The organism is Corticicoccus populi (genome assembly GCF_042686195.1).
In the GTDB taxonomy this organism is placed as follows: Bacteria; Bacillota; Bacilli; order Staphylococcales; family Salinicoccaceae; genus Corticicoccus; species Corticicoccus populi.
In genome coordinates this window covers 344,670-402,340 of sequence record NZ_JBHUOQ010000004.1, presented here as the reverse complement: position 1 = coordinate 402,340, position 57,671 = coordinate 344,670, and the positions used below count along the sequence as shown (strand labels likewise).

The window sequence follows — 57,671 nt, the reverse complement described above, 5'->3', positions numbered from 1 at the left end:
CATCAACGGCATTCGCAGGTTCTTCAACTGTATCTTCCGCCTCACTGTTATCTCTTAAAATCAGTGCATCAATGGACTCATATAATTTCAATTCAGGATTAATAACAGTCAGTTTAACAACTGCTTCTTTCCTGCCGATGCCTAAAAATCCTTTTGAGCCCCTGTCCTCCACATCAATTCTGATATCTGCTTCTGACACTTTTAACTCATTCAAACCTTTTTTAATCGCTGAATCTACTGTTTCTGCCCGATAAATTTTGTACATAAAAGTACCTCCGCACTATTTTATACATCTTGCGATTTTTAAGACATGTAATAATGATTTTTCCATTTGATGATAGTCCATATCACTTACAGGTTTTCTGGAAATCACCACATATTCTTTTTTCGACAGCTGCTCCTGATTTTCTCTGAAAAAACTTCTGATACGGCGTTTAATTTGATTTCTTTTCACAGCATTACCAAGCTTTTTGGATACACTGATTCCAAGTCTCAAGTGTGTGATATCCGGATGGTTGATCACATAAACTACGAATTGACGGTTTGCATAGGACTTTCCCTTTTTAAACACCAGGCGGAAGTCCTTATCTTTTTTTATTCTGTAACGCTTCTTCATCATTATTACGCTCTTTCACATTATGATAATTTATTATAGCAAAATTTCACTTGTTAATAAAAAAACAAGTCCATATACATAAAAAAAGACCACCTTTTTTAAGATGATCTTCTCTGTAGAGAATTATGCAGAAAGAACTTTTCTGCCTTTTCTTCTGCGGCGTGCTAAAACTTTACGTCCGTTTTTAGTGCTCATTCTCTTACGGAAGCCATGCACTTTACTATGTTTACGTTTATTAGGTTGGTAAGTACGTTTAACCATATATTACACCTCCATGACACAAGTTACCTACTCTGAGGATTCGATTTTTAATCGTAACTACTAAAGAATAACAGAATCATTTGCGCATTTCAACAATATTTTTAACGGATTTTTATCTGAGAGCTGTAGAATACTTTATAATATTGTGGATAACTTTTCAGTCTTTTTGTTTTTCCACATGTTAATAAGCATGTTTTCCATCTTTCCACAGGTGTGTACAACCTCTTCTGTGGATAACTTTCTTTATTGTGTATAACTTCATAGAAATATTGATATAACAATTGAATTTCTCTTTAATATTCGTTAGAATTTGAATGTATCTCTGTGGAAAAGCATTTGTCCCGGAAAAGTTATCCACACACTGTGATTAACTTGTGGACAATTATTCAGAACTGTTAATAAGTTTTTCCACAGCATGTGTGAAATGTGAAAATAGAAATGAGGAAGCCTATGAGTTCTATTGATAATATATGGGAGAATACGCTGGAGCAGATTAAATCTCTGCTGACTGAAGCCAGTTACCGGACATGGTTTAAAGAAACTTCTCTCATTCAGCTGAATAACCAGCTCGCAGTGATTAAAGCAGAAACACAGTTTCATAAAGAATGGCTGGAAAAAAACTACAGTACGCTGATTCAGGACAGTTTATATGAGGTCATCGGCGAAAAACCGGATATTCAGATCATTATTGACGAAGATGAGCTGGATGAAACAAAAGCGCCGGTGGAAAAAAAGATCGATGCACCGCCTGAAGTTCCCAGTCATAAACAATTAAATATGAACAATACATTCGAAACATTTGTCATAGGAAGCGGAAACCGCTTCAGTCATGCCGCATCACTTGCGGTGGCAGAAGCACCGGCAAAAGCCTACAATCCTTTATTTATATACGGCGGCGTCGGTCTTGGTAAAACACATCTGATGCATGCGATCGGTCATTACGTTCTGGAACACCGTCCGAATGCAAAGGTTGCCTACCTGTCCAGTGAAAAATTCACCAATGAATTCATCAACTCCATCAGAGACAATAAAACAGAATCTTTCCGTAACAAATACCGTAACGTGGATGTTCTGTTAATTGATGATATTCAGTTTTTAGCCGGAAAAGAATCCACTCAGGAGGAATTTTTCCATACATTTAACGCGCTGCACGAAGACAATAAACAGATTGTCATCTCAAGTGACCGGACGCCGAAAGAAATTCCGACTCTGGAAGACCGTCTCCGCTCACGTTTTGAGTGGGGTCTGATTACGGATATCACTCCGCCGGATCTTGAGACACGCATTGCGATTTTACGTAAAAAGTGTGAAGAAGAGCGTGTTGAGATTCCAAATGAAGCCATGATTTATATCGCAAACAACATTCAGACAAATATTCGTGAACTGGAAGGTGCGTTAACACGTGTCGCAGCATATTCCAAACTATCCAATCAGCCTCTGACACCTGACATGGTATCGGAAGCATTAAAAGATATCGTTTCCCAGAATAAACCGAAGAAAATTACGATTGATCACATACAGGATGTTGTTGCGGAACATTACGGGGTACAAAAAGAAGAGTTTTTATCAAAAAAGCGGACAAAATCCATCGCCTTCCCGAGGCATATCGCAATGTATCTCGCGCGTGAACTGACAGATAACTCTCTGCCTAAAATCGGTGAGGTATTCGGAGGCAGAGATCACACGACTGTGATTCATGCTCATGAAAAAATATCCAAACTTTTGAGTGCGGATGAGCTGTTTAAGGATGAGCTCGAAGAAATTGAAAAGAAGCTTGATTAAATAGATGTGTATAGTGTGGATAAATGGTAGACTTGAACTAACAGCTTATTCACATGTGGATAACTTGAGACACATATAGTTTATCCACTTTTCCACAAATCCACAGGGCTTATTACTATTATTACTTTATTTAATTATTATTATATATAAGGAGTCATTAAATATGAAAATTAGCATCAATCGACAATATTTCATTGAGCAGCTGAATCATTGCCTGAAAGCAATTTCCCCGAGAACAACTATGCCGATTCTTAACGGTATTAAAATTGATGTCAAAGATGATCATTTACTGCTTACAGGCAGTGACTCGGAAATTTCTATTGAAATTACAATTCCAACTGAAATAAATAATGAAGAAATTCTTGAAATTAAAGAAACCGGATCTGTAGTATTATCCGGCCGTTTCTTTGTAGATATTATTAAAAAATTATCCGGTAATTTTGTTGATCTTGAAACAAATGATATGTTCCAGACAAAAATTACAGCATCTAAATCAGAATTTAATTTAAGCGGTAATGATCCTGATCAATATCCGCTGCTGCCGGAAGTTAAAGATGAAGAAAGTCTTGTTCTTCCTGCATCTGTGCTTAAAACAATTGTGAATCAGACCAATTTCGCAGTCTCAACTTCTGAAACGAGACCCGTGTTAACTGGTGTTAACTGGCAGTTTAATGATGACGGTATTTCATTTACCGCAACCGACTCACACCGTCTGGCACTCCGCCGTTTATTCGGTACTAAATTCAATGCCGGACATTCAACTGCGATTATTCCGGGTAAATCATTATCCGAGCTGAATAAAATTATTTCTGATTCCGATGCGGAAGTGGAAGTTCATTTCTCACAAAACCAAGTGCTGTTCAGTTACGGTCATATGAGATTTATCTCACGTCTATTGGAAGGGAATTATCCGGACACATCCAGACTCTTCCCTGAAAATAATGAAACAAAAGTTACTGTGAATAACTCGGACTTCTATCACGCGATTGACCGTGTGTCGCTGCTTGCACGTGAAGGCGGTAATAATGTCATCCGCATGAGTGTATCCAATAATAATGTGGAATTGTCTTCAAACTCTCCTGAAGTCGGTACAGTAAACGAAGATATCAACACACAGGAAATTGAAGGGGAAGATTTAAAAATCTCATTCAACTCCAAATATATGATGGATGCGTTAAAAGCAATTAACGATGAAGATGTAACGATTGAATTTTACGGTACAATGCGTCCGTTCACTTTAAAAGCGAGTGAATCGGATGAAGTGGTACAGTTAATCTTACCGATCCGCACATATTAAGAATAAAATATTAGCTGAAGGCTCATTATTGTTTTATTTGAGCCCTCAGCTATTTTTTTATTTCCCCAGTAGGTTTACCCTATTTTGTTTATAAAACGCTCTATGAGCTTTTATTTGGCTTCTGCAGTGAAAATATTACAAAAGTGTAGTATAATATAGAAGTATGAGTGAGGAGGGTGAGACATGGAAAAAATCCAGCTTAAAGAGTTAATCACTTTGGGGCAGTTATTAAAACATGAAGGCATTATCGGTTCCGGCGGTGAAGCAAAATGGTTCTTAAGAGAAAATGACGTTTACTTAAACGGTGAACCGGAAAACCGCAGAGGCAAAAAGCTTCATGACGGCGATATTGTTGATTTTGGTGAATTCGGCAGTTTTGAAATTGAGTATACGAAATGATATTAAAAGATATTCATCTCGGTAATTTCAGAAATTATGATTCACTGGATTTACAGTTCCATCCTAAATTGAACGTATTTATCGGACGAAATGCTCAAGGGAAAACCAATCTTCTTGAGTCTATTTATTTTCTCGCACTCGCAAAGAGCCACAGAACATCAAGAGATAAAGAACTGATTCAGTTTGATAAGGAAGAAGCATATGTCAACGGCAATATCGAGACCTCCTACAGCAGGCTCCCTTTATCAATCAGTGTCTCCAAAAAAGGCAAGCGGGCAAAAGTGAATCATATGGAAGTGTCAAAACTGAGCCAGTATATCGGCCACTTAAACACTGTATTATTCGCACCTGAAGATTTAAATATCGTCAAAGGATCCCCTCAAGTCAGACGTAAATTTATCAATATGGAATGCGGCCAGATTTCAAAAGTATATTTGAGTACACTGAGTGACTATCAAAAAGTACTGAACCAGAAAAGCCAGTACTTAAAATCCAGAAATGTGGACAGGGTCATGATTGATGTCTTGAATGAACAGCTCGCAAAACATGCGAGTGTTATTATCTACAAACGGCAGCACTTCATTGAAACTATTGAGAAATTTGCAAGGAAAATTCACGAAGACATCTCAAACAGTAAAGAATCACTCACGATTAAATATAATCCCAATATTAAATATAAAAGCACTAATGAAAAAGAACTTGAACAGGAAATCAAAGCAATACTGGATGATTCACTGGAAAAAGAGATTGACCGGATGCAGACAATGATTGGTCCGCACCGGGATGATATTTCTTTTCACATTAACGGATTCGATGTGCAGACATACGGATCGCAGGGACAGCAGCGTACCACCGCCCTGTCAGTGAAACTCGCAGAACTCGACCTGATTTATGACGAGGTCGGAGAATATCCGGTACTGCTTCTTGATGATGTGCTGAGCGAGCTTGATGAGACCAGGCAGTCCCATCTTTTAACGTCAATCAGAGACCGGGTTCAAACATTTGTAACGACGACATCAATCAGTGATATTAATCACGCTATCATGAATGATATGTCGTCATTTAACATAGACAGCGGCAAAGTAAATGCTTAATGGAAGGTGAAAACATGGCTGAAAATAATGCACAACAGTATGATGCGAATCAAATACAGGTATTAGAAGGTTTAGAAGCGGTCCGGAAACGTCCGGGGATGTATATCGGGTCTACTTCATCACGCGGTCTGCACCACCTGGTGTGGGAAATCGTCGATAACAGTATCGATGAAGCGCTCGGCGGACACGCGGATACAATCAATGTGGTCATTGAAAAAGACAACTGGATTAAAGTAACGGATAACGGACGCGGAATTCCGGTCGGTATCCAGGAGAAAATGGGACGTCCGGCAGTGGAAGTTATTTTAACAGTACTTCATGCCGGCGGTAAATTCGGCGGCGGCGGATATAAAGTATCCGGCGGACTTCACGGGGTCGGATCATCTGTTGTTAATGCACTCAGTAAAAAACTCGAGGTATATGTGCATCTTGACGGCAAAATCCATCACCAGAGCTATACAAGAGGTGTGCCTGATTTTGATCTTAAAGTCATCGGCGAAACTGATAAAACAGGGACAGAAATCCGTTTTAAAGCCGACTCTGAAATATTCACTGAAACAACAGTATATGATACGGATACTTTAAAACACCGTATTAAAGAGCTTGCATTTTTAAATAAAAAGCTGAACATCAATTTGATTGACGAGCGTGATGATGAGCCTGTTGAATTTAATTATTATTATGAAGGCGGTATTAAAGAATACGTCAAACAGATTAATGAATCTAAAGAAATTATTCATGAAGACATTGTTTATGTGGACAGTGAAAGAGAAGATGTTGAAGTGGAAGTTGCACTCCAGTACAACAGAGGATTTTCTTCTACAGTGATGTCTTATGCCAATAATATTCACACGTATGAAGGCGGTACGCATGAAGATGGATTCAAGCGTGCACTGACACGTGTCATTAACAGTTATGCATCAAAAAACCGTCTGATTAAAGATGGTGAAGACCGTCTTTCAGGTGAAGATGTCAGAGAAGGTATTACTGCCATTATTTCGATTAAGCATATGGATCCCCAGTTTGAAGGACAGACAAAAACAAAGCTCGGCAACTCTGAAGTGAGACTCATCACCGACCAGCTGTTCGCAGAAGGTTTTAACCGGTTCTTAATGGAAAATCCGACTGTTGCGAAAATAATTGTTGAAAAAGGTATTACAGCCCAGCAGGCTAGACTTGCAGCGAAAAAAGCACGTGAAATGACACGTCGTAAATCAGCTCTTGAAGTGTCCAGTTTACCTGGTAAGTTGGCAGACTGTTCCAGTAAAGATCCGGCTGAAAGCGAGCTCTTTATTGTTGAGGGTGATTCTGCCGGCGGTTCCGCTAAATCCGGACGTAACTCGACGACACAGGCAATTCTGCCGCTCCGCGGTAAGATTTTAAATGTTGAAAAAGCAAGACTCGACAGAATTTTAAACAATAATGAAATCCGCTCCATGATTACTGCGCTCGGCACAGGAATCGGAGAAGAATTTAATCTTGAGAAAGCACGTTATCATAAAGTAGTGATTATGACCGATGCGGATGTTGACGGTGCGCATATCCGGACGCTGCTTTTGACATTCTTCTATCGTTTTATGAAACCTTTAATCGAAGCAGGATATATTTATATCGCCCAGCCGCCGCTTTATAAAATTGAGCAAGGTAAAAATAAGCACTGGGTATTTGATGACAGAGAACTCGGTGCAGTGAAAGCGGAACTCGGAGACTCACCGAAACTTTCCATTTCCCGTTATAAAGGTCTCGGTGAGATGAATGCCGATCAGCTGTGGGAGACGACAATGGATCCTGAATTCAGAACGCTGCTTCAGGTAACACTGTCAGATGCCGTTGAAGCGGATTTGACTTTTGAGATGCTGATGGGTGATGTTGTTGAACACAGACGAAACTTTATAGAGGAAAATGCGCAGTATGTACAAAACTTGGATGTATAACGATGGAGGTAAAATGTAATGGCTGACAGACTTCAGGAAATTAATATCAGTAAAACGATGCGTACGTCATTTCTCGACTATGCGATGAGTGTCATTGTTTCCCGTGCCCTGCCGGATGTCAGGGACGGTATGAAGCCGGTACACCGCAGAATTCTTTACGGTATGCACGATAACGGTATGACTTCAGATAAGCCGTATAAAAAATCGGCACGTATTGTCGGTGATGTAATGGGTAAATACCACCCTCACGGTGACTCATCCATTTATGATGCAATGGTCAGAATGGCACAGGATTTCAGCTACAGATATCCGCTTGTCGACGGTCAGGGGAACTTCGGTTCCATGGACGGCGACGGCGCTGCTGCGATGCGTTATACTGAGGCGAAAATGAGTAAAATATCAATGGAGTTAATGCGTGATATTAATAAAAACACCATTGATTTTGCGGACAACTATGACGGGAATGAACGTGAGCCTGTAGTGCTCCCTGCCCGTTTCCCGAACCTTCTGGTGAACGGTACAAGCGGTATCGCAGTGGGTATGGCAACAAATATACCGCCGCATAATTTAACAGAGGTCATTAATGCCGTTCTCGCATTATCCGATGACCCGGAAATCACTCTGCCCGAACTGATGGAGCACGTGAAAGGACCCGACTTCCCTACTTCCGGTTTAATTGTCGGTAAAGGCGGCATCCGCCGGGCATATGAAACAGGCAGAGGTTCTGTGATGATGCGTGCCCGCTGTGAAATAGAAATGATGAAAAACGGCAAGGAACGGATTGTTGTTTCAGAAGTGCCTTATTTAGTGAATAAAGCCCGTCTGGTTGAAAAAATCGCAGAGCTTGCCCGGGATAAAAAAATCGAAGGCATTACTGATTTACGGGATGAAACAAGCTTAAAAGAAGGCGTTAAAATTATCATCGAACTTCGCAAAGATAAAAATGCGAATGTCGTTCTGAATAACTTATTTAAGCATACGCCGCTGCAGACATCATTCGGTATCAACATGCTCGCACTTGTTGACGGACAGCCGAAAATACTGAGTTTAAAAGAGTCTCTCTATCATTATCTGGAGCATCAGAAAGTAGTGGTCAGAAGACGTACGGAGTTTGATTTAAAACGTGCAGAAGACCGTGCGCATATTTTAGAAGGCTTGAAGATTGCGCTTGATCATATCGATGCAATTATCGCCTTAATCCGCGGTTCCCAGAATGACGAGGAAGCCCGTACAGGCTTAATGGAACAGTTTAATCTGTCAGAGCGTCAGGCACAGTCAATCCTTGATATGCGTCTCCGCCGTTTAACAGGACTGGAACGCAGCAAAATCCAGGCGGAATATGAAGAAATCTTAAAAACCATTGAATATTTAAGAGAAATTCTGTCGGATGAAATGAAACTTCTCGGTATTATCCGTGAGGAATTAACAGAAATCAGAGATAAATACGGTGATGACAGACGGACTGAAATCACTTTAGGAAGTCTGAGTGATATTGAAGATGAGGACTTAATTCCTGAAGAGCAGATTGTCGTGACACTGAGTCATAACAGCTATATTAAACGTCTCCCTTCATCCACTTACCGGGCACAGCACAGAGGCGGCCGCGGTGTTCAGGGGATGAACACAATGGAAGATGATTTTGTGAGTCAGCTGGTGACAATGAGCACGCATGATTATCTCATGTTCTTTACAAATAAAGGACGGATATACCGTCTGAAAGGTTATGAGATTCCTGAGTTATCGAGACAATCGAAAGGTATTCCGATTGTGAATATGCTTGAGATTGATAAAGATGAGAAAATCAGCACGATTATCGGTGTGAAGGACGAAGATTACGAAGGAAAATACTTAATCTTCGCAACTAAACGCGGTATTGTAAAACGTTCATCACTCAATAATTTCGAACGCATCAATAAAAACGGTAAGATTGCCATTACATTTAAAGAGGATGATGAGCTTCTTGCGGTCAGACTGACTGACGGTTCAAAAGAAATTATTCTCGGTACAAAAGATGCATCACTGATCCGTTTTGATGAAGGCCAGATTAGAAACATGGGACGGACAGCTGCCGGTGTTAAAGGAATCAAACTGAGAGAAGCTGATGAAGTTGTCGGCCTTGATGTATTGTCTGAAAACCAGTCTATTTTGATTGTGACATCAAACGGATACGGTAAGATTACTCCGGAAGCGGACTACCGCAGTACAAACCGCGGCGGTGTCGGTGTTAAGACAGCAAACTTAAACGCCCGTAACGGGCAGCTTGTTTACATCGCATCTGTTGACGGTGATGAGGACTTAATGATTGTCACCAACCAAGGTGTAATCATCCGTCTTCTGGTTGAAGAAATTTCTGTGACAGGAAGAAGTACTCAAGGTGTCCGTCTGATTAAATTATCAGATGATCAGCACGTTGCGACTGTTGCGAAAGTTAAAGAAGAAATCGAGGAAGAGGCACTTGAATCACCAGATGAAACACCTGCCCTGCCTGATGAAAGTTTAGATAACGAAGAATAATACAGACAAGGACTCCGGCTTTCGGGGTCCTTTTTTAAAGGAGCATTGAATTATGAAAATAAAACAGCCTGAAATCGGCAGCCATCTTGAACCTGGAAAGATAGAAACTGTTTTGAGTGACCCGGATTTCATTGTAGAAGATTCTGAAGTAAATGGTTCAACTATCGCCGGTGAGTCTGTAGAAAGACTCCGGATATTCTCAAGTACTGTAAAGAACTGTGACTTTTCAAATACCTTCATGGATAGTGTGGATTTTACGGATGTTGTCTTTAATAACTGTGATTTTTCAAACGTGAAGATAGAGGATGGATCCATCCACAGAACCGAATTCCGCAACTGCAGAATGACAGGAATTCAATTCGATAAAATGAATTTCGGCAATGTATTATTCGAAGATACAAAAATGAACCTGTCATCCGTTGTGACTTCTAAATTAGAAAAAGTCCTGCTTAAAGATACTATGCTCGACAGCACAGAATTTCACAGCAGTCAGTTAAAACAGGTTGAATTCGAAGTATGCAGCCTGAATGATATGTATGTCCACGATACACCGTTTAAAAGCTGTGATATCAGCCGGTCATATTTTGACAGCATTACCCTTTCAAAAGAAGATATGACCGGCTGCACCATTTCGAGCAGCCAGGCAGTAACATTCGCAGGCCTGATGGGATTGAACGTGGTGGACTGAATTGTAAATGAGTCCGAAGGAAAGCGGAGTCATCGAAAGTAATAGAGCTTAAAAGTAATCACGTATTGGAGAAAATTCCTGCAGCATAATATTTAAAGAATGGAAAACCATGATTAATGTGGTTTTCCTTTTTTATTTCCTCAAAAATATAAATGTAATATTATCTATTTTCTAAAATCTTAAAAAGTAATGTTGACATTCCCACAGTATGGTATTAATATTCAATTCATACTAAAAAAATAGGATTGGTGATTTTATTATGTCAAGCTCACGCAAAGAAATGGTTTTGGGGCTTTTCTTAGCCGGATACGGTCATCATGTGGCCAGCTGGAGAAATCCGGATGTAAATGAAAAAGGACCGATGGATTTAGAACATTTGATACATATATCGCATCTTGCCGAAGAGGCAAAATTTGACCTTCTGTTTCTTGCAGACAGTTTGTTTATCTCAGAAAAATCCCATCCAAATATTATCAGCAGGTTTGAACCTCTGACGTTATTGTCTGTATTATCCACTCATACAAAAGATATTGGTCTTGCCGCAACGGCTTCTACAACTTACAGTGAACCATTTCATCTGGCACGGGCATTCAGCTCACTTGATCATTTAAGTTCGGGACGTGCCGCATGGAATATTGTGACATCATCCATAGAAAATACAGCACAGAACTTTAATGGGACCAGACATATGGAGCACGAGCTGCGCTATGAACGTGCTGAAGAGTTTGTTGATGTGACTAAAAAATTATGGGATTCATGGAATAGTGAAGGACTGGTACGTAACCGTGAAACCGGTGAGTTTGTTAACAGTGATGCATTTGAACCTATCTCACATAAAGGAAAACATTTCAGTGTTAAAGGACCTCTGAATATCAGTAAGTCTCCTCAGGGGTATCCATTATTGATTCAGGCAGGTTCATCTCCTACAGGAACATCCCTTGCAAGTAAGGTAGCGGATGTTGTATTTACTGCCCAGAGTCAATTATCAGATGCCCGGTCATTTTATAAAACTTTAAAAACAAAAGTTGAAGATGCAGGACGTAAGCCTGAGGATACGTTAATTATGCCGGGGATTTTCCCAGTACTCGGCAGAACACAGAAAGAAGCCGAAGAGAATTATAAGGAACTGCAGGATTTAATTCTACCGGAAGTAGGTCTTCCGATTCTTTCTGAGTATATTAAGCAGGATTTAACTGATATTCCTCTTGAAACAAAGTTTACGGATATTAATTTTGAATCGACAGCTGAAGGTGTGAAGAGCCGGTTTGAAGTGATATACAATGATGCAAAAGTGAATGATTTAACGCTTGAGGAAGTATATAAAAAAGTAGCCGGTTCACGTGGACATAATATTTTTGTAGGTACACCTGAAGGACTTGCAGATGAACTTGAACATTGGTTTAACGAGGACGGCTGTGACGGTTTTAATATTATGCCGCCTGCACTTCCTGCACAATTTGAAATATTTGTCCGTGAAGTAGTACCGATTCTGCAGGAAAGAGAATTATTTAAATCAGATTACCGTCCGGGCACACTGCGTGAAAAATTCGGTTTAGAGAACCGGTAATAAGGAGACATTATGACTTACAGTATTAGAAAAGCAACACTTGAAGACATTCCTGAGTTGATTGATGTATCCCATAAAGCATATGAACCAATCAGACAACTTGGATTGAACTTCACTGGTGCTTATCCAACGAAGGAGAATGTAAGAGAAAATCTTACAGAAAACCAGTGTTATGTCCTTCTAAAAGATGATGTGATTATTGCCACCGCTTCAATCCGGATGCCATGGAGTAAAAATCCGGGTCCGTACGGCTTTCCGCATATTTGGTGGTTCGCCACCCTGCCCGCCTACGGGAATAAAGGTATCGGAAGCAGACTTTTAAAACATATTGAAGAAGAGATTATCCTAAAAGAATATCATTCTCCGGCAGTGACGCTTGGAACTTCGGATGATCATCCATGGTTGATTGATATGTATATTAATAAAGGTTATCAAACGTTCGGCAGCATCGACTTAAGTGATAATCATACAACGCAGTATATGTTAAAAGTACTGGACAGTCATCGTTTTGAAGGTTTTTCAACTATCCGGAACAGGATAGAAAAACCAAAGAAAAAAATTATTTTTGAAGGTGGTGTAACAAATGCCGATTGATCCGTTATATTTCTTTGAAGTCATTCCTGAATTGATACCCTATATTCCTATCACACTGTTTATAGCTGTTGTATCTCTTATTATTGCGGTTGCCGGCGGATTACTTCTGGCATTATGTTTAAGGTCCGGTATATGGATTTTAAGTGCTTTGGCAAAACTATATATTTCATTCTTTAGAGCAGTTCCGACACTTGTACAGCTGTTCATTATATATTACGGACTGCCTCAGATTTTTCCCGGCATGAGCATCATTGATTCAATGACCGCCTCAATTCTCGGGTTGAGTGTAAAAAACGCAGCATATCTGGCGGAAATATTCCGTGCTGCCATCACTTCAGTAGACAAAGGGCAGTTTGAAGGCGCCCGTGCGGTTGGAATGACGAAAGTACAGGCATACATCAGAATTATTCTGCCACAGGCAGTACGCAATGCGATTCCTGCGACGGGGAATCAGTTTATCGGTTTGATGAAGGAAACATCTTTAGTATTTACGCTCGGTATGACAGAGCTGTTTGCACAGGCAAGAATCAGTGCATCAAGCACATACAGATACTTTGAGACATTCCTTGCAGTTGCGGTTATTTACTGGGTGATGACCATTGCATACAGCTATCTCCAGGGATTACTTGAGAAGAAGGTGAATAAACCATATGAGTCATAATAATGAACGTATATTAACGATTAAAAATCTGGTCAAACGATTCGGTGATAATGAAGTATTAAAAGATATCACGATGGATGTCGGACAAGGGGAAGTAATCGCAATTATCGGTCCGTCAGGTTCAGGAAAATCCACGCTGCTCCGTTGTATTAATTATCTGGAAGAACCGGACAGCGGTTATATCAATTTGGAAGAGCTGTCGATTGATACCACCCGGGCAAATAAAAAAGATATTGACCGGTTAACACGTAAATCTTCTATGGTATTTCAGCACTATAATTTGTTTAAAAATAAAACAGTTTTAGAAAATGTGACAGAAGGTTTAATTGTAACGAGAAAAATGAAAAAGAAAGAAGCTGTTGAGAAGGCGCGTGGAATCCTTGAAAAAGTCGGCCTTCTTGCCCAGCTTAAGCAGTATCCTGCCACGTTGTCCGGAGGGCAGCAGCAGCGTGTCGGCATTGCCCGTGCACTGGCGATGGACACACCGCTTTTGTTGTTTGATGAACCGACATCAGCACTCGATCCGGAATTGGTTAAAGGTGTCCTTGATATTATTAAATCCATTACGGAATTGAATCAGACGATGATTATCGTGACACATGAAATGAATTTTGCGAAAGAAGTTTCGGACAAAGTCATTTTTATGGAAGATGGATACATTGTTGAAGAAGGCCCGCCGAAAGAAGTATTCGATCACCCGAAACATAGACGGACGGCACAGTTCATTCATCAGTTTGATGAAAATGAACTTGAAGGCATAGAGATATGACACTGACATCGGATTTTTTACAAAAGCTGTTTGATAAAGCAGAAAGAATTTCAAATGATGAATACAGTGCGGCAAAAAAAGGCGTCCTTGATTTTACTGCATCTTCGATTGCGGCGAAATCACTGCCGCAAATAACGGCTTTGATTGATTACTATGGCCCTGTTAAGAACGGTGTCCCAATTATAGGATATGATAAATCACTGCCGCCGAAGGAATCAGTCATTGTAAATGGCTACATTGCACATTATTTGGACCTGGACGATGTACACTCCGAAGTCCGCGGTCATCCGAGTGCTGTGATTCTCCCCGCCCTTTTAGCTTTGAAAGATACGGAAATTACAGCAGAACACTTCTATAAGTCTTATATTATTGGTGTTGATGCGATAGCCGCTCTCGGAAGAAATATCGGGACACGGCATTATGAGAAAGGCTTTCATGCAAGCAGTACTTTAGGAAGTATAGCCTCTGCCATTTCAGTATCATATGCGTTACACGGTGATATAGAGAAAACAGAAAATGCTGTCGGCATTGCAGTGTCTGCTTCAAGCGGTGTCCGCAGCCAGTTTGGTTCTGAAATGAAGCCGTTTCAGCTTGGCATGTCCGCAGCAAATGGTTTTGAAGCGGCGTTACTCAGCCATCAGTCCCTTGTAGACAGTAATCCGAATCAATTAGCAGCATTCTTTGAAATCTACGGGGATTTTTCCGGACAGTCAATTGATCCGGGTAGATCATTTTCTATTACATCACCCGGACTTTGGTTTAAGCTCTACCCATGCTGTTCCGCTAATTATCATGCAATCGATGCAGTGAAAGAAATCATAGAGATATATGATTTGAAGGAAAGTGATGTTACAGGCGTAGAATTGATTTATCCACCGAACGGTGATGCAGCACTTATACACACAGCCCCGAAAACTGGAAAAGAAGGGATGTTTTCACCTGAATATGTATGTTCACTGCTTCTTCAGCAGAAAACATTAATTCCGTCCCGGTTTGACGACAGAGAAATTGAGGACGAGACACTGCTTCTGATGAAAAAATTCAAACGCACATATGATGCTTCTATTACACCTGCATCAGACGCTGTGCCGGGAGGCAGATTTACAATTGTCAATGTAACAACAACAGACGGTAAATTACTATCTTCAAGAGTGGATAAACCAAAGGGTTCGCCTGAATACCCACTTGATAATCAAGATTTAATGGATAAATTAAATATTTACATCGACCGTTCTATCAATACGAAAGAATTGATAGACAGATTGAACCAAGCAGATACATTACAGAAAATCAAAAAAACGATAGGAGAGATTAAATGAAAAAATTATTAGTACTTATTGCAGGTTTAAGTCTGACACTTGCTGCTTGTTCCGGAGATGATTCTGCTGAAAGCTCTGAGGATAGAGAAACGATCAATGTAGGAACGACAGCACAAAGTTACCCGAATTCTTATGAAGAAGATGGGGAACTCGTTGGATATGATGTTGAAGTAGTTGAACATATCGCAGAAAATCTGGGGTATGAAGTCGAATGGGTAACGGCCGACTTTACAGGAATTATGGGCCAGCTTGAAGCAGGACGTGTAGACACTATTGCGAATGCTGTAGCTTTAACTGAGGAACGTGAAGAAGCGTATATATTTACAGAACCGTATTCATTTGTCGGAAGTCAGATTGTGACAAGAACCGATAATGATGATGTTAACTCTCTGGAAGACCTTGAAGGACTGGAAGTTGCGGGTGTATTGGGATCAAATCATACAAAAGTCCTCGAGGCATATAATGAAGATTCAGACCATCAATTTAATATTTCTACTTATGAACATAGAGAAGGTGCGATGAATGACCTTGAACTCAGCCGTATTGATGGATATGTAAACTCTACTTCAGTACTTCTTGCTGAAATGAATAACCGTGGTTTAGAAATTAAATTTGTCGGTGACCCTATCGGACTTGAGTCCACGAACTTCCCTTTCAATGAAGGTGAAGAAGAGTTACGTGATGAATTTGATACAGAGCTTCAAAAACTGAAAGATGACGGTACCCTTGTAGAACTATCCGAAAAATACTTTGGTGAAGATACTACAGAACCATTAGGTGAAGAGGAATAAGCACATGGATACGGAATGGAGTTATCAATCCATTCCGTATTTCTCATTTTATGACGGTTAAAACAAGATGTATCAGATATAAATATAATTTTCGGACTATTTACTGTGAAATTGAAATTTCTGGGTGAAAGCGCTATAATTAAATCAGTTATTAGACATTAGATGAGGTAATTCAATGGGAAACGAAACAGTACATGCACGTAATGTATTTGGAAAGTATGCAGCACTGGTGGCTTTAACAGATCAGAAGACTGCTTTACAGTTACAGCCTGAATTTAAAGATTTTAAAGTGGTGACGGGTAAAGTCGGTTCAATGGATTTGAAAAAAGTCATTTCATCTGTAGAAACAGCTGCGAAGCGCGGCGGGTTAATAGATTCGGATGCATACAGAGAAACACATGCACTCTATCATGCCATTATAGAAGCGGTAGAAGGTGTGACACGCGGCAGGCTCAGCGTGGGTGAAGTAATGCGGACAGTTGGTTTATCGTTTTCGGTCGTAAGGGGAAATCCTTATGAGGATTCACGTGAAGGTGAATGGCTGGCAGTTTGTTTTTACGGAACGATTGGTGCGCCGATTAAAGGGAAAGAACATGAGGCACTCGGTCTCGGTATTAATCATATATAAAACGTCATAGATATTAGTTATTAGGGACATGGATATCCGAAGGGGATATTATGTCTTTTTTTATTGGGAGAAAGGAGGATACATATGTCTATTCTGCAACTGACCGGTGAAGGGCTGACGATTGAAAAGATCGAAGATTTCCTGGGAAATAATGATTCAACAGTGGAAATTACAGATGAGGGCTATAATCGGTTAAACGCCTCACGCGAGATTGTAAAAAATATTATCAATGATGGGAAAACAATTTACGGTATTACAACGGGATTCGGCTTGTTCAGCGATGTTTTGATTTCTAAGGAGAAGACATCTGAGCTTCAGGCAAATTTAATCCGCTCCCATTGCTGCGGTATCGGGAAGCCGTTTAAAGAACATACTGTACTGGTCATGATGATCTTAAGACTGAATACATTATTAAAGGGGCATTCAGGTATTACAGTAAAACTTGCAGATCAGTTGAAGTTGTTTATTAACAGACGGATTATTCCGAAAGTACCCGAACAGGGTTCGCTTGGTGCATCGGGGGATCTTGCACCGTTATCGCACATTGCGATTACTTTAATGGGAGAAGGCGAAGTATTTTACAAAGGGGAATTAAGACCGGCAGATGAGGTTCTAAAGGAACTGGATATCACTCCGGTTTCACTTGAGGCGAAAGAAGGCCTTGCACTGATTAACGGGACACAGCCGATGACTGCACAGGGGATCATCAATTATATTGAGGCGGCACATCTTGTTGAGTCGAGTTTATGGATCGCATCACTTACCCATCAGGGGTTGAACGGTATTATTGATGCGTATAATCCGAATATTCATCTGTCACGCGGCTATAAAGAGCAGATTTATGCAGCCGGTAAAATGATGGAATACTTAGAAGGCTCGAAACTGACTACACGCCAAGGGGGAGTGCGTGTGCAGGATGCGTATTCACTGCGCTGTATTCCACAGGTGCATGGTGCATCGATGCAGACGCTTGAATATGTGAAAGAAAAACTTGAAATTGAGATGAATGCGGCAAATGATAATCCGCTGATATTCAGTGAAGAAGAAGTATTTTCCGGGGGGAATTTTCACGGTCAGCCGATTGCGATTGCAATGGACCTGCTCAAAATCGGCATGGCGGAAATCGCAAACATTTCAGAGCGGCGGATTGAACGGCTGGTAAACCCGGCATTAAACGGAGATCTGCCGGCATTTTTAAGTCCGGAAGTGGGTTTTCAGTCGGGGGCAATGATTATGCAGTATGCTGCAGCGAGCCTCGTATCTGAAAATAAAACACTCGCACATCCGGCAAGTGTGGATTCCATCCCCTCTTCTGCGAATCAGGAGGATCATGTATCAATGGGGACAATCGGAGCAAGGCATGCGGGGGATATTATAGAAAATGTACGCAATGTGCTCGCTATTGAGCTGATCATTGCATTGACAGCTGTCGAAATTAAAGGGGTCGGCAGATTGTCACCGAAAACAAGGGAGAAATTTGAACAGTATAGATTAGTGACGAAATTTATTGAACGGGACAGGAATTTCAGTATCGATATTAAAAATGTATCTGCTGCACTCACTGTGGTGAATTAACTTTTTAAAGGGGTTTTTAATATGTCTTGGAAAATTACTGCTAAAAAAGGTTTGGAGATTGAATGTAAGGGATGGGAACAGGAAGCGGCACTCCGTATGCTGTATAACAATCTGGATCCGGAAGTTGCCGAACGGCCGGAAGACCTGGTGGTATACGGAGGCATCGGTAAGGCGGCACGTAACCGGGAGTCGTTTGAAGCGATTGTAGAAACGCTCCGGGAACTTGAGAAGGATGAGACGATGCTTGTTCAGTCAGGGAAACCGGTCGCAGTATTTAAAACGCACGAAGCAGCACCGAGGGTTTTATTATCAAATTCAGTTCTTGTACCGAAATGGGCGGACTGGGAACATTTTAATGAACTCGATAAGAAAGGTTTAATGATGTACGGTCAGATGACTGCGGGGTCCTGGATTTATATTGGTTCACAGGGTATTGTCCAGGGCACGTATGAAACATTCGCAGAGCTCGCGAATCAAAACTACGGCGGCTCTTTAAAGGGGACAATCACATTGACTGCAGGACTCGGGGGCATGGGCGGAGCACAGTCGCTTGCTGTGACGATGAATGAGGGTGTTGCGCTTTGTGTTGAAGTGGATCCGTCACGTATTGAAAAACGTCTTTCAACAAAATATCTGGATATCAGTACAGATTCGCTTGATGAAGCATTGAAAATGGCTGAAGACGCGAAACATGAAGGCCGTCCATTATCTATCGGTTTAATCGGGAACGCGGCAGAAGTCCATCATGAAATTTTGAAACGGGGATTCAAAATTGATGTGGTGACTGATCAGACATCCGCACATGATCCGTTGAACGGCTATATTCCGGAAGGCTTCTCATTGTCCGAGGCAGAAGAATTAAGAGAAAGCAATCCAAAAGAATATGTCAGTCTTGCATCACGCTCTATGGCAAAGCACGTAGAAGCAATGCTTGAGTTTCAAAAAAGGGGTTCAGTGGTTTTTGATTACGGCAACAACATCCGTCAGGTGGCTTTGGATACAGGCGTCCATAATGCATTTGATTTTCCGGGCTTTGTACCGACATACATCCGGCCGTTGTTCTGCGAAGGTAAAGGTCCTTTCCGTTTTGCTGCACTGAGCGGTGATCCGAAAGATATTTACGCGGCAGACAGAAAGATGCGTGAACTTTTCCCGGACAATGAAAAACTCATGCGCTGGCTGGATATGGCGGAGGAGAAAATTGCCTTTCAGGGGCTGCCCTCCCGTATCGCATGGCTCGGTTACGGAGAACGTGCAAAAATGGGTCTCGCACTGAATGAAATGGTGGCGTCGGGTGAAATTTCAGCACCTGTCGTTATTGGCCGTGATCATCTCGATTCCGGTTCTGTCGCAAGTCCGAACAGGGAAACAGAAAGCATGAAAGACGGCAGTGATGCGGTTGGTGACTGGGCGGTATTGAATGCGCTGATTAATACTGCTGCCGGCGGTTCATGGATCAGCTTTCATCACGGTGGCGGTGTTGGTATGGGGTATTCACTGCATGCTGGTATGGTGGTCGTTGCAGACGGTACAAAGAACGCGGAAAAACGTCTCGGACGTGTGCTGACTACAGATCCCGGAATGGGAATCGCAAGGCATGCCGATGCCGGGTACAGTAAAGCGGTTAAGGCCGCAAAGACACATGGTATCCACATACCGATGCTTAAGGAGGTCCATGATGAATGATATAATCATTAAAAATATAAAATCTTTAATTCTGCCGAAAAAATCGGTACATCCGTTAAAGGGAAAAGAGATGGATGAATTAACGATTATAGATGATGCGGAAGTGGTCATTAATGCGGGCAGAATTATTTATGCAGGTCCTTCCGGTCATGATTTTCAGGCTGAAAAAGAAATGGATGCCGGCGGCCGTATCGTCTCCCCTGCCCTCGTTGAGCCGCACACTCATATCGTGCACGGCGGTTCCCGTGAACATGAAATGTCATTGAAGCGGCAGGGTGTGCCCTATCTGGAAATTCTTAAACAGGGCGGCGGTATTCTAAACACAGTCGAAGCGACCAGAAATGCGTCATTTGACGAACTGTTAAATAAAGCATCCGCCAGTATGACGCGGATGATCCAGCACGGTGTACTGACTATCGAAAGTAAGAGCGGCTACGGTCTTGACCGAGAGACGGAAATGAAACAGCTGCAGGTATCAAGAGCTCTGGAAGAGAAATTTCCGGTCATGATGAAACACACTTTTTTAGGACCACATGCCGTACCAAGGGATAAAGACAGTGATGTGTTTTTAGATGAAATGATTTCTTTATTGGATGAGGTCAAAGAAATCGCAGATTTCGCAGATATATTTTGTGAAACGGGCGTATTTACTATCGAACAGTCGAGGAAATATATGACTGCTGCCCGTGAGAAAGGGCTCCGGGTGAAAATTCATGCGGATGAAATCGATCCGCTCGGCGGTCTCGAACTCGCCCTTGAACAGGATGCCGTCAGTGCCGACCATCTGGTGGCAGCAAGTGAAGAAGGGAAACGTCAGCTCGCATCAACCGATACAGTTGCGGTACTTCTGCCGGGCACGACGTTTTATCTCGGCAAAAATGAATTTGCGGATGCGCGCGGGATGATTGATGCAGGCGGTGCCGTATCACTGGCGACGGATTACAACCCCGGCAGCTGTGTGACGGATAACCTGCAGATGATTATGGCGGTGGCGGCATTGAAACTGAAAATGACACCGAATGAAATCTGGAATGCTGTAACAGTAAATGCCGCACACGCTGTCGGCCTCGGTACTGTACGCGGCACGCTCGACGAAGGGGATACGGCGGACCTCGTGATATGGGATGCACCAAATCATGAGTATATCCCCTACCACTACGGTGTCAACCACGCGTATCAAGTGATTGCAGGCGGTAAGGTGATTTTCGAACGTCCGGGTCTGTCTCTGTAGCATTTTCAGCATCATTTTTTATACGGGTCTTGCGTTTATCGGTGGTCCGTTATAAAATAGCACCAAGTTAATATTTACTGCTTTGAAGGAAACAGTAGCATATTCAGTATTTTAGAGAGGCCGTGGCTGGTGAAAACGGCTGTCTGTTATGTGAATTTCCATCCTTCAATATGAAGCAGCCGGCAGTGATGCCGTTATGTAAATGAGATAGTGCAGTCTGCACTAATTAGGGTGGCATCGCGTAAACCACGTCCCTTTCCGGAGGGATGTGGTTTTTTATTTTAAAATAAAAAACATGGAGGCGGATTAGTATGTTGGATATAAAAAATATCAGACAGAATACAGAGACAGTAAAAGAGAAAGTCGCAAAGCGCGGAATGGACAGCGGTGTGATTGATGAAGTGATTAATCTTGATCAGGAGCGGCGTGAGCTGATCAGTAAAACAGAAGAACTGAAAAGTAAACGAAATAAAGTATCTCAGGAAATTGCGAAAAAGAAGAGAAATAAAGAAGACGCAGATGATGTGATTAAAGAGATGCGTGAAACGGGTGACGAAATCAAAGCGATTGACCAGCGTCTAAATGAAGTTCAGGCAGCGCTGACCGATCAATTGAGCCGTATCCCGAACCTTATTCATGATGATGTGCCTGAAGGCAGGGATGATACAGAGAACGTTGAAATCAGAAAAACAGGAACGCCGCGTGCGTTTGATTTTGAGCCGAAAGCACACTGGGATATTTTAGAGGCGCTCGAGCTTGCAGATTTTGAACGTGCTGCGAAAGTGTCCGGTGCACGTTTTGTGTACCAGACCGGTGATGGTGCGCGTCTTGAGCGTGCGTTGATGAATTTCATGCTGGATGTTCACAATCAAAACGGCTATAGAGAAATGATGACACCTCAGATAGTCAGAAAAGAGGCGATGTATGCGACAGGACAGCTGCCGAAATTTGAAGCGGATTTATTCAAAATTGACGGTATGGAAATGTACACTATACCAACATCTGAAGTCACACTGACGAATTATTATAAGGATGAAACATTGAATAATGAAGTACTGCCTGCAAAGTTTACGGCACAGACGGCATGTTTCAGAAGTGAGGCGGGTTCTGCCGGGAGAGATACGCGCGGTTTAATCAGACTGCATCAGTTCAACAAGGTCGAGATGGTGCGTTTTGAGCGTCCGGAAGATTCATGGAATGCGCTTGATGAAATGACAAATCATGCGGAAAATATTTTGAACCTGCTTGAAATCCCCCACCGTACAGTATTATTATGTACGGGTGACATCGGATTCGGTGCTTCAAAAACCTATGATGTTGAAGTATGGCTGCCGAGCTACGATGACTACAAAGAAATCAGCTCCATTTCAAACATGACTGATTTCCAGGCAAGAAGAGGAAACATTAAGTTTAAGCGTGATAAAGATGCGAAGCCGGAACTTGTCCACACTTTAAACGGCAGCGGTCTTGCGGTTGGAAGAACAATGGCGGCAATTCTTGAAAACTATCAAAATGAAGACGGAACTGTAACAGTGCCGGAGGTATTACGGCCGTATATGGGTGGTCAGTCAAAGCTTGAACAGTTATAATAACAGTACTGGATGCTCCTATTCATAATAGGAGCATTATTTTTTAATGAGGGTGTGCTTATTTTGGATCAGAGAGTTTCATTTATAGAAACATTACTTACGATATTAATCGTGTTTCTTTTTATCACACTGACAAATGTCAGTCTCGTCTTCGGCATATTTTTACTGCCGTTTGTCGTACTCTACCTGCTTAAATTGAAACACAAATCAAATTATCATTTCTGGCTGATTTTCTTCAGTTTTATGATACCTGCATTATTGTTTCTTGAACCCTCTATACTATTGTGGTTTGTGATATTATATATACTAACAGCAGTGATTCACTCGAGTATTGTGAAGGGTTACACACAGGAACTGACATTGTTTTATGTCACGTTTACGATTGCCCTCGGTACGCTTCTCGGGTTGAACATTCTGCAGGCATTTGGTTTTATCCAGCCGTTGTCTGAAACATATTTTGCATTCAGAAATTGGTATGTTGATCAAATTGAAACATTCGGCTCAATTCCGTTCGGTGGAATTGACATTGAAGTATTTAAAACGGCCCTGGACCAGTTTTATATCAATCTTCCGGGGTACATTACAGTATTATCATTCTTCATCGCACTGTATACAGTGCTGATGCTCCGTATTACTTTGAATAAAGAACAGATGAAACCATGGCCGAGAGCAGCATTTTCAGACTGGCAGTTCCCTAGAATTACACTGTACATATTTTTCATTGTCTTTGTAATTTCATTTTTTACAACGGGAGAAGGTACATTCCAGTCACTTATCAGCAATGCGCTTTTAGTCAGTGAGTGGGCGGTATTTATTCACGGGCTGGCATTCAGTTATTTCTTCTTCCTTGAGAAGAAAATGAATAAAGTGCTTGCGGTAATTCTCCTGATTCCACTCTTTTTCCTAAGACCGCTGACACTTTTAATCGGTCTTTTGGAGATGATGTTCAGGTTAAGAATGTTATTAATCATGAAAAGGAAGTGACAAAGTGTTCAACGCCCTAGATAAAAAATTAGTTTACATCCCATTCGGCGTCGCTGCCTTCCATATTTTAGTGTTGAATATCTTTGTGATGGTCAATTACTTTGCTGTAGGAGTGATTATTTTCCTGCTCAGTTTAGTAGTTCTTGGACTGGTGTTCGTATACCTTCAGCGTGGTTTATCGAGTAACGATATCAGATTCCAGAAACTGGTTCATGACGTTGCAGGGACTAAAAAATATGCAGTGGATGAAATGCCGATCGGTCTGATTATATTAAATGATGATGATGAGATTGAATGGATGAATGATTTTATTGGAGCAGAACTGACACAAGACGTACTCGGGGAACCGGTAAATAAAATATTCCCGAACATTATGACATCCTTGAAGGCGAACAATATGATTGTCATTGAATCGTCCTACAGAGACAGGCATTTTCGTATTTACTGGGAAGAAGAACATCAGGCCCTTCACCTGATAGATATCACAGCACAGCGCGAACTTGAAGGAAAAGTCGAAGGGAAGTCCCCTGTTATCGGTATTTTATTTCTCGATAACTACGACGATATGACTCAGAATATGAGTGAGGCACTGAAGAGTGAACTGAATAACAGAATTACGAATACGATTAATGACTGGGCAATGCGTCATCATATTTACATCCGGCGCTTTTCCCAGGACAGATTTATCATTGTGCTGAATAAGGAGCATCTGAAGGAGATTGAAACGACACGCTTTAATCTGCTGGATGAAGTCCGTGACCGTTCCCGTGAACTCGGTGCCCAGATTACTTTATCCATCGGTGTCGGCGAAGGTAGCGAGGATCTTGTGGAAATCGGTGAACTCGCCCAGTCGTCACTTGACCTTGCGCTCGGCCGCGGGGGTGACCAGGTGGCTGTTAAAACACCGAATGGTGCATCACGTTTTTACGGCGGCAAAACAGACCCTATGGAAAAACGGACGCGTGTAAAGGCGCGTGTTGTGGCCCATGCATTAAGAGATATTCTGCTTGAAGGTGACAACGTTATTATCATGGGACATAAACGCCCGGATATGGATGCGATTGGTGCATCACTTGGTGTCGCAAGACTTGCATCGATGAATAATATTGAAGCGCATATTATTTTAAATGATGAGGATATTGATGATACACTTCAAAGAATGATGAGAGAAGTTAATGAGCGTGAAGAACTTCTTGCACGTTTTGTCTCAAGTGAAGAAGCCTGGGATATGATTTCTCTGAAGACTACAGTGGTTGTTGTCGATACCCACCGCCCGTCGATGGTGCTGGATGAGGATATTTTAAATAAAGCGACCCGCAAAGTGGTCATTGACCACCACAGACGGGCGGATGATATTATATCCAATCCCCTGCTCGTCTACATGGAGCCTTACGCATCCAGTGCGAGTGAACTGGTTGCGGAGCTTCTTGAGTACCAGGGCAAGCAGCAGAAACTTTCAAGAATTGAAGCCACAGTCATGCTCACCGGCATCATTGTTGATACACGTAACTATACGCTCAGAACAGGATCAAGAACATTTGATGCGGCAAGTTTCCTGAGAAGTAACGGTGCAGACCCTGTACTGGCACAGACGTTTTTGAAGGATGATATTGATACGTATATTGCACGGAGTGATTTAATTAAATCGGCTGAAATCTGGGAATCCGGTGTGGCGGTTGTTAAATCTGATGTATCTATGACATATCATCCGGTCACTGTAGCTCAGGCGGCAGACCAGCTGCTGCAGATTGACGGTGTGAAAGCATCATTTGTGATTGCACTGCGTGAAGATGAGTCCATCGGTATTTCCGCACGTTCCTTAGGCGATGTGAATGTTCAGCTGGTCATGGAAGCCCTCGGCGGCGGCGGCCACCTGACAAACGCAGCAACAAGAATTACAGAACGCAGTATTGACGAGGTCTATGATGACCTTGTGAAAGCGATAGAAGAAGTAACAGAAGGCAGGAGTGGAGACGAATGAAAGTAATTTTTTTAAATGATGTAAAGAATAAAGGTAAAAAAGGTGAAGTGAAGGAAGTTGCAACGGGTTATGCCCAGAACTTCCTGATTAAAAAAGGACTCGCAGAAGAAGCGACACCCGGCAACCTGAAGAAGCTTGAAGCACAGAAAGAGGCGGCAAAAGAAGCGGCTGCGCAGGAATTGGAAGATGCTAAATCATTAAAAGAAACACTTGAAGGTAAAGAAGTTGAAGTAAAAACAAAAGCCGGTGAAGGCGGCAAATTATTCGGTTCCATCAGTTCCAAACAGGTGGTGGATGCGTATAAAGAGCAGCATGACATCAAGCTTGATAAGAGAAAACTTGATATGTCCGAACCTCTCAAGAGTCTCGGATATCACAGACTTCATGTGAAACTGCATCAGGAAGTCAGTGCAGAAATTAAAGTGCATGTCGTTGAAAAATAAACGAATTTTAAAAGGAGGAATCGGTAATGAACGGACATAACCAAATGCCGCATGATGTTGAAGCGGAACAGTCGGTGTTAGGTGCGATTATTATCGATCCCGAGATTTATATATCAGTATCGGAAACACTGGATCCGGATGATTTCTACCGTCACGAACACCAGCATATATTCCGTGCCGTCGGTACACTGAGTGAAGAACGCAGCCGGATTGACCTGGTTACAATTTCCGATCAGCTGCGTCAGATGGGCGAGTTTAATGCTGCAGGCGGACCGAGATACCTCGGTGAACTGGCAGAGTTTGTGCCGACAACACATAACTGGCAGTTTTATATGGAAATTGTTGCGAAGTATTCACTGCGCCGTAAGCTGATTCAGACAGTAAGCGAAATCGCTACAGACGGATTTTCAGAGGAAATAGATATAGAAGACCTGCTCAATGAGGCAGAGTCACGTGTTATGTCGATTTCCGAAGCGAGACGGAATGAAGGCTTCAAATCGATGAAGTCGGTCGTCCATGAAGTGTATGAGCAGGTTGAAGCACGGGCATCAAAAGGATCAACAACAACAGGTATCCCGACCGGATACAGAGACCTTGATTTTATGACTTCCGGCTTCGGCAGAAATGACTTGATTATTCTCGCAGCCCGCCCTTCCATGGGTAAGACGGCATTCGCCTTAAATATCGCAGGACATGTCGGAACGTCCCAGGATAATTATTCAGTGGCAATTTTTTCATTGGAGATGGGTGCGGACCAGCTGGTATCGAGAATGATTTCATCAAAAGGAATGATTGATGCGACAAAGATCCGTCAGGGGAATTTAGAACAGCAGGACTGGGATAATTTCACGACGGCAATCGGACAGCTTGCAGATTCCAAAATATTTATTGATGATACACCGGGTATTCGTGTTTCGGATATCCGTTCGAAATGCCTCAGACTGAAGCAGGAACACGGGCTGGATATGATTATCATCGACTATCTTCAGCTGATTCAAGGCTCCGGGACACGGAGTTCAGACAACCGCCAGCAGGAAGTGTCGGAGATTTCGAGAATGTTAAAGGCACTGGCGCGTGAAGTGGAAGCGCCGGTTATCGCACTGTCACAGCTTTCAAGAAGTGTGGAAACAAGACAGGACAAGCGACCGATGATGAGTGACCTCCGTGAATCAGGTTCCATTGAGCAGGATGCGGATATAGTCGCTTTCTTATACCGGGAAGATTATTATACGCGCGGCGACGGTGAGGATGACGCTGCGGGTGCACAGAAGGAACAGGATGAAATTGAAATCATTTTAGCCAAGCATCGTAACGGTCCGACCGGAACCGTCAGTCTTATCTTCAATAAATCCTACTCAAGCTTTTTTGATCAGGATAACCGGGATTACGGGGATGGATACATCCCTCCGAACTAAATTCACGAATGTTTTTGAAGGTAATCTTCAAAAGCATTCGTGTTTTTATTGTAATTTGATTGTGATATTGGTAGAATGAGTACGTCATTAATGAAGAAATTTGGAGGCTATTACATGTCTGGAACAGTTGTAGTTGGAACACAGTGGGGCGACGAAGGTAAAGGTAAGATTACGGATTTCTTATCTGAGGATGCAAATATTATCGCGAGATTCTCCGGCGGAAACAACGCGGGACATACGATTCAATTCGGCGGCGAAACATATAAGCTGCATTTAGTGCCATCAGGAATTTTCTATCAGGATAAAATTTCTCTAGTCGGTAATGGTGTGGTCATCGATCCGCTCTCTTTAATTAAAGAGCTCGACGGACTGATTGAACGTGGAATCAGTGTGGATAATTTAAGAATTTCAAACCGTGCACAGGTGATTCTCCCCTATCACTTACTGCAGGATGAACTTGAAGAAGAAGCACGCGGTGAAAATAAAATCGGTACGACAAAACGCGGAATCGGTCCGTGCTATGTAGATAAAGTACAGCGTATCGGTATCCGGATGGCGGACCTGGTTGATACAGAAACATTTAAAGTGCGTCTTGAAGAAAATCTGAAATTGAAAAACCATACGTTAAAAGCACTGTATGATCATGAAGGATTTACATTTGATTCTATTTATGATGATTACAAAAAAGCGGCTGAACGTCTGGCGCCTTATGTTACAGATACAGCGAAGCTTTTGGATGATGCCTTCCAAAACAATGAAAAAGTGCTATTTGAAGGTGCACAGGGTGTCATGCTTGATATCGACCACGGGACATACCCGTTTGTTACATCAAGCAATCCTGTCGCAGGAAACGTCACAGTCGGCTGTGGTGTCGGTCCGACACATGTAAAAAATATTGTCGGTGTATGTAAAGCATATACATCCCGTGTCGGTGATGGTCCTTTCCCTACGGAACTCTTTGACGACCACGGTCATCATATCCGTGAAGTCGGCCGTGAATACGGTACAACAACAGGACGCGCGCGCCGTGTCGGCTGGTTTGACAGTGTCGTTGTCCGCCATTCAAGACGTGTCAGCGGTATTACCGATTTATCATTAAACTCTATCGATGTGTTAAGCGGACTCGATACAGTTAAAATCTGTGTGGCGTATGAACTTGATGGTGAAGAAATCACTGAGTACCCTGCAACACTTGAAGCTCTGAAACGTGCAAAGCCAATCTATAAAGAGATGCCGGGCTGGTCTGAAGATATTACAGGTGTTAAACATCTGGAAGACCTTCCTGAAAATGCTTTGAACTACTTACGTGAAATTGAAAAATTATGCGGTGTCAGCGTATCGATTTTCAGTGTCGGTCCGGACCGTAATCAGACCAATCTTTTGAAAAACTTCTGGTCTTAATTTAAAAACCGCTGCAGTGTAATCATCCGCTGCAGCAGTTTTTTATTTATGTATATCATCATCTGCATATCGAATGCTTGTTTCTTTCAAAAATTTCAATTAAGGGTAAATAATAATAAAATAGTTATTGTAATTGGAATTTGAATCATGCTATAATAATTTTTGTGTCATATGACTTACATATGGCCCGTTGGTCAAGTGGTTAAGACACCGCCCTTTCACGGCGGTAACACGGGTTCGAATCCCGTACGGGTCACTTTTATTTTAATTGAATTATACATATGGTCCCGTGGTGTAGCGGTTAACATGCCTGCCTGTCACGCAGGAGATCGCGGGTTCGATTCCCGTCGGGACCGTAAATAGAACTATCAATATCAGATGATGTTGGTAGTTTTTTGTTGTGAAAATGGAAAAGTTCACTAAAAAATGATACATTTAAGTGTGGGAAGATATACATTCTTGTAGACTCACATGATATTAAGTGTGACTGACAAATGAAGTGAGGGAAAGACATGCCTAAAAAAATTGTAGTCGTTGATGATGAGAGACCGATCGCAGATATACTGGAGTTCAACCTGGATAAAGAAGGATATGAAGTGCATTGTGCTTATGACGGTAATGATGCGCTGGAGCTGATTTTGGAAGTAGAACCGGATATTGTACTTCTTGATATTATGCTGCCGGGTATGGACGGTATGGAAGTGTGCAGAGAAGTCAGAAAAACGCACGATATGCCGATTATTATGCTGACAGCAAAAGACTCTGAAATTGATAAAGTACTCGGCCTCGAACTCGGTGCCGATGACTATGTCACAAAACCGTTCTCAACCCGTGAATTAATTGCCCGTGTTAAGGCGAACCTTCGCCGTAATAATGCACCTGCAGTAAAGGCCGAAGACGGTGAAACAACGAACATTCAAATTAAGGATATTACGATTATACCGGAATCCTATGCGATAAAAAAACACGGCAAAGATATTGACTTGACCCACCGTGAGTTTGAACTCTTTAACTATCTGGCACAGCATATTTCCCAGGTAATGACGAGAGAGCACCTCCTTGAAACAGTATGGGGTTACGATTACTTCGGAGATGTGAGAACTGTGGATGTGACTGTACGGAGACTCAGAGAGAAAATTGAGGATGATCCGTCACACCCTGAGTATTTAATGACACGACGCGGCGTCGGCTATTATATCCAAGGAAATGATTAATTAAAGGAGTACAGAACTTATGAAGCGGTTCTTTAGAAATCTGCAGTCCCTGCACATTAAATTAGTAATTATATATGTACTCCTTATAGTGATTGGGATGCAGATTATCGGTCTGTACTTTACGAATACACTTGAGAGAGACTTGACTGAGACTTTTCAGGGTAACATCGAAACTCAGGTGGAACTGATTGAAAACCGGATTAATGAACTGCATATAGAATATGCGGATGATCAGGATACACTCTATCAGGAAATCCAAAATCTGTTGTCGGACTACGGCAACCGTCCGGAAGTCGATGAAATCCGCTTCGTGAATTCCGATAATGTACTTGTGGCCACGAGCCGGATTTCGAACGAGTCGAATATCGGTTCGAGTGTCACGGATGCACTGACAGAAGAAGCGATTACCTCCGGCACACGGAACGATGATATTTACGTTAATGCCAATCAGGACCAGCAGCGTATATGGCTTTTAAACCAGCCGGTGCTTCAGGATGACCAGGTCATCGGTGCCGTTTATGTGACATCGAATATTGAATCGGTCTATCAGCAGCTGGAAGAGATTAATAATACATTTATCATTGCAACAGTGATTTCATTGATTATCACGAGTATACTCGGTATTTTTATTGCGAGAACCATCACCAAGCCGATTACAGATATGAGAAACCAGGCGCTGTTGATGAGTGAAGGTGACTATACTTCGCGTGTTAAAATATACAGTAATGATGAGATTGGCGAACTTGCCGGCTCATTTAATATTCTGTCAAAACGTGTTCAGGAAGCAAGAGCGAACACGGAAAGCGAGAAAAAACGTCTTGATTCCGTCATCACCCACATGTCGGAAGGAATTATTGCGACCGACCGTAAAGGCCGCATCAATGTCATGAATGAGATGGCACTTGAAATGCTCGGTGTTGAGAACGGTGATGTGACAGGTAAAAAAATGCTCGAAATTTTGAAGCTTGACGGTGATGTGACGCTCGATGATATTAAGGAAGTCAATGAGAGCCAGCTCCTTTTCCTTGATGATGAGGAACACACCATGATACGAATTAACTTCTCCACTATCGTTAAAGACACGGGCTTTATTAACGGTTATATTGCGGTACTTCACGATGTTACAGAGCAGGAAAGAATCGACAGCGAACGCCGTGAATTTGTTGCGAATGTGTCCCATGAATTAAGGACGCCTCTGACATCGATGAGAAGCTACATTGAGGCGCTTCAGGAGGGTGCGTGGCAGGATGAGCGTCTCGCTCCCCGCTTCTTAAGCGTGACCCGCGATGAGACCGACCGGATGATTCGTCTCGTTGAGGACCTTCTGCAGCTGTCCCGTATGGACAACGAAGCAGAGGAAATTGAAAAAGATATTGTGGACTTTAACATTTTCTTAAACCGTATTATTGACCGTTTTGAAATGACGCATAAAGAAGACGTCAAATTCGTGCGGAATATCCCTAAAAGCGCGATATTTACAGAAATCTCATTTGATAAGATGGGACAGGTGCTGGATAATGTCATTTCAAATGCCATTAAGTATTCGAGCAGCAATAACAAACGTGTGGAATTCCATGTGAAGCAGAATATTCTGTACAACCGTATGACGGTGCGTATTAAAGATAACGGCCTCGGAATTCCTGCGAATAAAGTCGATCGTATCTTTGAGCGTTTCTACCGTGTCGATAAAGCACGTGCAAGAAAGATGGGCGGTACAGGTCTCGGTCTTGCGATTTCCAAGGAGATTATTGAAGCGCATGACGGCCGCATCTGGGCGAACAGTGTGGAAGGTGAAGGAACGACGATCTTTATCAATCTGCCTTGTGAAACAATAGAGGAGGATGACTGGGATGCGTAGAGAAGTATTAAAATCCATCATCCTTTTTATTTTAGTCATCACAAGTGCAGTACTGACCTATATGGTATGGAGCTATCAGCCGGAATTTGCGGAAGTGGAAACCAACATCAATACGTCTTCGAATATCGGTGAGACAGAAGATGTCAGTTTCAACCAGACGATGCGGGCCTACCAGCTTGTACATGTAGACGGGTCGGATATTACAGGAACAATCCAGGATGATATTATTGTCGGCATCAGAGAATATCTTTCAGGAACTGAAGTGTCAGAAGTCAATGTTTTTAACAGTTTAAACCGGCTGGATGAAGTCACTAAAGCAGATGGTTCAGAAGACTTTCTTATAGTCGACTACCCGTCCAATATGCCGATGAAAAGTTTATTTCAGGTGCTTGGATTTCATTATGACGGCAGTACACCGGATTATAATTTCAGCCGCATTATCGTAGATCTCGGGGAAGACAATATTGTGTTCTATCTGATTAATGACAGTCTCGACCGTGTAGCGATTGCACCGACTGATATTGACAGTGAGCGCCTGATTTCAATATTGGATGACCATGAGGATGGATTTGAAGAATATCTCGGGGTTATTACCAATCAGCAGACTTCAAACAGTAAGACAGCTATTTACGGACCGAGCCAGCCGGGAAGCATGCCGGTTGAGAACTTTTTATCCACGCAGATCAGCCCGGAGTTAATGAACAGTATTTTATTTACGAATGATGAATACAACAGTGAACAAAGTGATCAGGTATCCATCTATGAAGGTGCGCAGAATATTGCGAAGTATAATCTCGATACGTACGGTTACACATATACAAATCTGGATGAATCTCTGACAGGTGAATATGACCCCCACCAGACCATTCATAAAAGTTTCACCTTCTTGAAATCCCATACCGGTTTAACCAACCGCAATATATTATTTGATTACCATTCAGATGAGAATCAATCTGTTTACCGTACAACGATGAACGGACATGTTGTATTCAGCGAAACGATTAATAACGTCATCTCGGTCAAGTACGGACAGAATTCCGTGTATGAGTACACGAGACCCCTGCTCCGCGTCAATGCGAAAGTTCCGGGGGAACAGGATAAGGAACTTGTTCCGCTTGAGAATGTCCGTTATCAAATTGCACTGAATGAAAACCTGGATCTCCAGAAAGTATCAAGAATCATTATCGGATACAACATGACATTTTCATCCGAGCAGACTGAACTGAACGTTCTTGAGTATACACCGGAATGGTATGTTCAGTATGACGGTGAGTGGTTTATGTTTGATGAAGGAGGACTCGAAAACTAATGGATTGGAAACTGGCAAAATCCCTGTACATTATAGTGTTTCTCTTCATCAATATATTTTTAATCATCATTTATATGAATGCGCGTGAAGACCCCGGGACAGCCGGCACAGAAACAGCCGGCGTCCTCGACGGTACGGATATTGATATGAGTGTGATTAACGATATGGATTATGAACCTGTTGAAATGAGTGTGCTGACAGCAGTCGTTGAGAATTTTACGCAGTCCGATGAAGAAATATCAGTGGATGAGATTGAAAACAGCAGTCAGATTAAGCGGGAGTTTCAGGAAGAAGACGCGCCTGAAATGAAATTTAATGCGCTGCAGCAGTATAAAAACGAGGAAGTCTTCAGGGGCAGTATATATACCTATGATGAAGTGATGAGTACAGATACTCAAAAAATCTTCAATCAGACGTATAATGACTTCCCTGTGTTTAATCATGAAGCGGCAAGGCTTTTATTCTCGGGAGACACTGAGGCAGATACATTCGAACAGACCATGCTTGAAGATATTGAACCCGATGCCTACACACTGCCGGTAGATGCGAAGTCTCCTAAACGGGGCGTAGAGGAACTTTACAGGCAGGAACGTATTTCGGAAGAAGCAGTCATATTGAGTGCGAGACTCGGCTATTTTGTCATCTTTGTTGAAGAGGACCAGGTCATGCTGAGACCGAAATGGGAATTTCATGTGGACGACCAGAACGTCAGTAAAACCATCTATGTGGATGCGACAAGTGATACAGAAGAAATAATTGAAAGTGAGTGAGTCACGTGAGAATGAGCGTGTTGGCCAGTGGATCAACTGGTAATTGTACTTATATTGAAACGGAAAAAGGCGGCTTGCTCATCGATGTGGGGCTTACCTGTAAACGAATTGAAGAACAGCTAAACAAAATAGATAAATCATTGAAGGATATCGGCGCAATTTTAATAACGCACGAACATTCAGACCATATTAAAGGATTGAAGGTCGTTGCGAAAAAATATCCGATTCCAGTATTTGCGAATGAAAAAACATGGCAGCAGATTGAAAGTAAAAATATTATCATCAACCCTGAACAGAAATTTCACTTTAATCCGCTGGATGAAAAAGAACTGTTCGGTATGGATATTCAGTCATTTAATGTGTCCCATGATGCAGTGGATCCGCAGTTCTATACTTTCAGACAGAATGATAAGAAAATATCAGTCATTACAGATACCGGATATGTTTCTGATCAGATGAAAGGAATTATTGAAGACAGTGACTGCTTCGTTTTTGAAAGCAATCACGACGTGGACATGCTCAGAATGGGAAGATATCCGTGGAATACTAAACAGCGTATTCTGTCAGACGTCGGGCACGTGTCCAATGAAGACGCCGCACATGCGATGAAGGACGTCATTACCGGACGGACCAAACGTATTTATCTGAGTCATTTAAGTCTCGATAATAATATAAAAGAACTCGCCAGAATGAGTGTGGAACAGGTTCTGAATCAATATGATATTGATACCGGCAGCGATGTGAAAATCTGCGACACAGATAAAGAGACACCGACGGAAATATATACAATATGAGCCAGTTTCCCACAACTTGTGGATAAAATGTGTGGAGAACTGTGAATAACTGTGGATAAAAAGCAGCCGGTTGTGGATAACTCGGCTGCTTTTTGCATAAACATTAAATTTTTATTGAGAAATGAGGATAAAAAATGAAGCTGACATTGATTACTGTAGGCAAATTAAAGGAAAAATACTGGAAACAGGCAGTGGAAGAATATCAAAAACGTATCAGTAAATATGCAAAAATTGAACTCATTGAAGTGACGGATGAAAAAGAACCGAATAATGCGAGCCCGAATGATATCGAACAGATTAAAGATAAGGAAGCAGATAAAATACTCTCGCGAATAAAACCCGGTCAGCACGTCGTCACACTGGAGATTGCAGGCAGACAGTATTCCAGTGAGAAACTCGCAGCTGAATATCAGAAGTGGATGAATACCGGCAAAAGTGATGTGGTGTTTGTCATCGGTGGCAGTAACGGGCTTGGAGAAGCGGTCAAACAGAGAAGCGACCAGGAAATCAGCTTCGGCACCCTCACCTACCCTCATCAAATGATGAAGGTGATGATACTTGAGCAGCTTTTTAGAGTGAATAAGATATTGACGGGGGCTACATATCACCGTTGATGCGGTTTTCAATGAATGAGAAATTTATTCAGTTCTCATAAAATAATAAAATATACACTCGACATTATTGGATGTATATCTTGTTTACTGTAATTGATTTCAATAAATAATTTTATCATTCTCAATAATATATTCTATGATATTAAAGCTCTTACCATTAGAAGAGTCATGAGAGTATGCTCTGTTTGCAATGACAGAAAGTCTTCCATCATCTAATTTTCCGATAGAGTATATTACTCGTCCCAAATTATCTTGATAAGCAAAATTACCACTGTTATAATTCTGTTTTAAGTTCTGAGTGGCTTCTCCAGAAGTATATGTATAGTACGTTTTGGTCTTCTTCATTTGGTAAAGTTACTGGCACTTCACGTTCGACAAAACTATTTTCCCATGTTTGGATTTTCATTCTGTCTTGACTAGTTGTTTTTGGGTATCTAAATCCTTCCAAGCGAGTATAATAATTTTGTCTAAATTTATTACATATAAAGATAAACTAGTGTTGCATAAATAAAAACTTATTATTGCCAAAATTCATAATATTAAAACATATTAATGGTTCAAATCAGGCTGGACTATTCAGGAGCCATCAATTACACCTCCCAATCTTTGTTTTTAATCAATATAATACCTAACATATCACAAAACGATTTAAACACTGCTTTCAACATAATTAAGACGATCACTTAATTCGCAAGTAATCCAGCTTGAACCATTAGCGGCCGTTTCCTTTAAATTCATTATAAAAAATAGATGAGCCGGGATTACACTCCCGGCTCATCTATCGATTAAGCATTATAGAATTTCCACGTCATATCCATCCCTATACCACTTAGCTTTTCCTTCTACTGTAGATCAAGAAACCTGCACCAGCTAAGAGTAATAGTACTACAATCACAATCACATTGGTTGCCGCAACACCGGTTAATGGTAAACCTGAGCCAGACCCTTGGCCTTCACGGTCTCCACCAGAACCATCTGATGTACCTGATCCATCATGTGTTCCATCTTCTTTATCATTAAAGTGTGGAACACCTGGCGTTCCGTCATTTTGTGACTTATAGTTGTTGACTAATATCGTTGCTGATTTACTAATCTTATGCTCGGAAACTTTATAGCCTTTTGGAACGTCAATTTCTTCAACAGTGTATTCTGCATCACTGTCTAAACCTTCAAAGGTATGTTTCCACTTATCATTCGCTGTGATTTCAACTGATTCTCCCTCAGCTTCACCGTCCTTATACAACTGAACTTTAATTGCTTCAGGACGTTTTTCAGCGTAGTCTTTGTTGTCATTCCAACCTTTCACAACAGTGAACGTTGTTTCATCCGGGCTGTATGTGTTCACAAGGTCGAAATTCAAACCAACGCTGATTACTTCAGAATTGTAGTCTTTCACATCGCTTTCAAATACGCGGTAATCTATAGGTTTACCGTGTTCATTCACCGGCATATCTGTGAATGTGTGTTTCCAGTCGTTATCATCATTCAACTCAACTGTTTCAATGATTGTTCCTTCACTATTCACCAGGTATACATTGATTGAATCCGGTTGATCCGATTCATCATTATTACCATGGTTCCAAGTTTTCGCAACAGGAATATCCATTGTCTCAGGTACATACGTGTTTGTGATAATTACGCCGCCGTAATTCACATCATTCACTTCAGCTTCATAACCTTCCGGTACATTGACTTCTTCTACAGTATACTCAATGATTTCACCATCTACAGAGACAGGCAGTTCCATCCAAGTATGCAACCAGTTATCAGCTTTTGTTAATGTCACCGCATCACCGACTGATTCACCGTCAGCGTAAAGCTGGACTTCAACTTCATCCGGACGACTGTCATCCTGGTTATTATAGTCATTCCAGGCTTTAAGTACTGTCACAGATGTCTCATCCGGTGTATGAGTGTTTATGATTTCAATACTTTCCACACTATAATCAATATGAGAAGTATAATCCTCAACCGCATCTTCAGTCACATAATACGTTATCAGCTGTCCGTTATCACGGTACTTCGGCAGATTTTCAAACACATGGTTCCAGTCATTGGCACTGTTTAATGTGACAGATTCCTCGACTTCTGTACCTTGATCATCGAATAAGTGTACCGTTACAGAATCCGGACGTGTATTATCCGCATTATCATTGTCATCCCATGTTTTGTTTACAGGAAGATCAATAGTTACTGGAGTGTACGAATTCGTAATCACAATGTTCTCAAGATTACTTTGATCAATGTTTGCACTATAATTATCCGGCACATCCAACTCAGCGACTCTGTATTGAACAGTTGAACCTTCTGATTTCTCATCAAGATTCGTCCAGCTGTATGACCAGTCATTGGATGCATTTAATGATACTGCTTCACCTTCCGGCTCACCATCCGCATACAGTTGAACACTGATTTCATTCGGACGATTACCATCTTGGTTGTTGTCGTCTTCCCAAACCTTTTCTACATTGACTGCTGTAACATCTGTATCACGGCTGTTTGTGACTACAAAACCGCTGCCTTCTTCATTTGGAGAGACATCTGATTCATATCCATCCACTGCATTTTCAGTGACAGTATACTCGATTTCTTCACCGTCACTATTATATACCGGTAATTTTTCAAACACATACGACCAGTCATCTTCTTCAGTCACCGGCGCAGAAGCAATCACTTCTCCATCTGCCAGTACATTGAAATGAATCGTACCTGGTCTCACATCGTCCTGATTTTCTTCATCTTCCCAAACTTTCGTTACTGGAATATCGATGACTTCGTCTGATGGTGATGTATAAGTGTTTGTCACAACCAGATTACCATGGTTATCGTCATTGACTACTGAAGTATATCCTTCCGGTACATTAACTTCTTCCACTGAGTAATTAATTGCGTTACCACCATCATTAATCGGTAGTTCATTCCAAGTATGTGTCCAATCGTCTTCAACAGTCAGTTCAATGCTGTCACCAACAGCTTCACCGTCTGCGGTCAACTGAACTTCAATACTATTCGGACGAGATGCATATGCATTAAATTCATCCGCCCATCCTTTTGTCACTGTGACAGATGTTTCAGCGGGTGTATGCGTGTTTGTCACAACGACTTCATCTTCTGACTGAGCAATTGATGTTGAATAATCCTGCACTGTATTTTCAGTTACAGTGTAGTTAATTTCTACATTTTCACTGTACATCGGCAGATTTTCAAATACGTAAGTCCAATCATCTTCTTCAGTCACAGTCTGTGATTGAAGGATATTCCCTGTACCATCAAGCAGGTTATATGTGATGGAATCGGGGCGATTACCATCCTGATTTTCTTCATCATCCCATACTTTCGTTACCGGGATATCGATTGTTGCGTCAGGATTGAATGTGTTTATGATATCAAATCCGTCAATTTCAGTTTCATAACCGTCAACAGACACTTCATCTACAGTATATTCAATCGCTTCACCGTTATTATAAACCGGTAATTCTGTAAATTCATATGTCCATTCAGTTTCTGCAGTGACATTCAGTGTATTCACCACTTCACCATCCGCGAGTAACTGAACTTCGATACTGTCCGGACGACTGTTCGTTTGACTGTCATCACCCGTCCAAGTCTTCGTACCGGATACTTCAGTTTCTTCAGGTGAATAATTGTTCGTCACAGTAATTGAGCTGGATACAATATCACTCACTTCAGAAGTGTAACCTTCCGGTACACCCACTTCTTCAACTGAGTATTCAATCGCTTCACCTGATGCATTTACCGGCAGATCGTTCCAAACATTGGACCAGTCATTGTCTGTATTGAGTTCTACAACATCACCAACAGTTTCTTCATTCGCAAGTAACTGAACTTCGATACTGTCCGGACGATTACCGTCTTGATTGCTGCTGTCTTCCCAGACTTTTGTAACATCTATATCTGTTACATCTGGTGTGCGGTTGTTTGTAACAATATAACCGTCTTCCTCTTCATTCGGTAAAATGTCTGCTTCATATCCATCCACCGCATCTTCAGTAACTGTATATTCAATTTCTTGACCGTTATTATAAACCGGTAATTCTTCAAATACATGAGACCATTCATTTTCCTCAGTCAATTCATATGATCCGACGATTTCACCATCAGCGAGTACATTGACTGTCACCGTATCCGGTCTGACACCATCCTGATTATCACTATCTTCCCAAACTTTCGTTACTGGAATTTCAGCTTCTTCAGGTGTGTAACTATTCACTACCATTATATTACCATGGTCTTCGTCACTGACTGCTGATTCGTAACCTTCCGGTACATTGACTTCTTCAACTGAATAATCAATGGCTTCACCTTCTGCATTGACAGGCAGTTCATTCCAAGTGTGTGTCCAGTCGTTTTCAGCATTTAACTCAACAACTTCACCTTCCGCTTCACCATTCATAGTTAATTGCACTTCAATACTGTCTGGACGTGTGCCATCCTGGTTGCTTCCATCATTCCATATTTTCGTCACTGTCGCAGATGTTTCACCTGGTGTATGCGCGTTTGTGACTTCAAAACCATCTTCAGTTGGTACCACTTCAGTAGAATAATCTTCCACCGAATTTTCAGTCACACTGTATTCGATCTCTACACCATTATTATATCTTGGCAGATCTTCAAATACATATGACCAGTTACCCTCATCATCCGCAGTCACTTCCTGCGTTCTGACTAATACGCCTTCGTTATCCAGTACATTAATGAATACTGAATTCGGACGGACACCATCTTGATTATCTGCATCGTCCCAGATTTTCGTTACTGGAATATCAATCAATTCAGGTGTATAACTGTTCGTCAAATTATTTCCTGTAATTTCTGTTTCATAACCGTCTACAGCGACTTCGTTAATCGTGTAATCTATGACTTCACCGGCTTCATATACAGGCAGTTCAGTAAATTCATAACCCCACTCTGTTTCTGATGTCACAATGCGGGTATCAACCACTTCATCATCTGCCAGTAACTGAACTTCGATTGAACCTGGACGAATACCATCCTGGTTTTCGCCGTCATCCCAAGTTTTCACACCAGTCACTTCAGTCACCTGCGGTGTATAAGCATTGTTAATTTCAAAGCTGCCCATTGTTTCCTGACTGATTGTCACGAGATACTCATCCGGTACATGTAGTTCTTCAACAGAATATTGAATCGCTTGACCAGACGCATTGACCGGCAGGTCATTCCATTCGTGAGACCATTCATTCTCTTCACTGAGTTCAACAGGGTCACCATCCGGTTCACCGTTTGCGTATAACTGAACTTCGATAATGTCCGGACGATTACCGTCCTGATTATCACCATCATCCCATGATTTAGTAACATCAATATCTCTCACATCCGGTGTGCGGCTGTTTGTAACTGTGTAGCTGCCTTCTTCTTCAGTGATGTCAATTTCATAACCATCTACTGGCGTTTCAGTTACAGTATATTCAATCACTTCACCGTCATTATAAACCGGTAAGTCTTCAAATACGTAACTCCAGTCATTGTCTTCAGAAAGTGTCATTGATGCATATACATCATCATCCACTGCCACATTGACCATGATAGATCCAGGCTGGATACCATCCTGGTTATCTGCATCATCCCATACTTTATTCACTGGGATTTCTGTTACTTCCGGAGTATAGCTGTTAGAAACAATGATATTACCATGGTCCTCATCATTGATCTCAGAAGTATAACCTTCCGGTACATTGACTTCTTCCACTGAATAATCAATGGCTTCACCAGAAGCATTTAACGGCAGTGCACTCCATGTTGTGGACCAATCGTTTCCTTCATTTAACTCAACAACTTCACCTTCCGGCTCACCATCCGCAGTTAACTGGACTTCGATACTGTCCGGACGAATACCATCCTGATTATTTTCATCATTCCATGCTTTAGTTACTGTGACTGACGTTTCATCTGGTGTATGTGTATTTAATACTTCAACTACACCCTCTTCATTCGAACTGATTTCTGCAGAGTAATCTTCGATTGTGTTCTCAGTCACTGTGTATTCAATTTCTACACCGTTATTGTATCTCGGCAGATTTTCAAATACATATGACCAATCATCTTCCGCACTCACTTCCTGTGTTCTGACCGGTTCATCACTGATACCATCCAGTACATTGAAAGTGATTGTATCCGGTCTGATGCCATCCTGATCATCTTCATCATCCCATACTTTATTGACTGGAATATCGATGACTTCAGGTGTATAACTGTTGGTGATATCAAAGTCTTCTACCAATGTTTCATAACCGTCTACAGGCACTTCTGCGACTGTATATTCAATCGTTTCTCCTGTTTCATATACTGGCAGTTCAGTAAATGTGTAACTCCAGTCAGTTTCTGAGGTCACATTTTGAGTTTGTACAACTTCACCATTTGCCAGTAACTGAACTTCAATTGAATTTGGACGAATACCATCCTGGTTATCCGCATCATCCCACGTTTTCACACCGGAGATTTCAGTTTGTTCAGGTGTGTGCGCATTAATGATGTCATTACCGACAATCTCAGTAGTATAACCTTCCACCTCATCGATTTCATCTACCGTATATGTGATTTCTTCACCGTTTTGGTGTGTTGGCAGATTATTAAAATTGAATGCCCAGTTTGTGCTGGCATTCAATTCTTTTGAGTCCACAGCTTCACCATCTGCCAGGAGTTCTACTGTAATCGAATCTGGTCGGAGACCATCCTGGTTATCCGCGTCATTCCAGATCTTTTCTCCTGAAAGATTCGTTAATGTACGATTGTTTACTACGTCCAGGGCAGCAGGTACATTAGATTGTTGTTCCACAGTCACAGGGTGTCTTTGTCCGGAAGTAACATAACCATCCGGTGCATTTGTTTCAACAACATAATACTGACCCGGCTCACTGATTTCACTAAACTTAATAAAACCATTTTCGTCAGTGGTTGCTTCACCTATTAATTCATCTTCACTATTGTATAACTCAAAAGTCACACCTGGAATGACTTCACCTAGGTCATCCTGTTTCGTTAAATCAATTTCATATACAGGTACAAAGTTTTCAACTTGTACCGCAAAATCATCCGGATTATCACCCGGTGTATATGGTGAATTAATTGTGATCGGTCTTTCGATCTCATTATTTACATAACCGTCCGGTACATTTGTTTCGACAAGTATATAATTACCGTATAACAATCTACCGAAGTCAAGAACACCATCTTCATTCGTTGTACCTGTCCTGATTACATTACCGGCGACATCTCTTAATTCAAAAGTTGCACCGCCAAGCTTGTCATCTCCATTGTTTGTGACATCAATTTTATCAATCATCAGATAACCGACTTCACCTGTCGCACTGCCTCCGGATACAAATCTAACAGTTTTACGTTCTGTACCGCTTGTATGACCGTCTTCAAGAATATTCTCATCACCGGTAATTTCATAACTATTACTCACTTCTTCACCTTGAGCTGCAAAGAATAACGAAGAATATTCTATCATGAACGGTCGACTGATTCCGTCATTCCATGCAATTGAGAATGACTGGCTGTCTTCTGCGACGTTTAATGTATAATTGCTCGGGTCATAGACATTGCCTTGGTGGAGGTTACCATTACCGTCAACTGAAGCTTCATATACCGTAATTGTGTGATCAAGCACTTCTTGGTTATCAGATAGCGTATCTGAATACACAAGATTGCTAATCACCTGCTGACCCGCATTAATATTTACACTCCATCGGAATATGTTTCCGTTCTGGTTACCGGATTTGTCTGCGTATACATTATTATTTGCAATACCGACTTCAGCATCCACTTCGCTGAGCGTAGTGTCTCCATCTCTGATTTCCGCCTGATTCTTATATTGACCTGCAATATCACTTAAGCCTTCAAGAGAGGTCTTATATTCAATATAGTAAGCATTGGATGTTTCACCAATCACAGCAGTAAACGTATTGCCGCTGTATGACACATCAGCATCAACAGTCTCTCCCGGAGAATGTCCGCCGCCACTGTTAATATTTAATTCACGTACTATAACTGAATCTTCAATTAACTGCTGATTCCCCTGCGGCATGTCATGAATCACTAAGTTATCAATTGAGTTTTGTCGGTAGTTCGCATAAATGCGCCAAGTGATTTCTTTGGTTGCAGGATCATATGACCCATTCTTCCATGAACTGTTGTTCGTTTCCTGGTTTAAGCCTTGTCCGGCATCGACCGTCTTATTCTGACTGTCTCCATTTGTATCTACCCATCGAATGTCTGCCGTGTTATCTACACGATTATTTTCCAATGCATCCGGCTCATAACTGGTTTGATAAGTAATCACAATGACATCATCTGTCGAATAGTTTTCCGGGAAGGTAACAGTAAATGGATTATCACCGCTTAAAGTGAAGTCATTATAATCATTTCCTCCGACTGTTACACTCATTGAATCTTCAACTAATGTCAGTCCGGAACTTAAAGTATCTTCGACTACGATATTATTCATTTCGTACTCGTCTCTGTTAATGGTAATCACCCAGTCGATTGTACGATCGAGATAATTCACATTACTGATAGATTTATTACCGATGAACTGACCGATATTGATACCCGATCCATCATTTTCTTCACCGTAACCAGCAACATTCTCAATATTCAAACCGTCCATTACCCGATCCGCAACGGTTGTAGTATACGTCACACGGTATGCTTCATTTGTTGTGATACCTGTTACACTAAAACTATCATCTCCTGCTGTGAACAATGCACCATCAGGTAGTCCATACTCTCCTGTACCACTCGCTGCCCCGGTTTCAGGATTAATTGTCATTCTTTCAAACTGCGGTTCACCAACAAGATTAAGTACGCCTGCAGGCTGCCAGCTGTCTTCAAAGGTCTCACCTTCTAATGACTTTTGATTATAGTTAAATTCAACTGTCCATTCAATTTCACCTGATACAGGGTTGTATTCGCCTGCTGATTTCGTAATAGAAGATCCTCTATCGATTGTTACTGTGGCATTTGCACCTACAGGTTCTAAATCATCATCTGTAAATACAGCATTATTACGGAATGATGTCGCTTCATCATCAACGATATCTGTCGTATATTCAATCACATACTCGGCAGGTTCACCGTCAACAGGAATTGTTAATACACCATTTTCTACTGTCGGAGTGATTTCAACAACTTCACCTTCACCGATTCTTTGACCGTTTAAGTTTACATCATAACGTGTAACAACCAAACTGCCGTCCTGATACTCTACACCTTCAGGCAGTGTATCAGTAATGATACTTCCCGTCAGATTACCGTTCCCGGTATTAGCAGTAATGGTCCAGTCAATCGTTTCTGCATTGTAATTCCGATTGGGTTCTCCGGCCTTTTCAATAGTTTTATTACGTTCTCCTAAATCAATCGGGAAACGCTTCTCACCTTCCTCACCAATTGGTTGAAGTACGAGTTCATTATCTTCAACAACCGCATTGTCAATATCAACACTTGACTGTGCGGTAATAATCCCTTCAATATTACTCCAATTTTCCACACCACTTCGGAATGTGATTTCCATCGTGCCGTCTGTGCGTATCACATAGTCAAGTACAGGTTCACCACTAACATCAAGTGTGCCTGAGGCCTCTGCAACAATCAATATACCCTGTGGCAGGTCAATCGTTAGGGTATCACCTTCATTAATCCCATGATTATTATCCAATGACCAATGTATGTTTAAAATAAATTCATCAGTAAGCCCCAGAGGATTCTGGTCACTGATTTCAACACCAGACATATCCAATAGTGAGTCAATCTGAAGATTAAAACCATCAATATTTTGAGGCCCGACTGATGATTCATCAATATCCAAAGGGATAGTCAGACTGTTCTCATCGCCAATCGGCTCAATGTTAGCTTCTTCAGCTTCCGCGTCAATTAAGGATTCAGTTAATGTTACATCGACATCAACCCCGGCAATCGTATCTTTAACAGACTCTATACCTTCAGTAAATTCAACATCCACAGTGTTATCTGTGTTCACAACATATGTTGCGAATTTAGTATCATCTGCAGATAATGTGCCTTCTGTCGCTTCTGCTTCAACAGATGCAGGAATTTTGAATGATACTGTATCGCCTGCTTCATAATTAATATCCGATGATACTTTACCATTCAGTACTAGTGTAAATACATCTTCAGGGTCTAATGGTGCTTCTTCAGTAATGGCTTCATCGTCAGTTGTCAGTGCTTCACTGAGTTCCAGACTGAAGCCCTGCTTCTCCTCATCAGACTCAACAGCGAGTGGTATCACAACTGCAGCTTCATTGTCAATCGGACTAATCACTGCTTCGTTTGTTTCAGTATTAATTGCTGATTCGTTTAATGTTGTTTCTACATTTACTTTTGCGATAGATGCATCAGCTGTTTCTACACCCTCTGTAAATGTAATAGAAACACTATTATCAGAACCAACCACATAGTGTGCAATATCAATACCTTCTGCAATTAACACACCTTCTGATGCTTCAACATTGACTGAAGCTGGGATATTAAATGATAATTCGTCTCCTGCTTCATAATTAATATCTGATGATACATTACCATTCAGCACCAGTGTAAATGCGTCTTCAGGGTCTAATGGGGCTTCTTCAGTAATTGCTTCTTCGTCAGTTGTCAGTGCTTCACTGAGTTCCAGACTAAAGCCTTGTTTCTCTTCATCCGATTCAATATCCAATGGGACGACTATGCCCGATTCACTGCCGATAGGTGCTATGTATGCTTCTTCAGCAGATTCATCCACCGTACTACTATTGAGAACGACTTCAGCTTTAAAATCTGCGAAAGTATTGCCCACCGATTCAATCGACGTGTTAAACTCAATGACTACGTTTCCATTTGCATTAACAGTATATGCTGCGACATTCGTCCCATCTACTGTCGCCTGACCAGTTGTAGCATTTGCAACATTAACGGATGCGGGAAGCTGATATGTTTCAACGTCTCCTGCTTCATAGTTATGAGAACCTTTAATACGTCCGTCCAATTGTAAAACAAAAGTTGCTTCAGGATTCAAGGCATTTCCAGTAGTGATTGCATTACCATCCATATCAACAGCCTGCTTTACTTCAAGACTGAAACCTTGTTTCTCCTCATCTTCCTCTTCAACAGCTTGTTCTTCCTCAACAGCTGTTTCTTCTTCTTCTGCAGCATCGTCTTCATTGACTGCCTCTTCAGTCCCGTCATTTACTTCTTCAGAAATTGTTTCCTCTACCGTATTGTTCGTATTGTTTTCTTCAACAACCGGTTCCTCTTCTCTAGTGTTTTCTTCATCATTTGATGCTTCTTCTGTAGTAGCTTCTGATTCCATTGGAGAATCAATCTCTACATCCATATCTTCCTCAGATATGTTATCCTCTCCCAAAACAGATAATGGATAAGAAAACAGAGAAGTCACTACTAAAATAATTGCTAAGTAAATCTGTAAATACCTTTTCAAATTAGCTTCACTCCATCTCTCTAACGTATAATCAGTTTAATTCAATCCACTTAATAAATAATTATGTGGAATTACTTTTTCCAACTATATTATAACAGTATATCCCTGTTAAAATATCACTTTTTTCTTTTTTTTAGTAGATAACAGAATAAAACATTTTTCTGACACATTTAATAAATTTGCTCATCAGCTATATAAGCAATTCTAAGAAATTGCTCATTCTAGAGTGAAGAAAGTTTCGAGATTAAATATGATGAATTTTTATTACAGGATGAGTCCATTATTATCGGTTATCAAACCATTCAAAGCACTTGATTTCTGGGTTTCAGACAGCGGATGGTGTCGACCTATTTCCAGTGTAAAAAGTTCGAATTTATGGGTAACCTTTATTTATGAAGCTGACAGAAATCTTCTGTATAAAAGAAAAGTATGATGCTAATGTTTTCTTGAAATTTCTGGAGCGATTTCTCAAGCACTATTCATCAGGGAAAATTGTTATGATACTGCATAATATAGGGATTCATCATGCAAAGAGTACACAATCATTTCTCTTTGAGAACAAGGTTTGACTGGAACTCATCTTCTTGTTGCTGTATAGTCCTCAGCTGAATCTGATAGAATCTGTATAGAAAAGGCTGAAAAACCTGTTATGAATAATATCTTTTTGGCAATGTACAAAAGATTGTATTGGCAGTCCAGTAATTTTTAAAGGATTTCAATCTCCACAATTCAGTCGTCATTAATCGGATTTGTAAGAATACAGTTTTTTTAACTTGTATAATTCATTAATTATTATATAAAAAGAACGCATAGTAGAGTGATACGTAGAAGCATATCATCGTTAATGCGGTTTTTAGTAGATTAAAATGTCTTTGAATCAGAAATATATCAATAGGTGTACATAATTAGTAAGAATTTTATCCGCCTGTACTCATTAGAGAAATTTCGAGCCTATCGATATTGGAAGAAATCCTGACTTGTCGATGATTCGATTTAAGAAATATATTCTCTGAGGTGTTAAGATATATTTAGAATTACTAAATTTAAAGGAATGTAAATATGTCGAAGAAAAGTATATTATCAATTACGGAAATTGAAGATAGAACAAAGTATCTAGTTGAAAACTTAAATAAATGGAGTTTCATTGAGGAGTTTTTAAGCCTATTTGATATACCAAAAGTAAGCATTGGAAGAGCTTTAAGTACTGAAGGAGATTTTTTAATAAAGAGTAAAATTCGTTATCGAGTAGTTAATAGTAATCCATTAGTGGCTATTGATGAGATAGAGAAAGAAATAGTATCTCATAAGAAAAAACCAAGATATCTTATTACAACAGATTTTGAATTATTATATGCAAAAGATACAAAAACGAGTGAATCTCTCGCTATAAATTTTAGTGATTTACCGAATTATGCAGAATTTTTCCTTGCATGGAATGGTGTAGAGAAAGTGGATTATCAAAAAGAAAATCTTGCAGACATAAAGGCCGCAGAACGATTCACAAAGTTGTACGATGAGTTAGTGAAAATTAATCCTGATCTTGATGATAAATACTTTAATCTTTTCTTAATAAGGTCACTATTTATGTATTTTTCAGAGGATACAGAAATTATACCTAAAAATTCGTTCACTAATATACTTAAAACAAGAACACAATTAGATGGTAGCAATTTAAACTTGGTTATTCGAGAACTATTTTCTATTTTAGATGTGCCAGAAAATGAAAGGCAGAACACTCCTGTATGGTTAAGTAAGTTTCCATACGTTAATGGTAAAATTTTTAAAGAACCACATCACAATTTAAAATTTAATACCTCTAGCAGAAAGCTTCTTATAGAAGCAGGAGAATTGCTTAATTGGAACGAAATAAATCCTGATATATTAGGTGCAATGATTCAAACGGTTACTAATAAAGAAGAACGTCAAAAGTCCGGTATGCATTATACCAGTGTAGAGAATATCATGAAAGTAATTAAACCGCTTTTTTTAGACAAGCTTTGGTTGGAATATTACAGACTTGCAACTCGAGCAGATGACTATTTAGATCGTAATATCTCTAATAAACAAAAAAGAGAACAGCAAAGAATTATTATTAAACAGTTAAATAACTTGTTAGAAAGAATGAGTCAAATAAAATTCTTTGATCCTGCGTGTGGTGCAGGTAACTTTTTGATTATTACTTATAAAGAGCTTCGGAAACTTGAAATTGAGATTCTAGTGAAAATTCGTGAAGTGAGAGTATCATTAAATGAAAAAAGTGTTTATCAAGGTAAACTATTCAATGAATCTAGTATAAAATTAAAACAATTTTCAGGAATTGAAATTGAAGAATTTGCGCATGAAGTAGCTATTCTTTCACTTTATATAGCTGAACATCAAATGAACATTGAAATGAATGATGCTCTTGCTGATGATCAGGCGAAGACATTACCATTACAAAAATCTGGGAATATTGTGCAAGGTAACGCTCTCCTATTGAATTGGGAAAATATTGTGCCGCATGAAAAGGATGAAGAAATTTATATTATAGGTAATCCGCCATATATCGGAACAAAAGGTCGTAATCCTCAAAATCAAGAACAAAAAGAAGATTTAAGTATAGCAATTCATCCAATTAAAACGAGAATAATGGATTATATTTTTGGGTGGTTCGTAAAAGCACAAAGGTATATTTACCAGAATAATGCTCAATTTGCGTTTGTTTCTACTAATTCGCTTTTTCAAGGTGAACAAACCCCATTTATAATAGATAATATTCTAGATAAATTAGAAATTTCATTTGCGTATCCGTCTTTTAAATGGACTAATAGTGCTAAAAACAAAGCGGGAGTTACTGTTGTAATTGTAGGTTTTTCAAATAAAAATGATAGTAGTAAGTTAATTTTTAAAGGTGAAGACATTATTGAAGTTGAAGAAATAAATGGATATTTAGAAGCTGGTGAAAGTTTTAACATAGTTAAATCAAAAAAACCGAGCAATCAGCTTCCTTTTTTAATGAATGTGGGGAGCGCAGAATACGGTGATGACAATCTTATATTATCTATAGAAGATCGAGATAATCTTATAAATAAATATCCAAAGGTAAAGAAATTTATGAAAAAATGTATAAATGCCAATGATTTGGTAAACGACACTTATTCATATGCTCTATGGATAGAAGATAATGAGGTAGATGAGGCATGTGAAGTACCTTTTATAAAAGAACGATTGCGAAAAGTAAAAGATTTTAGAAGTCAGAGCAAACGGGTCGGTACGAAAAAAGCAGAATACAAACCATGGAAATTTGCAGAGGACAGATATCAGAAAAACCCCTCACTTATACTACCAGTAATAAATTCTGAATATAGACAGTACATTCCAGCAATATTTATTGATGAGAACACTATAGGAACTAATGCTAACTACCAAGTATACAATGCACCGATCTGGCTTTTAGGAATTATATCATCTCGTATGCATATGATCTGGCTTCGATCATTTGGTGGAAAATTAGAATCAAGATACAGATATTCTTCAGGAATGGTTTATAATACATTTCCTATTCCAGCGCTTTCGACACATCGTAAAAACACACTTGAGGAAGCTGTTTTAGATATGTTAGATATTCGTGAAGAAGAAGGCGGGACATTAGGTGAGCTTTATGGAGGTGCTAGTAAACCAATGAACGAAAGATTGAGAAAAGCTCATGAAAAAATAGATGGCATTGTCGAACGTGCCTATAAGCAAGAGCCTTTTAAATCTGATGACAGTCGTTTAAAAGAGCTAATAAAACTTTATAAAAAAATAATTGAGGTGAAGAAATGACATCTAATATCTTTGAAATAAATTATAATAGTAATGAAAAGAGCCAAAATACAAATTCATTAGGTATGCGTGAAATGCAGGCACTCGTATATGAAAAACGAGACGCACAATATTTATTAATTAAGGCTCCTCCGGCCTCAGGGAAATCAAGAGCTTTAATGTTTGTAGCCCTGGATAAACTTATAAATCAAGGACTGAAAAAAGTAGTTATTGCTGTTCCTGAACGATCGATCGGAAAATCATTTCAGTCTACACATCTACAAGAGTACGGTTTTTACTCGGATTGGAATATTAAACAGGAAAATAATCTCACAAACCGTGGCTCCAACACTAGTAAAGTTTCTAAATTCTTGGACTTCATTAATTCGGAAGATATAGAAGATAAGATTTTACTTTGTACTCATGCAACTTTACGATTTGCATATGATAAATTATATGATACAGATTTTAATGATATTGTATTAGCTATTGATGAATTCCACCATGTATCTCGTGATGAAAGCTCAATAATAGGTAACGCTGTCCGAAGTATAATGAGCAACTCTTCAGCTCACCTTATTGCAATGACAGGATCGTATTTTCGTGGGGACTCAGTTCCGATTCTAGAATCTAGAGATGAACAGAAATTTGAGAATGTGACATATACCTATTATGAACAGTTAGAGGGGTATAAACACTTAAAAAGTTTTGCTATGGGTTATAGCTTTTATAGAGGACGTTACACTGATGCTATTTCAGAGGTATTAGATACGTCTAAAAAAACTATCATTCATATTCCAAATGTTAACTCCGGAGAATCTACTAAAGATAAATATGATGAAGTAGATCGCATACTTGGACATCTAGGTGATGCACATTATGATAAAGATACTGGAATTTGGTATGTTACTGAAAAATCAGGAAGAGTCTTGAAAGTTGCTGATCTAGTAACTGAAGAAGAGAGAGAAGCAACCCAGGAATATATTAGAAATATGTCAGAGCTTGAGGATTTAGATATTATTATAGCACTTGGAATGGCAAAAGAAGGTTTTGATTGGCCATATGCTGAATATGCTTTAACAATAGGATATCGTAATTCACTAACTGAAGTTGTACAAATTATTGGTCGTGTAACGCGTGATAGCTCAAACAAAACACATGCACAATTTACCAACCTAATTGCTCAACCAGATGCACAAGACGACGAGGTAATGTTTGCTGTTAATAATATTATGAAGGCAATTACAGCTAGTTTGCTAATGGAGTCAGTATTAGCACCAAACTTTACATTTAAAAGAAAAGATAACGATGAGCAGATGGGTAATGGAACAGATATCTTTATTAAAGGCTTGAAAGAACCAAGTAGCGAAAGAACAAAAAATATTATTGAAAATGATATGACAGATTTAAAAGCATCAATATTACAAGATACTCAGATTCAGCAAGCTATTGCTGGTGGTATCGATTCAAAAGTTATTAATAAGCAGTTGATACCCAGAGTAATAATGACTAAGTATCCAGACTTATCGAATAGTGAAACCGAAGAAGTAAGACAGCATATCGTTGCTGAATCAGTAATTCAGTCAGCAGAGCGAGAAACAGGCATGGGTGGAGATCAATTTCTTAGAATGGCTAATAAGTTTATAAAAATTGACGAAATTGCGATTGATTTAATAGACGAAGTCAACCCATTTCAACGTGCATACGAAATGATTTCAAAAGAAATAGATGCACCGGTTCTACGCTTTATTCAAGACTATATAGATGGAGTGAAATTTGTATTCACAGAAGAAGAATTAGTGATGTTATATCCTCAAATTATCCAATTTAAGAAAGAGAATGGTAGAAATCCAGATAAAGCTAGCTCTGATCAATATGAGCAAAGATTAGCTTATGCTCTATTGCGATTGGACCAATTAAGGAGAGAGAGAGATGAAAAAGCTTAATATTGACGATATTTTTTCAGATCCTAACTTCGATGAGTTAGTAGCTGATATTCCAAAGAAACAAGTTAAGCGGATCGATCCAGAATTTGAAAAGTTTCAAGAGATTGTTGATTGGATGAAAAGTCATAACGGAAAAGAGCCTGAAAAGTCTCGAGATATCACAGAAAGAAAGTTATATTCAAGATTAAAAGGTTATCGAAATAAACCAGAAATACAGTTGAAGTTAGCAGATGTAGATGAATTTAATTTACTTGAACACGATAACCTGGAGGACGATGATTCAGTGGAAAGTGTAAAATCACTAGATGATATTCTGAAAGATGACACATTGTTTAGAGAAGAACATGATATGAATAATTTATTAGATTTATCTAGATACAAAAGAACAATCAATACCGCAGATAAATATAGTGTCCGTAAACGTGCAAATGAATTTGAACGATATGAACCTCTTTTTAAGCTAGTTCAAAAGGAAATTGCTAACGGTATCCGAAAGATAATCCCTATGGACTCAGAGAAAAATATAATTCCAGGGAAATTTTATATTGATAATGGGGTTCTTCTCTATGTTAAATCTATCAGCGAGTATTATACTGATAAAAATGGTTATCGTAATGCAAAACTCCATTTAGTTTATGAGAATGGAACTGAAAATAAAGAAATACTTTTGAGATCACTTGCATCTAATCTTTTTGATAGGACTCGTCATGGGAAGATGGTTACTGAAGTAATTAGTGATGTCATGGGAGAAACAACAATCGAGGGACGAACTACAGAATTTTTCTCTACTGGTTATATCTATGTAGTTAAATCACTTAATGAAAATATAGAAACTTCAAAGTATCAAAATCTTTATAAGATTGGTGTTACTACTGGAAACATTGAGCAACGTATCGCTAATTCTAACAATGATGCAACGTATTTGTATGGGCCAGTAAAAATTATCGCGACTTGGGAAGTTCAAAATCTTAGTGCGAAAAAACTAGAATCAGCAATCCATCATAGATTTGAAGCTAAGCAACTACAAATATCTATTCCAACAGCAAATGGTAGAATTGAGAATCCAAGAGAATGGTATATAGTTACCTTAGAAGAAATTGAGAATACTATAAATGATATTATTGTGAAAATGAATATTTAATTCAATTTAATCTAAAAGATAAGTCCACCTAGCTCATTTTTTTATTTAAAATTATAGTTTCCTATATAATCTCTTGCTCGTAATTATGATGAGTTTTTTGGAAAAATAATGTTGATTAGTTCATTGAACATGGATCAAAGTCAAATTAGAATCACCATTAACGAAATATTTGTTGATTATATACCGTGATAGTATGGAAGTTTTGTCTTGAGTGATTACAGATGATACTAATTAAAAATCTTCTATATCTCATTACCATCAATTGTCTTAAATTTTATAAACCATCATAGACATTATTGATTAATAATGGATAAGGCATTTTAAAATTATTATAGAAGTAAAAAGTATTTTGTTTTTTATATCATCAATAATGAGCGAATCAACATCATCGTTTAAAGAAATGTTATGAAATACTAATTCTTCCTTATATACTATATCACCTAAATAAGCATAGCTTAGTTTGTTAATGCCCTCCTCCTTAATTACGACACACAATAATCTATTGAAATCATCAGTAGAGATATCGATCAACCAATTTTTATTACTTTTTAGTTTTGTGAGGTAAAGAACTTTAGGTGCCAGGGTCTCTGCATCTTCATATTTATCATAAGAAAATGCGATTTCGTAGCCAATTGAATTTTTCATGGAACAAACTCCGTTTTTAATTAACTATAAATTGTTTTACACAGGTTTGATAGATAGAAAAGTTAAATATACTATATAGCATAGTATTCATAATTTCAGTAAAAAAGACTACAATTATAATTGTAGTCTTTTAAAAAATTAAAAAGCAGTTACTTTCAGCATTCCTTCAGTGTCAACTATCGTATAAGTCACTTGTGAAGTTTGTTCACCATTTGATGTTGCGTGGGAATATGACCTGTTAACGGTGACTGTATACTCATTTTTAGATATTTGTTGAATTGATACAATATTACCACCACTATTTTGATAGTCTTGGAAATTTTCTGATGCTTTATTATTCTGGATATCACTTAATGCTGCTCCCTCTAAAATATATAGGACATCATCACTAATATCGTTATAATAATCAGATAAGCCATTAAGATAAGTTTTAAAGGTGAAGTTTGTTAAAGTATCGTAGGTATAAAAATCATCAGTATCAGTTAAAGTTACTGGAAAACCATCTGTATAGTATTCATCAAAATACCGTTCTTCATTGGTAGAAAGGCCATCAACTGGTACAGCCTCCCCTTGCTGTTTCCAGCCTAAAATTGTACAATCCTCTTTATTAATAATGTATATCATTTGCACGGTTTTTTCACCATCAGAAGTAGCATGACTGTAGTCTCTAAAAGCGTTAACCATTATATTTTCATCCTGAAGATCTACCATTTGGCCGACAGTAACATCAAATAACTCATAATCAGTAAAATTACCTGATTCGTAATTAGCTACTATTTCATTATATGGCTCAGTACCTTCTTCTAAGAAGAAAAATACATCTTTATTACTTCTTTCGCCAGTATTATAATAATGAGTTAGTCGGGAAAAATAGTCTTTTAAACTGGCTTCAACTCCAAGATAATCGGTCTTATCTACTGGCGGATTTTTCCATGCATTATCGCTATCATTGAATATTTCCAGAACATACTTATCTGATGATTTATTTATATTTTCATCCTTATCTGCATCATCAGTGTTCTGTCTTTTTTCCGAGCTACTATTATCATCAGATTCCTCGAGCTTCTTTTTTAGCTCTTCATTTTCCTTTTCGACCAATTGCTGTTTTAGTTCCTCGTTCTCTTTTTCTAGGTCACTTGTTTCGTTAATGTCTTCAGTGGTATCAGAAGTATCTTCATTCGTTTCTTCTGTAGCGGAGGCTTCAGTGTTGTCCTCTGAATTGTTGTTAGCAGAACATGCAGATAAAGTAAGCATAAGTAAAAATGATGTGAACAGAGCAATTAAATATTTATTCACTATAGTCTTCCTAAGGTTTATCATCATGATATTATTTTTAGAATATTTCTTCATAGTCTATAAATTCGTGAGTTTCTTTATTAACTAAATAATCTACTATAACATGACTTTTACCATTAGAAGTTGCATGAGTATATTCTCTACTGACTCTGAGGGTTACAGTTCCATCTCCATTATCAGTTATCTCTTCTAGAGACACGTTGTGGACTGTATGCTCTGCAAAGTTTCCCGTTGCTTTATTAGCTGTGACTTTATTATAAGCAGGACTTCCTTCATGTAGATAATAGAATATTCCTCTAATAGTATCTACATCGTTATAGTAATCAGCTAATCGTGTTACATATTCATAAGAAATGGTTTCCCATGTTTTGAATTCAATATCATCTGAATCTTGAGAGGTAGAATTATGTTCTGGTTCTAAATAATAATTCTCTAGATTGTCCACCACTTGAGCTTCATTCATCCCTGGCTGAACACCAGTATCTTCAATTTTCCCACTTTCAACTAGTTCTAGATAAGCATTGATTATGTCATGATCATCAAAATCATTCCTACAATCTCGAAGTAAATTTAATACACATTCTTCAGGGGTTCCAACAGTAGTAATATTTGTATCTGATTTGCTCTCTACATCTGACTTACTATCATCAGAAGCGATTTCAGTTTCTTCAGAATCCGATTCCTCAAGCTTCTTTTTAAGTTTCTCATTTTCTTTTTCAGCCAATTGTTGCTTTAGTTCTTCATTCTCTTTTTCTAAGTCATTTGCTTCATTGTTATCTTCAGTGGTATCGGGAGTATCTTCATTCGTTTCTTCTGTAGCAGAGGCTTCGGTATTGTCCTCAGCATCGTTGCTAGTGGAACAGGCAGACAACAAAAGTAATAGTGATGTAAGTAATACGGCGAGATAATTTTTCATTACATGCTCCTTATTCTTAATATTCATAATTATACTATTTTTTATAATTTTTTAATACATAATTTTACTGTAAAAGAAGAAAAAGAGATTGGAAATTAATCTCTTCTAATCAGTATATTCGGTTGCGTTTTATCGTATATTTGGTAGGGAAACAATCACTGGAGGGAAATAATATATCTTAACTCAAGTTTTTCAATTTGTTGTGGACTTCATTTATATTAATTGTATCTTCATGAAATTGATAATTATCATTTTGAAAAGTAGTGATGTACAAATATCGTGTTTTTACCGACTTTGTTCTAGGCGAGGAACTAGTATCTAAGTCCTCAGAATTTGTTAAAATTGGAGAACTATTTTTATCTTCTCTATAGTAGAATGAGCCATCATCATTTTCGCAAAGCATTCTTTTGTATTCACCGGTTCCAATTAGATATTTTGTTGGGGCAAACAAACTCTCTCCACGGCTTTCTACTAATGCATAAAGGGACCAAAAAATGGATGCTGCGTGTTCACCTTTACTTTTTGTCTTAGAACTCTTATTCTCATATATTTGAACGTCAGTATATCGTTGTTGCGTAATACCGATGCCGAATGATTTAATATTAGCGATTTTTATTGATGTATTTCCTACAGTAAAGAATTTCAATATTTGCACATCCTCTTAAAATGATTTTATACTTGCTCTAGAACTAT

General features: G+C 39.8%; 42 protein-coding genes and 2 tRNA genes (2 of these 44 cut by a window edge). 35 read left to right on the top strand and 9 right to left on the bottom strand.

What is annotated here, in order from left to right:
- The 3 genes from jag to rpmH all read right to left on the bottom strand — a co-directional run.
- Window positions 1–265, bottom strand: the start of a protein-coding gene (jag, locus tag ACFSX4_RS11575) for an RNA-binding cell elongation regulator Jag/EloR (RefSeq protein ID WP_377775009.1). 611 nt of this gene lie to the left of the window's left edge; the window shows 265 of its 876 coding nt (coding positions 1–265); its start codon is at window positions 263–265; its stop codon lies off the left edge, out of view.
- Between the two features lie 15 nt (window positions 266–280).
- Window positions 281–616, bottom strand: a complete 336-nt coding sequence (gene rnpA / locus ACFSX4_RS11570) for a ribonuclease P protein component (protein ID WP_377775008.1) — start codon at window positions 614–616, stop codon at window positions 281–283.
- Window positions 617–739: 123 nt separating this feature from the next.
- Complete coding sequence (rpmH, locus tag ACFSX4_RS11565; RefSeq protein WP_000240855.1) at window positions 740–877, bottom strand: 50S ribosomal protein L34; 138 nt, start codon at window positions 875–877, stop codon at window positions 740–742.
- A gap of 450 nt (window positions 878–1,327) precedes the next feature.
- Between rpmH and dnaA the strand changes: the two genes are divergently transcribed.
- From dnaA to rlmH, 31 genes are all read left to right on the top strand, one after another.
- Window positions 1,328–2,659: a chromosomal replication initiator protein DnaA gene (dnaA, locus tag ACFSX4_RS11560; protein WP_377774762.1), complete on the top strand. Its 1,332-nt coding sequence runs from the start codon at window positions 1,328–1,330 to the stop codon at window positions 2,657–2,659.
- Between the two features lie 163 nt (window positions 2,660–2,822).
- Window positions 2,823–3,956 (top strand): DNA polymerase III subunit beta, encoded by a 1,134-nt coding sequence (gene dnaN, locus ACFSX4_RS11555; RefSeq protein WP_377774760.1) that lies wholly within the window; start codon window positions 2,823–2,825, stop codon window positions 3,954–3,956.
- 183 nt (window positions 3,957–4,139) lie between these two features.
- Complete coding sequence (yaaA, locus tag ACFSX4_RS11550) at window positions 4,140–4,355, top strand: S4 domain-containing protein YaaA (protein WP_377774758.1); 216 nt, start codon at window positions 4,140–4,142, stop codon at window positions 4,353–4,355.
- On the top strand, window positions 4,352–5,449 hold the full coding sequence (recF, locus tag ACFSX4_RS11545; protein ID WP_377774756.1) for a DNA replication/repair protein RecF: 1,098 nt from the start codon (window positions 4,352–4,354) through the stop codon (window positions 5,447–5,449). Before yaaA ends, recF begins: the two co-directional genes overlap by 4 nt.
- Window positions 5,450–5,463: 14 nt before the next feature.
- Window positions 5,464–7,383 carry a DNA topoisomerase (ATP-hydrolyzing) subunit B gene (gene gyrB, locus ACFSX4_RS11540; RefSeq protein WP_377774754.1) on the top strand — a complete coding sequence of 640 codons (1,920 nt, stop codon included), beginning with the start codon at window positions 5,464–5,466 and terminating at the stop codon, window positions 7,381–7,383.
- 18 nt (window positions 7,384–7,401) lie between these two features.
- A complete protein-coding gene (gene gyrA / locus ACFSX4_RS11535; protein ID WP_377774752.1) occupies window positions 7,402–9,897 on the top strand; it encodes a DNA gyrase subunit A in 2,496 nt (831 codons plus the stop codon).
- 52 nt (window positions 9,898–9,949) lie between these two features.
- On the top strand, window positions 9,950–10,585 hold the full coding sequence (locus ACFSX4_RS11530; protein ID WP_377774750.1) for a pentapeptide repeat-containing protein: 636 nt from the start codon (window positions 9,950–9,952) through the stop codon (window positions 10,583–10,585).
- Window positions 10,586–10,844: 259 nt separating this feature from the next.
- The gene (locus ACFSX4_RS11525; RefSeq protein WP_377774748.1) at window positions 10,845–12,152 is read left to right on the top strand and encodes an LLM class flavin-dependent oxidoreductase; all 1,308 of its coding nucleotides are present in this window, start codon (window positions 10,845–10,847) and stop codon (window positions 12,150–12,152) included.
- A 12-nt stretch (window positions 12,153–12,164) separates the two neighbouring features.
- The gene (locus tag ACFSX4_RS11520) at window positions 12,165–12,746 is read left to right on the top strand and encodes a GNAT family N-acetyltransferase (protein ID WP_377774746.1); all 582 of its coding nucleotides are present in this window, start codon (window positions 12,165–12,167) and stop codon (window positions 12,744–12,746) included.
- A complete protein-coding gene (locus tag ACFSX4_RS11515) occupies window positions 12,736–13,407 on the top strand; it encodes an amino acid ABC transporter permease (protein ID WP_377774744.1) in 672 nt (223 codons plus the stop codon). The genes ACFSX4_RS11520 and ACFSX4_RS11515 overlap by 11 nt, the downstream gene beginning before the upstream one ends.
- A 10-nt stretch (window positions 13,408–13,417) precedes the next feature.
- Window positions 13,418–14,176 (top strand): amino acid ABC transporter ATP-binding protein, encoded by a 759-nt coding sequence (locus tag ACFSX4_RS11510; protein WP_377775385.1) that lies wholly within the window; start codon window positions 13,418–13,420, stop codon window positions 14,174–14,176.
- Window positions 14,173–15,495 (top strand): MmgE/PrpD family protein, encoded by a 1,323-nt coding sequence (locus ACFSX4_RS11505; RefSeq protein ID WP_377774742.1) that lies wholly within the window; start codon window positions 14,173–14,175, stop codon window positions 15,493–15,495. Before ACFSX4_RS11510 ends, ACFSX4_RS11505 begins: the two co-directional genes overlap by 4 nt.
- On the top strand, window positions 15,492–16,286 hold the full coding sequence (locus ACFSX4_RS11500) for a transporter substrate-binding domain-containing protein (protein ID WP_377774740.1): 795 nt from the start codon (window positions 15,492–15,494) through the stop codon (window positions 16,284–16,286). Before ACFSX4_RS11505 ends, ACFSX4_RS11500 begins: the two co-directional genes overlap by 4 nt.
- Window positions 16,287–16,461: 175 nt before the next feature.
- Window positions 16,462–16,914 (top strand): hut operon transcriptional regulator HutP, encoded by a 453-nt coding sequence (hutP, locus tag ACFSX4_RS11495; RefSeq protein WP_377774738.1) that lies wholly within the window; start codon window positions 16,462–16,464, stop codon window positions 16,912–16,914.
- A gap of 84 nt (window positions 16,915–16,998) precedes the next feature.
- Complete coding sequence (hutH, locus tag ACFSX4_RS11490) at window positions 16,999–18,489, top strand: histidine ammonia-lyase (RefSeq protein WP_377774736.1); 1,491 nt, start codon at window positions 16,999–17,001, stop codon at window positions 18,487–18,489.
- Window positions 18,490–18,510: 21 nt separating this feature from the next.
- The gene (hutU, locus tag ACFSX4_RS11485; protein WP_377774734.1) at window positions 18,511–20,175 is read left to right on the top strand and encodes a urocanate hydratase; all 1,665 of its coding nucleotides are present in this window, start codon (window positions 18,511–18,513) and stop codon (window positions 20,173–20,175) included.
- A complete protein-coding gene (hutI, locus tag ACFSX4_RS11480; protein WP_377774732.1) occupies window positions 20,168–21,406 on the top strand; it encodes an imidazolonepropionase in 1,239 nt (412 codons plus the stop codon). Before hutU ends, hutI begins: the two co-directional genes overlap by 8 nt.
- Before the next feature lie 311 nt (window positions 21,407–21,717).
- On the top strand, window positions 21,718–22,995 hold the full coding sequence (gene serS, locus ACFSX4_RS11475) for a serine--tRNA ligase (RefSeq protein WP_377774730.1): 1,278 nt from the start codon (window positions 21,718–21,720) through the stop codon (window positions 22,993–22,995).
- A gap of 54 nt (window positions 22,996–23,049) precedes the next feature.
- Window positions 23,050–23,979, top strand: coding sequence for a DUF2232 domain-containing protein (locus tag ACFSX4_RS11470; RefSeq protein ID WP_377774728.1), 930 nt, complete (start codon window positions 23,050–23,052; stop codon window positions 23,977–23,979).
- Between the two features lie 4 nt (window positions 23,980–23,983).
- The gene (locus ACFSX4_RS11465) at window positions 23,984–25,960 is read left to right on the top strand and encodes a DHH family phosphoesterase (protein ID WP_377774726.1); all 1,977 of its coding nucleotides are present in this window, start codon (window positions 23,984–23,986) and stop codon (window positions 25,958–25,960) included.
- On the top strand, window positions 25,957–26,403 hold the full coding sequence (gene rplI, locus ACFSX4_RS11460; protein WP_377774724.1) for a 50S ribosomal protein L9: 447 nt from the start codon (window positions 25,957–25,959) through the stop codon (window positions 26,401–26,403). The genes ACFSX4_RS11465 and rplI overlap by 4 nt, the downstream gene beginning before the upstream one ends.
- 26 nt (window positions 26,404–26,429) lie before the next feature.
- The gene (gene dnaB / locus ACFSX4_RS11455) at window positions 26,430–27,818 is read left to right on the top strand and encodes a replicative DNA helicase (RefSeq protein ID WP_377774722.1); all 1,389 of its coding nucleotides are present in this window, start codon (window positions 26,430–26,432) and stop codon (window positions 27,816–27,818) included.
- Window positions 27,819–27,932: 114 nt separating this feature from the next.
- A complete protein-coding gene (locus tag ACFSX4_RS11450) occupies window positions 27,933–29,219 on the top strand; it encodes an adenylosuccinate synthase (protein WP_377774720.1) in 1,287 nt (428 codons plus the stop codon).
- Between the two features lie 184 nt (window positions 29,220–29,403).
- Window positions 29,404–29,475: transfer RNA gene (locus ACFSX4_RS11445), tRNA-Glu, on the top strand.
- Window positions 29,476–29,502: 27 nt separating this feature from the next.
- Window positions 29,503–29,575 (top strand) — tRNA-Asp (locus tag ACFSX4_RS11440).
- A 156-nt stretch (window positions 29,576–29,731) separates the two neighbouring features.
- The gene (yycF, locus tag ACFSX4_RS11435) at window positions 29,732–30,433 is read left to right on the top strand and encodes a response regulator YycF (RefSeq protein ID WP_377774718.1); all 702 of its coding nucleotides are present in this window, start codon (window positions 29,732–29,734) and stop codon (window positions 30,431–30,433) included.
- 19 nt (window positions 30,434–30,452) lie between these two features.
- On the top strand, window positions 30,453–32,291 hold the full coding sequence (walK, locus tag ACFSX4_RS11430) for a cell wall metabolism sensor histidine kinase WalK (protein ID WP_377774716.1): 1,839 nt from the start codon (window positions 30,453–30,455) through the stop codon (window positions 32,289–32,291).
- Window positions 32,284–33,600 (top strand): YycH family regulatory protein, encoded by a 1,317-nt coding sequence (locus tag ACFSX4_RS11425; RefSeq protein ID WP_377774714.1) that lies wholly within the window; start codon window positions 32,284–32,286, stop codon window positions 33,598–33,600. Before walK ends, ACFSX4_RS11425 begins: the two co-directional genes overlap by 8 nt.
- On the top strand, window positions 33,600–34,370 hold the full coding sequence (gene yycI / locus ACFSX4_RS11420) for a two-component system regulatory protein YycI (RefSeq protein WP_377774712.1): 771 nt from the start codon (window positions 33,600–33,602) through the stop codon (window positions 34,368–34,370). The genes ACFSX4_RS11425 and yycI overlap by 1 nt, the downstream gene beginning before the upstream one ends.
- Window positions 34,371–34,381: 11 nt before the next feature.
- The gene (locus ACFSX4_RS11415; RefSeq protein WP_377774710.1) at window positions 34,382–35,164 is read left to right on the top strand and encodes an MBL fold metallo-hydrolase; all 783 of its coding nucleotides are present in this window, start codon (window positions 34,382–34,384) and stop codon (window positions 35,162–35,164) included.
- 134 nt (window positions 35,165–35,298) lie between these two features.
- Complete coding sequence (rlmH, locus tag ACFSX4_RS11410) at window positions 35,299–35,778, top strand: 23S rRNA (pseudouridine(1915)-N(3))-methyltransferase RlmH (protein ID WP_377774708.1); 480 nt, start codon at window positions 35,299–35,301, stop codon at window positions 35,776–35,778.
- Between the two features lie 829 nt (window positions 35,779–36,607).
- Here rlmH and ACFSX4_RS11405 read toward each other — a convergent pair.
- A complete protein-coding gene (locus ACFSX4_RS11405; RefSeq protein ID WP_377774706.1) occupies window positions 36,608–47,251 on the bottom strand; it encodes a Cna B-type domain-containing protein in 10,644 nt (3,547 codons plus the stop codon).
- Window positions 47,252–47,643: 392 nt separating this feature from the next.
- Between ACFSX4_RS11405 and ACFSX4_RS11400 the strand changes: the two genes are divergently transcribed.
- From ACFSX4_RS11400 to ACFSX4_RS11385, 4 genes are all read left to right on the top strand, one after another.
- The gene (locus ACFSX4_RS11400; RefSeq protein WP_377774704.1) at window positions 47,644–47,820 is read left to right on the top strand and encodes a transposase; all 177 of its coding nucleotides are present in this window, start codon (window positions 47,644–47,646) and stop codon (window positions 47,818–47,820) included.
- Between the two features lie 490 nt (window positions 47,821–48,310).
- On the top strand, window positions 48,311–51,055 hold the full coding sequence (locus ACFSX4_RS11395) for a DNA methyltransferase (protein WP_377774702.1): 2,745 nt from the start codon (window positions 48,311–48,313) through the stop codon (window positions 51,053–51,055).
- Window positions 51,052–52,980: a DEAD/DEAH box helicase gene (locus tag ACFSX4_RS11390; RefSeq protein WP_377774700.1), complete on the top strand. Its 1,929-nt coding sequence runs from the start codon at window positions 51,052–51,054 to the stop codon at window positions 52,978–52,980. Before ACFSX4_RS11395 ends, ACFSX4_RS11390 begins: the two co-directional genes overlap by 4 nt.
- Window positions 52,967–54,121 carry a GIY-YIG nuclease family protein gene (locus ACFSX4_RS11385; RefSeq protein WP_377774698.1) on the top strand — a complete coding sequence of 385 codons (1,155 nt, stop codon included), beginning with the start codon at window positions 52,967–52,969 and terminating at the stop codon, window positions 54,119–54,121. The genes ACFSX4_RS11390 and ACFSX4_RS11385 overlap by 14 nt, the downstream gene beginning before the upstream one ends.
- A 300-nt stretch (window positions 54,122–54,421) precedes the next feature.
- On the opposite strand, the gene ACFSX4_RS11380 is transcribed toward ACFSX4_RS11385, so the two are convergent.
- From ACFSX4_RS11380 to ACFSX4_RS11360, 5 genes are all read right to left on the bottom strand, one after another.
- Window positions 54,422–54,766, bottom strand: coding sequence for a hypothetical protein (locus tag ACFSX4_RS11380; protein WP_377774696.1), 345 nt, complete (start codon window positions 54,764–54,766; stop codon window positions 54,422–54,424).
- A gap of 138 nt (window positions 54,767–54,904) precedes the next feature.
- The gene (locus ACFSX4_RS11375; RefSeq protein WP_377774694.1) at window positions 54,905–56,062 is read right to left on the bottom strand and encodes a hypothetical protein; all 1,158 of its coding nucleotides are present in this window, start codon (window positions 56,060–56,062) and stop codon (window positions 54,905–54,907) included.
- 37 nt (window positions 56,063–56,099) lie between these two features.
- Entirely contained in the window at window positions 56,100–56,978 is an 879-nt protein-coding gene (locus tag ACFSX4_RS11370) for a hypothetical protein (protein ID WP_377774692.1), read from the bottom strand.
- A 178-nt stretch (window positions 56,979–57,156) separates the two neighbouring features.
- Window positions 57,157–57,624 carry a hypothetical protein gene (locus ACFSX4_RS11365; protein WP_377774690.1) on the bottom strand — a complete coding sequence of 156 codons (468 nt, stop codon included), beginning with the start codon at window positions 57,622–57,624 and terminating at the stop codon, window positions 57,157–57,159.
- Window positions 57,625–57,667: 43 nt separating this feature from the next.
- On the bottom strand, window positions 57,668–57,671 hold the 3' end of the coding sequence (locus tag ACFSX4_RS11360; RefSeq protein WP_377774688.1) for a hypothetical protein. Its footprint extends 359 nt past the window's final position; the window shows 4 of its 363 coding nt (coding positions 360–363); its start codon lies beyond the right edge, outside the window — the gene reads right to left on this strand; it ends in the stop codon at window positions 57,668–57,670.

Coding starts and splice junctions, on each gene's coding strand:
- rnpA (WP_377775008.1), bottom strand. CDS start 616: ATGAAGAAGCGTTACAGAATAAAAAAAGATAAGGACTTCCGCCTGGTG.
- rpmH (WP_000240855.1), bottom strand. CDS start 877: ATGGTTAAACGTACTTACCAACCTAATAAACGTAAACATAGTAAAGTG.
- dnaA (WP_377774762.1), top strand. CDS start 1,328: ATGAGTTCTATTGATAATATATGGGAGAATACGCTGGAGCAGATTAAA.
- dnaN (WP_377774760.1), top strand. CDS start 2,823: ATGAAAATTAGCATCAATCGACAATATTTCATTGAGCAGCTGAATCAT.
- yaaA (WP_377774758.1), top strand. CDS start 4,140: ATGGAAAAAATCCAGCTTAAAGAGTTAATCACTTTGGGGCAGTTATTA.
- recF (WP_377774756.1), top strand. CDS start 4,352: ATGATATTAAAAGATATTCATCTCGGTAATTTCAGAAATTATGATTCA.
- gyrB (WP_377774754.1), top strand. CDS start 5,464: ATGGCTGAAAATAATGCACAACAGTATGATGCGAATCAAATACAGGTA.
- gyrA (WP_377774752.1), top strand. CDS start 7,402: ATGGCTGACAGACTTCAGGAAATTAATATCAGTAAAACGATGCGTACG.
- ACFSX4_RS11530 (WP_377774750.1), top strand. CDS start 9,950: ATGAAAATAAAACAGCCTGAAATCGGCAGCCATCTTGAACCTGGAAAG.
- ACFSX4_RS11525 (WP_377774748.1), top strand. CDS start 10,845: ATGTCAAGCTCACGCAAAGAAATGGTTTTGGGGCTTTTCTTAGCCGGA.
- ACFSX4_RS11520 (WP_377774746.1), top strand. CDS start 12,165: ATGACTTACAGTATTAGAAAAGCAACACTTGAAGACATTCCTGAGTTG.
- ACFSX4_RS11515 (WP_377774744.1), top strand. CDS start 12,736: ATGCCGATTGATCCGTTATATTTCTTTGAAGTCATTCCTGAATTGATA.
- ACFSX4_RS11505 (WP_377774742.1), top strand. CDS start 14,173: ATGACACTGACATCGGATTTTTTACAAAAGCTGTTTGATAAAGCAGAA.
- ACFSX4_RS11500 (WP_377774740.1), top strand. CDS start 15,492: ATGAAAAAATTATTAGTACTTATTGCAGGTTTAAGTCTGACACTTGCT.
- hutP (WP_377774738.1), top strand. CDS start 16,462: ATGGGAAACGAAACAGTACATGCACGTAATGTATTTGGAAAGTATGCA.
- hutH (WP_377774736.1), top strand. CDS start 16,999: ATGTCTATTCTGCAACTGACCGGTGAAGGGCTGACGATTGAAAAGATC.
- hutU (WP_377774734.1), top strand. CDS start 18,511: ATGTCTTGGAAAATTACTGCTAAAAAAGGTTTGGAGATTGAATGTAAG.
- hutI (WP_377774732.1), top strand. CDS start 20,168: ATGAATGATATAATCATTAAAAATATAAAATCTTTAATTCTGCCGAAA.
- serS (WP_377774730.1), top strand. CDS start 21,718: ATGTTGGATATAAAAAATATCAGACAGAATACAGAGACAGTAAAAGAG.
- rplI (WP_377774724.1), top strand. CDS start 25,957: ATGAAAGTAATTTTTTTAAATGATGTAAAGAATAAAGGTAAAAAAGGT.
- dnaB (WP_377774722.1), top strand. CDS start 26,430: ATGAACGGACATAACCAAATGCCGCATGATGTTGAAGCGGAACAGTCG.
- ACFSX4_RS11450 (WP_377774720.1), top strand. CDS start 27,933: ATGTCTGGAACAGTTGTAGTTGGAACACAGTGGGGCGACGAAGGTAAA.
- yycF (WP_377774718.1), top strand. CDS start 29,732: ATGCCTAAAAAAATTGTAGTCGTTGATGATGAGAGACCGATCGCAGAT.
- walK (WP_377774716.1), top strand. CDS start 30,453: ATGAAGCGGTTCTTTAGAAATCTGCAGTCCCTGCACATTAAATTAGTA.
- ACFSX4_RS11425 (WP_377774714.1), top strand. CDS start 32,284: ATGCGTAGAGAAGTATTAAAATCCATCATCCTTTTTATTTTAGTCATC.
- yycI (WP_377774712.1), top strand. CDS start 33,600: ATGGATTGGAAACTGGCAAAATCCCTGTACATTATAGTGTTTCTCTTC.
- ACFSX4_RS11415 (WP_377774710.1), top strand. CDS start 34,382: ATGAGCGTGTTGGCCAGTGGATCAACTGGTAATTGTACTTATATTGAA.
- rlmH (WP_377774708.1), top strand. CDS start 35,299: ATGAAGCTGACATTGATTACTGTAGGCAAATTAAAGGAAAAATACTGG.
- ACFSX4_RS11400 (WP_377774704.1), top strand. CDS start 47,644: ATGAAGCTGACAGAAATCTTCTGTATAAAAGAAAAGTATGATGCTAAT.
- ACFSX4_RS11395 (WP_377774702.1), top strand. CDS start 48,311: ATGTCGAAGAAAAGTATATTATCAATTACGGAAATTGAAGATAGAACA.
- ACFSX4_RS11390 (WP_377774700.1), top strand. CDS start 51,052: ATGACATCTAATATCTTTGAAATAAATTATAATAGTAATGAAAAGAGC.
- ACFSX4_RS11385 (WP_377774698.1), top strand. CDS start 52,967: ATGAAAAAGCTTAATATTGACGATATTTTTTCAGATCCTAACTTCGAT.
- ACFSX4_RS11380 (WP_377774696.1), bottom strand. CDS start 54,766: ATGAAAAATTCAATTGGCTACGAAATCGCATTTTCTTATGATAAATAT.
- ACFSX4_RS11370 (WP_377774692.1), bottom strand. CDS start 56,978: ATGAAAAATTATCTCGCCGTATTACTTACATCACTATTACTTTTGTTG.